Source organism: Flavobacterium psychrotolerans (assembly GCF_003097635.1).
Lineage (GTDB): Bacteria > Bacteroidota > Bacteroidia > Flavobacteriales > Flavobacteriaceae > Flavobacterium > Flavobacterium psychrotolerans.
The window spans coordinates 173,015-230,685 of record NZ_QCZI01000004.1 but is presented as its reverse complement, the minus strand read 5'-3'; the positions used below and the strand labels follow the sequence as shown (position 1 = coordinate 230,685).

Sequence of the window (57,671 nt, the reverse complement as noted above, 5' to 3'; positions counted from 1 at the left end):
ATAGGAATGAATGTTGTTTTAGGTGACAGCGTCAAAATTTATCCCAATTGTTTTATTGGCGACAATGTAATTATTGGCAATAATGTCACTATTTTCGCTGGAGCTAAAATTTATTCAGAAACCGTAATCGGGAATTATTGTGTCATTCATTCCGGTTCAATAATTGGTTCTGACGGGTTTGGTTTTGCACCGCATGCTGACGGAACCTATTCTAAAATACCACAAATAGGTAATGTAATTATTGAAGATTATGTGGATATTGGGTCTTGCACCACAATAGATAGAGCCACAATGGGTTCTACCATAATTAGAAAAGGTGTGAAGCTGGATAATCAAATTCAGATTGCCCACAATGTAGAAATTGGAGAAAATACCGTAATTGCAGCGCAAACGGGAATTGCCGGTTCTACAAAAATTGGTAAAAATTGCATGATTGGGGGGCAAGTTGGAGTTTCGGGACATCTAACGATTGGAAATAATGTTCGTATTCAAGCACAATCGGGTGTGGGAAGAAGCATAAAAGACGGTGAGATTTTGCAAGGAAGTCCTACTTTTGGTTATAATGATTTCAGTAAATCATACGTGCATTTCAAGAATTTACCGAAAATTATTTCAGAATTTGAAGAATTAAAAAAAACAATAAATAATAAAGAGTAGACCATGGTTAAACAAAAGACCATCAAGAGTGAAATTTCTCTTATTGGAGTTGGGTTGCACACAGGTAAAGAAGTTAAGATAACTTTTAAACCCGCACCGGTAAATAACGGATATACTTTTGTTCGTTTAGATTTAGAAGGAAGTCCAGTCATTGAAGCAGATGCGAACTACGTGGTAAATACGCAACGAGGGACGAATTTAGAAAAATTAGGGGTAAAAATTCAAACTCCGGAACATGTTTTAGCCGCATTTGTGGGTTGCGATATTGACAACGTGATTGTTGAATTAAACGCATCAGAATTGCCTATTATGGATGGTTCTTCTAAATTTTTTGTTGAAGCGATAGAAAAAGCCGGGGTAGAAGAGCAAGATGCAAAAAGAAATGTTTATGTTGTAAAAGACATTATTTCTTTTACGGATGAAGCAACCGGAAGTGAAATTATTCTGATGCCAAGTGACGATTACCAAGTTACGGCGATGGTAGATTTTGGGACAAAAGTGCTAGGAACACAAAATGCCACTTTGAAAAACATTTTAGATTTTAAAACAGAGATTGCAAATGCAAGAACTTTTAGTTTTCTCCATGAATTGGAAACTCTTTTAGAGGAAGGATTAATAAAAGGAGGCGATTTGAATAATGCGATTGTTTATGTGGATAAGGAGATTTCCTCAAAAACGATGGATCATTTGAAAGTGGCATTTGGAAAAGAAGATATTTCGGTTAAACCAAATGGCATTTTAGATAATTTGACTTTGCATTACCCCAATGAGGCCGCTAGACATAAATTACTTGACGTAATTGGTGATTTGGCACTCATTGGAACAAGAATACAAGGAAAAGTAATTGCCAATAAGCCTGGACATTTTGTAAATACTCAATTTGCGAAAAAAGTGTCTAAAATCATCAAAATAGAACAACGAAATTATGTTCCTGTTTATGATTTAAATAAAGAGCCTTTGATGGATATTCATAAAATTATGAGTATTTTGCCACATCGTCCTCCATTTTTATTCATTGACAGAATTATAGAAATGTCTGAAAGTCATGTTGTTGGAATGAAAAATGTCACCATGAATGAGGGGTTTTTTATAGGGCATTTTCCAGAGGCGCCAGTAATGCCAGGGGTTATAATTGTTGAAGCGATGGCGCAAACTGGAGGGATATTGGTACTCAGCACGGTGCCAGATCCAGAAAATTATCTTACTTTTTTTATGAAAATTGATAATGTTAAGTTTAAAAATAAGGTGCTGCCCGGCGATACTTTGATATTTAAATGCGATTTGATTACTCCTATTAGACGAGGTATTTGCCACATGCAAGCCAAAGCGTATGCCAATGGTAAATTAGTAGCTGAGGCTGAATTGATGGCCCAAATTGCAAGAAAACAATAAAGAAAGAAATACAACATGAATCAACCCTTAGCATACGTTCATCCTGGAGCAAAAATCGCCAAAAATGTTGTAATCGAACCTTTTACAACCATTCATAATAATGTTGTCATAGGCGATGGAACTTGGATTGGTTCTAATGTAACCATTATGGAAGGCGCAAGAATTGGAAAGAACTGCAATATTTTCCCTGGGGCAGTTATATCAGCCGTTCCGCAAGATTTAAAATTTGGAGGAGAAGATTCTCTTGCCGTCATTGGTGACAATTGTACGATTAGAGAATGCGTCACCATTAACAGAGGTACAATTGCCTCCGGTCAAACTACATTGGGAAACAATTGTTTGGTTATGGCAACGGCTCACATTGCCCACGATTGTCATATTGGAGATAATGCAATTATTGTAAACGGTGTTGCCCTCGCGGGTCACGTTATCGTTGGTAAATTTGCAGTTATTGGAGGTTTGGCGGCTGTACACCAATTCATTCATATTGGTGATCACGCCATGATTTCTGGAGGGTCGTTGGTTAGAAAAGACGTTCCGCCATTTACAAAAGCCGCAAAAGAACCTTTATCTTATGTAGGAATTAATTCGGTAGGATTAAGAAGAAGAGGGTTCACCACCGAAAAAATCAGAGAAATTCAAGATATATATAGAATTCTGTATCAAAAAAATTACAATACTTCCCAAGCGGTTGGTATTATTGAAGCCGAAATGGAGGCAACTCCGGAACGGGACGAAATTTTAGATTTCATCAGAAACTCTTCAAGAGGTGTCATGAAGGGGTATTCTGGAAATTATTAATCCCTAATCAAGCGGAGGGAAAAAGTAAAAAATAAATAACAAAATTATCTATTAACAATATCACTTTTCGTCTCCCTCTCCTTTGGAGAGGGTCGGGGTGAGGAAAACAAAAAAAATACCAATGGCATCTACATCAGATATTAAAAACGGATTGTGCATAAAATACAATAATGATATTTACAAAATCATCGAATTCCTTCATGTTAAACCAGGAAAAGGACCTGCTTTTGTGAGAACAAAATTAAGAAGCCTTTCAAACGGAAAAGTGTTGGACAATACTTTTTCAGCGGGTCACAAAATTGAGGAAGTTCGAGTTGAAAATCACAAATTTCAGTTTTTGTATCCAGAAGGCGATTTGTTTCATTTTATGAATGTAGAATCTTTCGAACAGATTTCATTAAATAAAAATATTCTGGATTCACCAGATTTATTGAAAGAAGGAGAAAACGTAATGGTAAGTATCAACACTGAAACCGATTTGCCATTATCAGTAGATATGCCGGCCTCTGTAATACTAGAAGTGACTTATGCTGAACCAGGTGTAAAAGGGAATACGGCTACAAACGCCACCAAATCGGCAACAGTAGAAACCGGAGCAACGGTAAACGTTCCTTTGTTTATAAATGAAGGTGACAAAATTAAAATTGATACAACAAACGGGAATTATATGGAGCGTGTGAAGTAAATAATTGATTGTATGAAATTTCCAAAAGCGTATTCTTTACAAGAAATTGCCAGTTTGCTGAATTGCAAATTTGTTGGCGATAAAAACTTTTCTGTTCACGGCATGAATGAAATTCATGTTGTAGAACCCGGGGATATCGTGTTTGTAGATCATCCAAAATATTATGATAAAGCGCTACAATCTGCAGCAACTATTATTTTGATTAACAAAGCGGTGGATTGTCCGGAAGGCAAAGCCTTGTTGATTTCTGATGATCCTTTTAGGGATTTCAATACATTAACGAATCATTTTAAACCGTTTCAATTTTCGGCAGTTTCAATTTCAGCTTCCGCTAAAGTTGGAAAAGGGACTGTAATTCAGCCGAATACTTTTGTTGGGAATCATGTTGTTATAGGTAAAAATTGTTTGATTCATTCCAACGTTTCCATTTATGATTATACGGTAATTGGCGACAATGTGATCATTCATGCGGGAACCATTCTTGGTGCTGATGCGTTTTATTATAAAAAACGACCTGACGGGTTTGACCAATTAATTTCAGGAGGAAGAGTCGTTATCCAAGACAATGTCGGAATAGGAGCACTTTGTACCATAGATAAAGGAGTAACGGGAGACACGACTATTGGAGAAGGAACAAAAATTGATAATCAAGTGCATGTTGGTCACGATACCATTATCGGAAAAAAATGTCTCATTGCATCACAAACTGGTATAGCAGGTTGTGTAATCATTGAAGATGAGGTAACACTTTGGGGGCAGGTAGGTACAACAAGCGGTATCACCATTGGGGCGAAGGCCGTAATTATGGGACAAACCGGAGTTACTAAATCGGTTGAGGGCGGAAAATCTTATTTCGGAACACCCATTGAAGAATCGAGGGAAAAACTTAAACAACTGGCGAATATTAAAAAAATTCCGGAAATCTTAAATAAACTAAAGTAATTATGTCTGCTAAACAAATTATTCAGGAGCTCTACAAATCAGATGCCTTAATCAATGGCACCATTTTAGATACATTTTTGCATCCAGAAGTTATTTTGGATTGGAATAGCAGCAAGGGATTTATTCAAATGAATCGTAAAGAGCTATTAGACTTTGCCAATGTATTAGGCAAAGCATACGTAAGATCAAAGGTTAAAATAAGCCATATACTCAAAGAAGGAAATTCGGTTTCTGTTCGTTATTCCCATTATATTAAAACAATAGAAAATCCAAGGGAGGAAATGCTTTTGGCACACATTATCGTGATTTGGGAACTCAAGGACGATAAACTTTTTAGAGGCTATCAAATGAGCCAATCGTCCTAAATTAGGATGAAAATCAGCATTTCAAAAACACATTCCAAGGAAGTATTACTAATTAGAATAACCTGCCTGTCATGGGCTATTGCTAAAGGCATAAGTTACAAACTTTGGCTGTCAGACCGATTGTTTCCTGTAATTCCACCATTTGATTTTTCTCCTAATTTACCAAATCAAATTCATTTACTGTTGTTTCTGGGTTCGTTCTTTGGTCTTTTTTGTGCATTTGTATTTACCGAAAAAAGACATTTTATTGTCCTAGTCTTACTTACCGAAATGGCGTCCTGTTTTCTCGATCAAATGCGCTGGCAACCATGGGAATATCAATACCTGTTGCTATTTGTCTTTTATCTTTTTTATGCTAAAAATACCAATCAGTTTTTAGGTTTGTTATCCTTTTTAATAGGTGTAACGTACATTTATAGTGGCTTGCATAAATTTAATGGCGGTTTTTTATATTCAATTTGGGAGCAAATGATTTTAAAATGCTTTTTTCATTTTCCAGATGTAATCCTTTCTCAAAATTGGATTCATTATTCAGGATTGTTATTAGCGGTCATCGAAACTGCAATTGGATTTGGATTGTTGTTCATGAAAAAGAAGCGATTCACAGCCTATTTCGCAATCATAATGCATCTTATAATATTGTTGCTTTTAGTGGGACGGAATCAAAATGTAGTGGTTTGGCCTTGGAATTTAACCATGATGATTTATGTTTGGTTACTGTTTTTGGATGAAAATACGTTTCAAATTTCTCTTCATTTTTTTAAAAATAAGCTTAATTTAGTAGTTTTTTTTATAATCGGATTTCTGCCTTTTCTATGTTTGTTTGGTTTGTGGGACAATTATTTATCTTTTAATTTGTATTCAGGAAATGTAAAACAACTCCTGATTTGCGTAAAAGGAATTGATGAATATCCAGAATTAAAGCCCTATGTCTCAAAATATAAAACAAACCGATATTGTCATGGTTTGGAGTCAATAGACGCTAATAAATGGGCTTATAAAGAAATGAATGTGCCTGTTTATCCTGAAGAAAGGACCTTCATGAAATTTAAAAAAATCTGGATTGCCACCTTCCCAAATACAGAAAGCACATTCATCAGTTATGGCTATCCTTATAAAAATGAAAATAAAGTAGAAATACATTAAATTATCGTGCTATTTTTGATAAAAAGACGATATTTATTGTGTCTAAAACCTTATTTTTGCGTCACTATTTCAAAAAATAATATTTAAAAGATATATCATGAGTGTTTTAGTCAATAAAGATTCTAAAATAATTGTTCAAGGTTTTACAGGAAGTGAAGGAACTTTTCACGCTTCTCAAATGATTGAATACGGAACTAACGTTGTTGGTGGCGTGACTCCAGGAAAAGGAGGGACAACCCATTTAGACCGTCCAGTTTTTAATACTGTAAAAGATGCTGTTGAACAAGCTGGAGCCGATACAACTATTATTTTTGTTCCGCCCGCTTTCGCAGCGGATGCAATTATGGAGGCTGCCGAAGCTGGAATTAAAGTGATTATCACTATTACCGAAGGGATTCCTGTGTCAGATATGATTAAGGCCTATGCTTATATTCAAGGTAAGAATTGCCGATTAATAGGGCCAAACTGTCCGGGAGTAATCACGCCAGGGGAAGCAAAAGTAGGGATTATGCCCGGTTTTGTTTTCAAAAAAGGTACTGTTGGTATTGTTTCAAAATCAGGAACATTAACGTATGAAGCTGCTGACCAAGTGGTAAAACAAGGAATGGGAATTACAACAGCTATAGGTATAGGTGGAGATCCCATCATTGGTACCACCACTAAAGAAGCCGTTGAATTATTGATGAATGATCCAGAAACCAAATGTATTGTTATGATTGGTGAAATTGGAGGACAACTGGAAGCCGATGCAGCCAATTGGATTAAAGCCGACGGAAACCGTAAACCGGTTGTAGGTTTTATCGCTGGTGAAACAGCACCAAAAGGAAGAACCATGGGGCATGCGGGAGCTATTGTTGGTGGAACGGATGATACCGCCGAAGCTAAAAAGAGAATTATGAGAGAGTGTGGGATTCACGTGGTGGATTCTCCTGCTGAAATAGGGAAAAAAGTAAAAGAGATTATGGGATAGTCTTTGCAAGTATCAAAGAAATCTCAAAACATAAAATAGAAGAAAGTCTCGATATTTGTTGAGACTTTTCTTTTTCTCCACGAATTCTAGAATTCGTAAAATGGATGGCTAATTAATATCAATTAAATAACTACACTTTGTGCCCTAGTGCCTTTGTGGCTAAAATTTAAAAAATGTACAAAGAATTAAAAAAGTTTAAAACAAACAACCAGTTTAACTACACTGCCGACGATAGTCTTGAAGAAGTTTGCAATGCGTCAGAAAATGGAAGTGGTGTATTTTTAGTATATGCCGTTGATGGCGAAGAAAAAGAATTAATTATGGTAGGTTCTACCGGAACGATTCAAAATGACGGAACCCTAAAAAGCAAAAATGGAGGGCTTTTTGATAAAATAGTAAACGGACATCAATTTGCAAAAACTGGACGAAAATACTCTTGGCCAACACAAATGAAAACCGAGGGAATAGAACGTTTAGAAGTATATTGGTACGAAACCTATAATGCCAAAAACAAAGTGATTCCAACCTATATTGAAGGATTGATTTTGCAAAATTTTCTAGATGAAAATGCAAAATTACCAAGATGGAATGTGGCTTTTTAAAATTACCAACCTTACGTTTCAATTTTTTTTAGCATCTACCCCTTTCAATAAAGAGAAGGGGGTAAGATGAAAAAGGGGGTGTACTATTTGAAGCAAATTCATATCATTACGCAACAAGTACCTTTTTCTAATGCAATCCACTGAAAAATAGTTTACAATAAATATTGTTCTGGAATCTTTTTGGAAGGTATTGAAGATGTCTCATTTATTGCAGGTTACTTTCCGATACAAAAGTTAGCAAAGATGTTTCCCAGCAATTCATCATTGGTAACTTGACCAGTGATAGTTCCAAACTGGTACAAAGCTTCACGAATATCCAATGCCATCAAGTCGCTCGACAGGTTAGTTTGCAAGCCATATTTTACCTTTTGTATTTCGTCTAATGCTTTCAGTAAAGAATCGTAATGTCTCGTGTTGGTGACAATGGTTTCATTATTTCGCAAAGCGCCCGTATTGACAAACGAAAGCAACTGGTTTTTCAAATCATCTACACCTTCATTATTTTTTGCGCTTATAAGCAGAATATTTGGAATTTTAGATTTTAGATTTAGGATTTCTTCATCGGATAATAAATCTCTTTTGTTTCCAATAACAACCAACGGTTTCAACGGAAACTGATTTAGTATTCGTTCGATATCTATTTTAACTTGAGCTATATTTTCATCGGTAAGCGTTCCTCCTTTGGGGGTTAAGGGGCTTAGGTATAAAATCACCTGCGCTTGCTCAATCTTTTCAAACGTCTTTCTAATTCCAATGCTTTCCACCACGTCTTTAGTTTCCCGAATACCAGCCGTGTCAATAAATCGAAATCCAATACCGCCAATAACCAATTCATCTTCAATCGTATCCCGCGTAGTTCCTGCAATTTCTGAAACAATGGCGCGTTCCTCATTCAGTAAGGCATTCAATAAAGTCGATTTTCCTACGTTTGGTTCGCCTACAATGGCAACGGGAATTCCGTTTTTGATGACATTACCCACTGCAAAGGAATCAATCAGGCGTTTCAGGACAAACTCTATCCGGTTGAGCAAATCGTTAAATTGAGTACGGTCAGCAAATTCTACATCTTCTTCGGCAAAGTCCAACTCTAATTCAATCAGTGAAGCAAAATTCAATAGTTCTTCCCGCAATTTGGCAATTTCATTAGAGAAACCACCACGCATTTGTTGCATGGCTATTTGGTGCGAGGCCTCATTGTCTGACGAAATCAAATCGGCTACAGCTTCGGCTTGTGATAAGTCCATTTTGCCGTTCAAAAACGAACGTAAGGTAAATTCTCCTGCATTTGCCATTCGGCAGCCTCTACGGAGCAATAACTGAATAATTTGCTGTTGAATGTAAGTAGAGCCATGACAGGAAATTTCAATCGTGTTTTCGCCAGTATAGGATTGCGTTCCTTTAAAAATTGAAACCAGGACTTGGTCTATCGTTTTGCTGCCATCAACAATATGTCCTAAATGTAATGTGTGTGTTTTCTGTTTCGTTAAATCTTTCCCGGAAACCGATTGGAATACCGAAGCAGCAATTGTAATGGCGTCATTTCCGGAAATCCGAATAACAGCAATTGCTCCAGCTCCAGATGGAGAGGCGAGTGCAACAATAGTATCTTGTGAAATCATAAGGTAATAATCAAAGCACAAAGTTACAAAGATTTGCACTGATATGATAAAACAACTTTTCATCTGGATTTTGGAACTTTTTATAGCGATAACGTATTGAAAAAAGCGATGGTTATCCTGTTTAATAAGAATTTATTTATGTAACTTTATACGACAAATCTAATAGTGCTAGACCATGAAACGTATTTTATTTCCCACTGATTTTTCTGAAACGGCAAATAATGCATTTGTATATGCTTTAGAATTGGCAAAGTACCAGAAAGCTGAATTTATTGTCCTTCATGTCTATGATTCGCAAAATCTGGTCTACGAGGGATGCCCGCCATCCATAGCCGAGATTTATGAAACAATAGAGTGGGGTAAATTTGAAAACTTTAAAGATCAAATCCCTCATTTAAGAAAAATTGCCGAAGAGCATGGACTGGAAGACGTAAAAATGAGTCACGTGTTGCGCCACGGGAATTTAGTCAAAATCATAAAGGAAATTGCAGATGCGGAAAAGATAGATTTGATTGTTATGGGAACCCATGGTGTCTCTGGTTTAAAAGAAGCTTTTTTGGGGTCTAACACGGGGTATGTCATTACCAATGTACCTGTCATGCTCCTGAGTGTTCCCCTCGAAGCAAAATTTAAGAAAATGAGGCATTTTTGTTTTACGACCGTTTTTAAAGATGAGGATAAAAAAGCATTGTGGGAGGTGTTAGACATGGCGAAAAGGTTTCATGCTGACGTCAAATGTTTAACCGTTAAAACGTCGCACTTTAAGGAAACCGATGAGGGAATGCGTAAATGGAAATCCGATTTTGATGGGGAACCAGTAACATTTTTTATCATTGAGAATAATGATGTAAAGAAAACGATTCGTGACTTTTTAGTCCATCAAGAAATTGATGTTTTGTCGATGCTTACCCACAAGCGAAATTTAATAGAAGAATTATTTACCCACAGTTTTACACAAGAATTTTCCTATCACTGCAAGACACCCATTTTGGTTTTGCATGAAAAATCAAAATTACAAATGTAAAAATAAGACCTAAAAAGTAAAACCGAAGAAGCGTTTATTTTTGTCTCATTATTTGAAAAACAAGCCCCTTTCTTATTATGTTAAAAAATAGTTTTGTAACTTTAATGTACTAATTTAAAATCAATTATCATGGAAAAAATATTGTTTCCCACTGATTTTTCTGAAACGGCAAACAATGCATTTGTATATGTGTTAGAGATGGCAAAAGTTTTTAAAGCGGAAGTAATTGTGCTTCATGTATATGAATTGCCCCCTGTTTCTTATGAGGGATATCCTATTTATGTTTCCGAAGTTTTTGAAAGCGTTGAATTGGATAAATTTGAGAATTTTAAAGACCAAATTCCTTATTTGAGGAAAATTGCTGAAGAACATCATTTTGATACCCTAAAAATGAGCCATGTTCTGGAACAAGGAGATTTGGTTAGTGTAGTAAAAGCTATTGCCAAGAAAAACAAAGTCGATTTCATTATTATGGGGACTAATGGAGCATCGGGTTTAAAAGAGACTTTTATGGGTTCCAATACGGGGTCTGTTATTGCCGACGTTCCCATAACCTTGCTTAGTGTACCCTTTCAAGCCAAATTCAAACAAATCAAAAAAATTGCTTTTACCACACGCTATAGGGCTAAAGATCACAAAGCTTTGCAACAAGTGGTGGAGTTTGCCAATAAAGTCAATGCGCAAGTGAAATGCCTTCATGTGCGCACTGCGGATTCAGATGTAAAAGAAGTACAGATTGATAAATGGAGACATGATTTCAAAAACGATCCGGTAGAATTTTTTGTTATTCCAGACAATGATATCGAAGGTACTATTTTTGAATTTTTAGACGATTTGGATATCGATATTTTGGCCATGTTGACTTATAAACGTAGTTTCTTACAAGAATTATTCAGACATAGTTTTACGAAAAAATTCTCCTATCATAGCGAAATCCCATTATTGGTTTTTCATGAATAGTAAAAATAAATTTGTTGCCGGAGATACTATTTCCGCAACAGAATTTTTAGGATAGATATCATTTCGCTCAAAAACGGAATCGCTCGAAGTAATGAATGTATAATACCTAATTAATTTGCACAACTGTTTGATTCATTGAACCCTCTAGATGTTAGATTTATGAAAAAGATATTGTTTCCAACCGACTTTTCTGATGTTTCCAAAAATGCCTTTGTTTACGCATTAAAATTAGCTAAACATATTAATGCTGAAATCATCACGTTGCATGTCTATGAATTGCCACAGGTCAATTATATAGATGTTCCAATTAATTTAATTGATATTTACGAAGTTACTGAATTAAGTAATTTTGAAAACTACAAACAGCATGTTCCGGTTTTGAGAGCCATTGCCGAAAAAAATAAATTAGAACACATAAAAATAAGCAATGTACTCGTAGACGGGGATTTAATTGCCAACATAGTTCGGATAGCAGAAGAGGATAAAATTGATTATATTGTTTTGGGAACTAAAGGAGCCACCGGATTGGCATCAACCTTTTTGGGTTCTGTGACTACCAAAGTGATGAATAATACTAAAGCGGTAGTTCTTGCCATTCCGGAACATTGTCAATACCAACCCATTAAAAAAATACTTTTCACAACCCAATTCAAAGGAGAAGATATAGAAACATTAAATAAAGTAATCGCATTGGCCAAAGTTTTTCGCTCTGACATTGATTGTCTGTATGTGAAAATGCCTGATGCAAAAGATAATGAAGTTTTTATTGAGAATTGGAAAAAAATATTTGTTGACCAAGACGTCACGTTTCATACCATAACGAGCAATGACGTTGAGGGCATCGTTTTGTCCTTTATTGATTTACATCACGTTGATATGATTGCCATGCACATTCATCACAAAAGTTTCTTTGAAAGACTTTTTTATATCAGCCTTTCAAAAAAATTAGCGTACCATATTAATATTCCAATACTTGCAATTCATTAAGAAAGGCATTAAAAAAACCGTCTCATTTTTTAGATGAGACGGTTGTATAATATTATATTTTTTGAATATCAATTGTTGAGCATTACTGGCATCACGAGCATGGTTACGGTTTCTCCATCTTCTAAACCATCAACTGGAGTAAGGATTCCGGCGCGGTTTGGCAAGGACATTTCTAACATAATCATGTCCGATTGTAGGTTGGTCAACATTTCTGTCAAGAAACGGGAATTAAACCCAATTTGCATATCATCGCCTTGGTAATCACACGTCAATCTTTCTTCTGCCTTATTAGAATAATCAATGTCTTCGGCAGAAATATTTAATTCGGCTCCAGCTATTTTTAAACGAATTTGGTGTGTCGTTTTATTAGAGAAAATGGCCACACGACGAACAGAGCTTAAGAATTGTGTTCTGTCAATCATCAATTTGTTTGGGTTTTCTTTTGGAATTACGGCTTCATAGTTTGGATATTTTCCATCAATCAAACGACACATCAAGATGTAATTATCGAAAGAGAAAGTTGCATTTGAATCGTTGTATTCAATTTTCACTTCTGCATCTGAAGTTCCCAAAATACTTTTTAAGATATTCAAGGGTTTCTTAGGCATGATAAAATCAGCTACTTGCGATGCTGTTACGTCGGTTCTTGCATATTTTACTAATTTATGGGCATCCGTTGCCACAAAAGTTAATCCTTCTGGAGAGAACTGAAAGAAAACCCCCGACATTACCGGACGCAAATCATCGTTTCCTGCAGCAAATATGGTTTTGCTTACTGCGGTAGCCAAAACATCGGCAGGAACTAAAGTAGTGGATGGATCATCCAAATTTACTGATTTAGGGAATTCTTCTCCCGGAGCATAAGCCAAGGCATATTTTCCAGAATTAGAACTGATTTCAATGGTGCTATTTTCTTCAACAGTAAAAGTTAAAGGCTGTTCCGGAAAGGTTTTTAGGATTTCCAATAGTAATTTTGCCGGAACCGCAACACTTCCTTGACTTGTAGAATCAATCTCTAAAGTGGCAGACATGGTGGTCTCTAAATCAGAAGCCGAAACAGTTAAGGTTTTGCTGTCTAATTCAAACAAAAAATTATCTAAAATAGGTAAGGTATTACTGCTGTTAATGACACTTCCTAATACTTGCAATTGTTTTAATAAGTACGAACTTGATACTATAAATTTCATTATCTCTTTATTTATTTTGATTGTAAACTTTCTAAAATCCCAATTTGCCTACGTTTTACAAATATATCTTAAACTGTTAAATATTAAAAAGAATTTTATTAACATTACTTGGCGTATTTTCTTTTTCTAAAATAGGTAAATACCAATCCGAAAATTCCTAAAATGGCAATTGGAAGCCCGACAGTTATGACTTGTGACCTTGTATAACTGGCATATACTTTTTCTTTATCGAGTAAAGGCAAAGTGACTTCCTTGCTTCGAATGTTAATAAGTCCGTTATCATCCAATAAATAATTGACGCAATTCATCATAAATTCTTTATTTCCGTACAATTTGTTAGTCCATTTATCATAACCTAATTCCAAAGGTTGATGATTTTTGTCCAATTGATTTCGGATAAGATCACCGTCAGAAACCACTATCATTTTGTTGTTTTTGCCTTGGGTTTGAAATGTTTTTTCTGTAAAGGGCAACACCCGATTTTCATATACCGAATGAAATTTCCCTTCCATCAAAACGGCAACGGGAATGTTTCCCGTATTTTTAAAATCGCTTTGTTCCGGTCTGTCATTTACCATGTTAAGGTTGACTTCAACTGGAGTACCAACCCATTTTGAATAGGGTGAAGATTGCAAAAGAATGGTTTTTTTGATGCCGTTTTTTAAAGTATCCATACCGTTTGCAAATTGGAATTGCAAGGCCTCTAGGTTACTCACAATTGGATTTTTTGACGATGGATAGATTAATGGCGAATAAAACCAAGGATATTGGGTGTATTGAGTTGCGCTACCTTTTTCGCCAGTGGCCAATGCAATAGGGGTTGCCATTAAATCTTTGACCAAAGTGGGATTGATACGCACTCCATATTTAAAAAACAGATCATTTAAATTCAAGTCGAATGGGTAAGCCAAGGTAGAACCGGAATCGTTGTACAAGCTGTCCATCTCAATATTAACCTGATCGACTAGCCACATCGTTTTTCCGCCATGCATGACGAATTGATCCAATACCAATTTCTCTTCATCAGAGAATTTTTCGGTGGGTTTTGCAATAATAGCTAAATCATATTTTTTTAAATATGCCAAACTTTCATTTGGTTTCTTGGCAACAGAATCTAAGGTAAAGGTTCCGATATAATAATTTTCCCGCACTTGTTTGATGAAATCGGCCATCAATATATCATGAAGTTCGCCATTTCCTTTGATGATGGCGACTTTCTTTTCTTTGGCTTTAGAAATGGTGTTAAAAGCATTTGCAAAAGCATATTCTAAATGTTGCACGGAACTCACCACTTTTTCTGCGGTAGATGCTCCCATTAAATTTTTAAGCAAAGGCACTTTTACACTTTTACCGTTATAAGTGGCAATTGCCCATGGAAAAACGACTTCTTGTATTTGCTTTCCTTTGTCATCAACCGATACGTTAACTGGAGTTAGTCCTCTTTCAATAAACGATTGCATGATAGTATCTCGTTCGTCTTCGTTTTCAATTGGATTCACAAATTGGAAGGAAATATTCTTATTGTAAGCCTTGAATTCTTCTAGTATTTGTTGGGTTTCCGTTTGCAGTTTTTTGAATTCGCCCGGAAATTGCCCTTTAAGAAAAACATCGATGATTAGGGGTTCTTTCACGTCTTTAATGATATTTAAAGAAGTCTGGGAAAGCGTGTATCTTTTGTCTTTTGTTAAATCAAAACGATGGAAAAATTGATTTCCAATGACATTCACAAGTATCAAAAGCAGTATTGTAAAAAATAAGATTTTTATGTTGGTTTTCTTTTGTGGGGTCATTACGCTTTGAAAGATTTTAGTTTAAAAACAGTAAACGAAAGAAATAAGATAGTCAAACTCACAAAATACAAAATGTCCCGCGTATCAATTACGCCACGACTCATACTTTTAAAATGATTGTCCATGCCTAATGCAGAAATAAAATTCTCAACGCTTGGCAAATAGGTCGCTAAACCATCAAATGCAAAGTAGAAAAAGAAACATAAAAACACAGAGAGAATGAAGGCTACAATTTGATTTTCAGAGAGGGTAGAGGTAAAAATTCCGATGGCAGAATAAGCTCCAATCAGGAATAACAAGCCAAAATAAGAACCCATTGTGCTTCCTAAATCTATATTGCCTTCGGGCATTCCTAAACTGGAAATAACATAAACATAGATGAATGTAGGAATAACGGCAATGACTATCATTAGCATCGCGCCAAAAAATTTTCCGTTCACAATTTCCCAAAGACTTAATGGCTTGGTCAATAGCAATTCTAGTGTTCCTTGCTTTTTTTCATCCGAGAAACTGCGCATGGTAACTGCAGGAACCAAGAAAATCAATATCCATGGAGAAATGGTAAAAAACGGACTTAAATCAGCAAAACCGCTGTTCAATATATTGTAATCTCCTTCAAAAACCCAAAGAAACAATCCGTTGAGCAACAGAAAAATGACAATCACCAAATACCCTATCGGCGATCCAAAAAAAGATTTTAATTCTCGTAAAACTATTGCTTTCATTTAATATTTTTTGTTTAAAAGTTTGAAGTTGGGTAACGCTAAACTAAAGAAACTAATTTATCTACACTCCAAGCTTCTGGTTTTGCATTGAACAGTTTTTTTGTAAAGCTCCAAACGTCGTAAAACAATTCTGAACGTCTATAATTTTCCAAATCATCTTCGGTTTCCCAATAGCTATAGGTAAAGAAAATACATTTGTCGTTTTTGTCCTGATACAGTTCTAGAAAACGGTTTCCTTCGGCATTTCGTATCTTGTTTTTCATTAATTCGAAGTTTTCCAAAAAAGCGGGAATATTTTCTTCGTGAAAGGACATTTTTACTATTCTTACAAACATTTGAGATTTATGATTTTTATAATTATTTACAGAAAATTAATAACAATAGCATCTCGATACCCCAATCCCAAAAGGCTTGAGGCGCTTCCCACATTCATGGGGTTGCTTCTAAAAATGGCGATTTCCAGAAACCCGGCTTCGTTGAAAATGGCCAGTTTATCGCCTTCATAATTTTTGATATCATAATTACTGGCATTAGCAATATCCGAATATTTCGCCCAAATGTTTTTTATGGGACTTGATTTTTTTTGGCTCCGCCTTTGTATCATCGGGATTTCATAAGGTCGGCCTTTTGCAACTTCCAAAAAGAATTTTTTAGAGATATTGGTCACCACATTCCCAAAATGATCAATATAAATCACATATCCTTTTATGGAGTTTCTGTCATCGGCAACAATAGCCTGCAATTCAGTAGCTTGTTTTATGGAAGTAATTTCTTTGCCAATAACATTTAGCAAACCACCTCGGGCAATATGAGCGGCAACAGTTACAAATACGTCCAAATCAGTAGTGTCAACAGGAAATCTATCGTGAATGTTAATAGCCACCATTTTATTGGGTATCGTATTCTGAATGAGCATTCCAAGAATTCCGTTGTCGGCACAAATAAAGAAATGATCGTTCCATTCCATAACAATGTGCTGATTTTCTTTATTCAATTCGGCATCCACTCCAATCAGGTGAACCGTACCTTTTGGAAAGCTTTTGTATGCAGCGCCAATAATATAACTCGCTTCTGCAGTGTTAAACGGATCAATATCATGTGAAATATCAATAATTACTGCCTCCGGATATTCGGATATAATTTTCCCTTTTAGCGCGCCCACAAAGTGGTCTTTTAATCCAGAATCGGTCGTGAGGGTAATTATTGACATAAATTTGTTTATAACTATTGGCTTAACGTAAACTTAAAATTCATTAAATTTGAGATTATGCAAAGCTAATAAAATCAACCATTATTTTTTAATTAAAAACTACTCCATTTGAACGAAAGAACTATTGAGCTCATAGACATCGCTCCAAAAGATTTTTGGGGCGCTCAAGACACTCATCTTGAAACTATTAAAAAATACTACCCAAAGTTAAAAATCGTTGCCCGTGGCACAACCATAAAAGCTTTTGGAGAAAAAGAAGTCTTAGATGAATTTGAAAACCGTTTCAACCGACTCATGCTTCACTTTACCCGCTATAATACCATAGATGATAACGTAATCGAGCGCGTGATACAAAGTGATTTACAGGACGATAGGAAAGCATTTGACCATGACAAGATTTTAGTTCATGGCGTAGGCGGAAAAATTATCAAAGCCATGACGCCTAATCAACAGCTCTTGGTTGATATGATGAATAAAAACGACATGCTCTTTGCCGTAGGTCCGGCTGGAACGGGAAAAACCTATACTGGAGTTGCCATGGCGGTCAAGGCATTGAAAGAAAAGCAAGTAAAACGAATTATCCTTACTCGTCCAGCGGTTGAAGCAGGGGAGAACCTCGGTTTTCTTCCAGGTGATATGAAAGAAAAACTCGACCCTTACATGCAGCCTTTATATGACGCTTTGCGAGATATGTTGCCCAACGAAAAACTGGAAGATTACATTTTGAAAGGAATTATCCAGATTGCGCCATTGGCATTTATGCGAGGGAGAACTTTAGACCATGCTTTTGTCATCTTGGATGAAGCCCAAAATACGACACATTCCCAAATGAAAATGTTCTTGACCCGTATGGGGAAAAGTGCCAAATTCATGATTACGGGCGATCCCGGCCAAGTCGATTTGCCAAGACGAACCATTTCTGGTCTCAAGGAAGCCATACTGGTTTTGAAAGATGTTGAGGGAATTGCCATTGTTTATCTCGATGACAAAGATATCGTTCGCCACCGATTGGTCAAAAAAGTGATTGATGCCTACAAGCAAATCGAGAATAATGATTAGAAAATAAAGTTTTTTTGAAGCGAATGGCTCGGACATATTTACAAATCATGTTCCCGCTTTTCGCTTCAATCTTTTTCTTTTTAAAGAAAAAAAGAAAAGGATTTCCGCTGCAATCGGGGCTAAATGATAAATATATCGAAATAAATTTTATATTGATAAAGTTAACACCCTCTTGCTTTTCTTTGCATATCTCTTTAAAACGTAATAAATTTGTGATCCCAAAAACAGGGAACTTAAAATGATTAAAGAGAATAAAATTAAAGTAATAATAAGCGATTTAGACGGTACTTTGCTCAACCGGGAACATAAAATATCGGAGTATACCAAAACCATTTTTCAAGAACTTCACAGTCAGGATTATTTAATTATTGTAGCCACTGGCAGGCACCATCTGGATGCTATGCCTATTATAGAAGGACTTGGTTTTCCTGTTTATTTGGTTACGTCAAACGGAGCGCGAATACATGCCCCAAATAAAGAACTTCTGTTTTCATTTAATATCAAGAGTGATGACATAAAATCGGTTTTAGCGTTAAATATTGACCCGGAAATTACAATTGTATTGTTTAAAGAGTTGGTTTGGCAAACCAACAAACACAATCAGAAATTAAACAGCTTTCAGGCCGTGCTCAATTACGTGCCAGAAATAGTTGATTTTGATACAATAGAGGATTTTACTGCCCTGAAATTATTTTTCACCCATGAAAATCATCAAAAATTAGTAGCCTTAAAAGACGAAATTCTCATAACGCATTCCAATGATTTTAATTATGCTTTCAGTCTTCCCGTTTGTTTAGAGTTTATGGATAAATCAGTCGATAAAAGCGTTGCGATTGCAAAAATTTTGGAAAAGGAAAATTTCACCTTTCAAGAGACAATATCATTTGGAGACGGATTTAATGATGAAAAGATGCTGACGGCTTCAAAGAAAGGACTCATTATGGGAAATGCTGTCGAGGGATTAAAAGATAAACTCTCTCATTTAGAAGTAATTTCGACTAATGATGAAGATGGTGTTGCAAAATACCTATCTAAAAAAATATTGGTTAAATAAATTGAATTCGAGCTAGAATCCAAGAAATCCCCTATTTGAATGCTCTTCGGTCAGCAATTTATTAGCGGTTGCTTAACCATTCTTTGTGAATCTCCCTAAAATAATACTAAATTTGCATCCAGAAAAAACAACAACACATCTACAACAAAAATGAGCAACACAATCACAACCACTAATTTTAGTTTCCCCAATCAAAAATCAGTTTATAGAGGAAAAGTAAGAGAAGTATATAATATCAACGATGAACTTTTAGTAATGGTGGCCACCGACAGGCTTTCGGCATTTGATGTGGTTTTGCCTAAGGGAATTCCCTACAAAGGACAAATATTGAATCAAATAGCCACCAAATTCATGGAGCTTACAAAAGATATTGTTCCGAATTGGTTGATTGCAACCCCAGATCCCAATGTAGCGGTGGGTCATTTATGTGAACCTTTTAAGGTAGAAATGGTAATACGAGGCTATGTTTCCGGTCATGCGGCACGCGAATATACCCTCGGGAAAAGAACCATTTGTGGTGTAACCATGACGGAAGGATTGAAAGAAAACGATAAATTTCCAACACCTATAATTACCCCAACAACCAAAGCCGATAGTGGAGAACACGATGCAGACATTTCCCGTGAAGCTATTCTTTCAAAAGGAATTGTTGCTGAAGCCGATTATTTGGTTTTAGAACAATATACCAGAGCTTTGTTTCAAAGAGGAACGGAAATTGCCGCCAGCCGTGGTTTGATTTTGGTAGATACCAAATATGAATTTGGAAAAACTAAAGAAGGGCAAATCGTTTTAATCGATGAAATTCATACGCCGGATTCTTCCCGTTATTTTTATTCCGAAGGCTATCAAGAAAGGCAAGACAGGGGCGAAGAGCAAAAACAATTGTCGAAAGAATTCGTTAGACGTTGGTTAATCGAAAACGGTTTTCAGGGACAAACGGGGCAACAAATTCCAAATATGACCGACGAATATATTGAAACGGTTTCCGAACGTTACATCGAATTGTACGAAAATATTCTAGGAGAGAAATTCGTAAAAGCGGATATTTCAAATATTAATGAAAGGATTGAGAAGAATGTTTTAATGTATTTGGAAAACAGATCTAAATTCTAGTTCACTAAAAGAGTAAAACCGTCCAAATTTCACATTGGGACGGTTTTTTTTATCTTTTATAAATATATTATCAATATAATTGAATTTGGATTCTCCCTGCAGTATTGTATTTAAAATGCTTTTTTAATTCGGTCAAGTTCGCGCTTTGTGTCTTGCTCTTTTAGAGATTCTCTTTTGTCATAGGTTTTTTTTCCTTTGCAAAGTCCAATTTCCAGTTTTGCCATTCCCTTTTCATTGGTGAATAATTTTAGGGGAACAATGGTTAATCCCTTAGCCTGAACACTTCTCAACAACCCTTTTAATTCTCTCTTATTAAGCAAGAGTTTGCGTTCGCTTCTCGCTTTGTGGTTAAATTGATTTCCAAAAGCATATTCTTCAATATAAGTATTGATAGCAAATAGTTCAGTACCGCTAAACTCACAAAAGCTTTCCGTAATATTGGCTTTTCCCAATCGGATGGATTTAATTTCAGTTCCGGCCAAAACAATTCCAGCAGTAAAGGTTTCGAGGATTTCATAATCGAAACGTGCTCTTTTATTAAGTATGTTGATCGTTTTTAGCATAGTAGGGCAAATGTAGGAACAAATCAATGAAATGGCAACAGTTATTGCAAAAATGGCATAAATTTGCATTATGGAAAATCACCAAAAAAACAATCCACTTCACGGAATAACGCTTCAAAAAATTATTGAACAACTAGTTGATTATTATGGATTTGATACTTTAGGTGAATTGATAAAAATCAAGTGTTTTACAGAAAACCCCAGTGTGAAATCGAGTCTCACTTTTTTACGAAAAACCGAATGGGCTCGAAAAAAAGTCGAAGAATTGTATCTTAGAACATTACCAAAATTGTAACTATTACATGTGGTTTCTTTTCAGAAGAGAATAAATGACGGTGTCTAAAAACTTTCCATCATAAAATTCATTTTCAAGGATGTGGGCTTCTTTGACAAAACCATTTTTCAGTAAAACTTTTTCGGAAGCTGTATTTTCAGGATCAATAATTGCCTCTATAGAATGCAATTGCATCTTATGAAAACCATAGTTAACGACTTCTCGTATTGCTTCTGTGATAATCCCTTTTCCGTGAAATTCAGGAAGTAACATATAGCCTATTTCCGATCGATAATTTTCGGGGTTTATCCGGTAATGACCAATTATTCCAATAAATTTAGGGTCATCCTTTAATGTAATTGCCCAATTAATACCTTCGTTGCTTTTAATTTTAGCATCAATCATAGCAATATGTTCCAGAGCATCTTTTATTGTTTTTGCTAATGGTCTTGGAACGTATTTCATGGTTTCTGGATTGCTTCTAAGGCTGAATATTTCTTCAACATCGTTAACGTCAATGCGGCGCAAAAGCAATCGTTCAGTTTCTAGATTTTGAAAAGGATGAAAATTTATAGTTAACATTTTTTACGTAAATTTATAAAATTTCTAAACTGAAACTACAAGCAAATGTTTGTTTTGGTTCAACAAATTGAATGCCTTCTTTTTCTGAAATATTTCCGGTGGAATGTACGGTGTCAGAATAACCCAACCAAGGTTCAATGCAAATAAATGGGGCGTTATTTTTAGTCCAAATTCCTAAATACGGGAAATCGTCAAATTGAACACGAAGCAAAGGAATTTCGTTTTCTATAATGGTGATTTTTTTAGAGTTCAATTTTTTAAAAATCAAAGCGTCTTTCTCAAATAAAGGATAGGTAAGCGGTAGTTTGTTTGCGTTCATCTCATGAGAAACAGTCACATCAGAAAGCAAATCATTTTCCAGTTGATAACTTTTTAAAACTTCAGGATGTTCAAATACCAATGAATAATTTTCAAAAGCTTTTGGCAATGCAAATGCGGGATGAGCTCCAATTGAAAAAGGCATGGTGACTTCTTCCTGATTAATGATTTTATAGGCAATTGTTAATTTAGATTTTTTTAAAGTATACCAAATTTGCAATTCAAAATGGAAAGGATATACCTCTATGGTTTCTTCGTTTGCTTTCAATGAAAAAACGGCTTGACTTTCTTTAGAATCAATCAATTGAAAATCGAGATCTCGGGCAAAGCCATGACGTGGTAAATGATAAGTATTGTTCTTATAGATGAACTGATTGTTTTTTAGAGTTCCTACAATTGGAAACAAAACAGGTGAATGTTTACCCCAAAATTCAGAATTGCCTTCCCAAATATATTCTATATTGTCTTTACTTGTAAAAGAAATTAATTCTGCGCCTTTATGGTTTATGACCGCTTTTAAACCTGAATTTTTAATTGTTGTTCTCAACATAATTTAAATTTAAATATTTTTTATTGTTTTGTAAATATATTTTATTATTTTCACAAAGCCAAAAAACAATTTATTTCCCTAAACCGAACCATTATGACTACTTATTTCCAAATCATAGAGAAAGAAAATATTCAATCTCTAAAATTTCCAACTACAGACGTCCTTACCGACAAAGAGGCAATCCAACAAAGAAAAAACGATTTGAATCGGGCACAGGCTTTAGGCAGTTTAGATCATTCGAAAATTAAAATCTTCTTTGAAGACAATCAATGCAAAAAAGTGGTAGAAACCACCGTTTGGGCCGTAACAGATAATAGTGTTATCCTTAAAAAAGGTGTTGGAATACCAATTAACCGAATTTTTAAATCGATTTAAAATTATTGTAAGCCATACTGAAACATCAACTATTTAGTTGGTGTTTTTTTTTGCATGTCGGATATGCTTATAGGTTTGCGAAACTCATGTTTGTGTGATTTGGAGATTTCTTAAAGTGAAAGAGGGAGTTGTTCGCAATTATTTTAACATCGGAATAGATTGCTTAATTTTGTTCCCACTTCATCTTTATTTATGCTTAATTTCGCAGCATGCAATCGATTACCCAAAAAATAGAGTTCCCTTTTTTTTCCAACGTCACCCTTTATATCAAAAGGGAGGATTTGATTCACCCGATAGTCTCCGGAAATAAATACCGTAAATTGAAATACAATTTACTTCAGGCAAAAGAGGAACATCAAACCCAGTTACTCACTTTTGGTGGTGCTTTTTCCAATCATATTGCTGCCGTAGCGTTTGCCGCACAAGAAAACGGGTTTGAGTCCATAGGCGTAATTAGGGGAGAAGAGTTAAGAGAAAAAATAGATGAAAATCCAACATTGCGTTTTGCCCAAAATTGTGGAATGAAATTTGAATTTGTTTCCAGGGAAGTATATAGATTTAAAAGTGAAACAGAATTTTTAGAAAAACTAAAACTAAAACATGGGACATTTTATTATCTTCCAGAAGGAGGCACAAATAGTTTGGCCATCAAAGGTTGTGAGGAAATTTTAATCGAACAGGATAAAATGTTTGATTACATTTGCTGTGCAGTAGGTACAGGGGGTACAATTACTGGGATTATTAACAGCTCCCAATCGCATCAAAAAGTTTTAGGATTTCCGGCATTAAAAGGAGACTTTTTAATAAATGAAATTCGTAATTTTGCAAAAAATAACCGTTGGGAATTGATTCCGGATTATAATTTTGGGGGTTATGGAAAAGTAGATAAAGAGTTAATTGAATTTATTAACTCATTTTATGAAAAATCTAAAATTCCATTGGATCCCATTTATACCGGAAAGATGCTTTTTGGCGTTATGGATTTAATTAAAAACAACTATTTTCCAGAAGGTTCAAAAATTTTAGTCGTACATACTGGCGGAATTCAGGGGGTTCAAGGAATGAATATCAAATTAAAAAATAAAAAATTACCATTAATCAATGACGAGAATTATGATGTTTAAGAAGAGGATACTTTTAGTAATTGCAATTTCACTTGTGGGCTGTTCAACAAGTCAGCCAGTAGTGAGAACTGTAAGAACTACAAATAAAACAATAGCAAGGACTAAACAAACGCTACATAAAAAGCCAAACACCACGATTGTGAAATCGGTAAAAAAGCCAATTAACAGTAAACCTGATATCATTTCCAAGCCAATTGCTCAAAGTCCAGTAAATAATTCTAAAACAGAGACTAATTCTAAAACAGACATTAATTCTGAAACACAAATTTTGGAGGCTACTACTCGAGTTAAGGTTACCACTGCCATGGTTTTAGAATACATCTCTAAATATAAAGATATAGCCAAAAACAACATGGCGAAATATGGGATTCCTTCCAGTATTATTCTTGGGCAGGGAATTCTGGAGTCGGGTGCAGGAACAGGGCCATTGAGCGTGCAGGCAAACAATCATTTTGGTATTAAGTGTCATAAAGATTGGTCTGGGCCAAGTGTGAAATATGATGATGATTCTGCACAAGAATGTTTTAGAAAATACAATCTGCCAAATGAATCGTACACAGATCATGCTATATTTTTAACCGGTAGAGCATGGTATCAGCCATTGTTCAAATTAAAAAAAGACGATTACAAAGAATGGGCAAAAGGGTTGAAAGCCGCGGGTTATGCATCTGATCCAAAATATCCGGATAAATTAATAGGGATTATTGAACGTTATCAATTAAACCAATACGATTCAGAAGTTTTAGGAACTGAATATGTTCCTGTTAATTCCAAAGAGCAAGTTTCTGCAAATTCCAATTTATACCAAGTAAGTCAAGGCGATACGTTATATTCTATTTCAAAAAAATTCAACATTTCTATTGAAGATTTGAAAAGAAAAAATGACATTAGTGAAAACGCTATTTCCATAGGACAAAATCTAATAATAAAATAATTTTATGCTATATCAAAGAAGCAGTCAGCTTTTTGCTGAAGCTGAAAAAGTAATTCCGGGAGGTGTAAATTCGCCTGTTCGTGCTTTCAAAGCAGTAGGAGGAACGCCAATTTTTGTTAAAAGTGCTAAAGGAGCCTATTTATATGATGAAGATGGCAACCGATTGATAGATTATATTAATTCGTGGGGACCGATGATTTTGGGACATGCTTTCGAACCAGTTGTAGAATCGGTAATTCACCGAGCTAAATTAGGAACTTCTTTCGGAATGCCTACAGCTTTGGAGACTGAAATCGCCGCTTTGTCCGTTGCAATGGTTCCCAATATTGATAAAATACGTTTTGTAAATTCAGGGACTGAAGCTTGTATGAGCGCCATTCGTTTGGCTCGTGGGTTTACTAAAAAAGATAAAATTATCAAATTTGCAGGTTGTTATCACGGTCATTCCGATTCTTTTTTGATACAAGCCGGAAGTGGAGCCATTACTTTTGGAACTCCAAATAGTCCAGGAGTAACTGCCGGAACAGCAAAAGACACTTTATTGGCACGTTATAATGATTTGGATAATGTGACTTCCTTAATTGAGGCCAATAAAAACGAAATTGCAGCCATCATTGTAGAGCCGGTTGCTGGAAACATGGGATGTATTCCACCAAGTAAAGGTTTTTTGGAAGGACTGAGACAATTATGCACTGATAATGATATTTTATTGATTTTTGATGAGGTCATGACTGGCTTTCGTCTGGCAAAAGGGGGAGTCCAAGAATTGTATAACATAACAGCCGATATTGTTTGTTTTGGAAAAGTAATTGGAGGGGGATTGCCCGTTGGAGCTTTTGCCGCCAGAAATGAAATAATGAATTATTTGGCTCCTCTTGGTCCAGTTTATCAGGCAGGAACATTATCTGGAAATCCTCTTGCTATGGCTGCGGGTTTGGCAATGTTAAAAGCGTTGAATGAGGATCATACTGTTTTTCAAAGATTAGAAGAAAAAACAGCATATTTAGAAACCGGAATAAGAAAGGTACTCACGGAAAATAAGGTGACTTTCACCATTAATAGGGTAGGTTCTATGATTTCAGTACATTTTGATGCTAATCCGGTTGTCGATTTTCAAAGTGCGGCAAAAGGGGATAATGAAACCTTCAAAAAATTCTTTCACGGATTATTAAAAGAAGGGATTTATATTGCACCATCGGCATATGAAACTTGGTTTATCACTGATGCGCTCACTTTTGACGATTTAGATTTTACGATTCGTGCAATTGATAAAGTTTCCAAAACTTTTTAAAGTAAAATATTCGGACAATTTTTTAGAGTCTAATAAAGCACAAAAGAGGACAAGCGATTAATAAATAGAATTACCTCTATTTATTAATCGCTTGTCTTTTATCAAATATCCTGCTTTGTACTTTTCAAAAAACCGAAAAAAAATAATGCTCAAAAGAGAATTTTAACAAGACCTTATTTCTTTTGTAAAAAAATAATTATTCCTGATTGCTCAATTTTCTATAAGGAAAAACAGTAAATATATGTCTTTTTGCAAACCTACTTGGAGATTCTGCATTTACCATTTTTACATATGTAGCTTTAGGAACGCTAATAAATTCGTAGCTGCTTCCGTTGGAAAAATTAATTGAAAGTCTAATGTTTTCGTATTTGTAATCTACAATTGTAGCAGAAGCAATCGTTTCATTAAACTCGGGTAATCCTTGTTTAATAGTTTCTGCATTGATACTAACAAGAAAATGATAAGCTTCAATAATTTCTTTGCTTTTTTCTTCAGCTTCATGCAATCCAGTGTCATTCCCCTGAAACTTATCAGGATGGCTTTCTTTCATGGCATTGCGATAAATAGTCTTTAAATCCTTAAGGGCTACAGTTTTGTCAACATTTAATAGCTTGCGGTATTCAACAATTTTTTTCATAAAATGAGTGTAACGTATTGTCTTTTAGTGTTTAAATAAAATATTCTGATTGTAAAATCGACAAATTTTTTGCAAAGGTACATCTTTTAAGAAGAGTTTCAGCAATTTATTTTTGCAGTTTAATAAATTTGGCATTCTTAGATTCTTGTAACAATTTTGCCGAAACAATGAATTATTGATTATATTTGCATACTAAAATTTCTAAAAATGATGAAAAATACGTTTTTTGCAATGGTATTCTTATATGCATGCGCTTCCTATGGACAAGTTGTAATTAATGAATTGGATGCTGATACCCCAAGTTCTGATATTTTAGAATTCGTTGAACTAAAATCGACTACGGCAAATTTTCCACTTGATGGATATGTTTTGGTCTTTTTTAATGGAACAACAGCAGGGACCGCAACAACTAGCTATTATTCGATCGATTTAGATGGTTTAAAAACAGATGTAAACGGAATAATCCATTTAGGAAATCAAACCGTTTCCCCAACACCGGCTTTAACTTTTGGTACCGCAACCATACAAAACGGACCAGATGCCGTGGCTTTGTATCTTGGCAATGCAACAGATTTTCCAAATAATACTCTTGCCACTGCAACGGGTTTGATTGATGCTCTTGCTTATTCAAATGGTGCAACCACTAAACCAACAGCTTTGATGGCCATTTTTGGGCTCACAGTTTGTGTTAACGAAAACCAAACTTTGGCAGTGCAAACGCATTCTATACAAAGAAAAAATGACGGAACTTATGAAGTGAAAACACCAACTCCTGGAGTTAACAATGATGGTTCAGGTATTCTTTTTAATTATGTAACAACGTCAACTAATTTAACCACAATTGACGAGGGGCAGAATCTGATTATTACATCAACAGTGAGTAAGGTTATTGTAAATAGTCCACTAGTGTTGAATTTTACGCTTAATAATGGCAGTTTTAAAGCAAGTGATTATTCAGGGAATTTGAGCATCACAATTCCTGTTGGGGCAACAAGCGGAAGTGCAACAATTAAAATCCTTAATGATGGCGTGAATGAAGGTGACGAAGAACTAAAAATTCAGTTAACCTCCCCGTCAGTAGAATATTATTTTAATAACAATAGTTTGATTATAAGAGTCAATGATATCAATTTTACCGTTTTGCCTTTCGGAACGCCTTTAAACCCAACTTATGGTTTGGTTGCAAATACCGCACCGGCGGGTTATTATGCTTCTATTGAAGGGTTATCTGGTGCTGCCTTAAAACAAGGGCTACAGGATATAATTGCGAATCCGGCCGTAGTTCATGCCCATGTTTATGGAGACATATATGCTATATTAAAAAAATCAGATCAAAATCCCGCAAATAGCAATCAAGTTTGGTTAATGTATGTTGAAGAACCTCGTTCTAAAATAGATTATCAAGTTGGGAATAGCATTATTGGGAAATGGAACAGGGAACACATATATTGTCAATCACGTGGTGGATTTGCCGATGCCACTTCGAGTACGCCTCAAGGAATTAATGTCTGGACAACTACAGGCCCGGATGTTATTGCAACAGGACATGGAGACGCTCATCATATTCGTGCTGAGGACGGTCAGGAAAATTCCTCTAGAAACAACAGAAATTATGGTGTAGATTATAACGGACCAATAGGAAGCCAAGGAAGTTGGCATGGTGATGTTGCCCGCTCCGTATTTTATATGGCAGTTCGGTATAATGCCTTGAGCGTAGTAAATGGTGATACTACCGAAAGCAATATTGGTCAAATAGGAGATTTGGCGACTTTGCTGGATTGGAATCAAACAGATAAGGCCGATGATTTCGAAATGAATAGAAATAACTATATCTACACTTGGCAAGTAAACAGAAATCCATTTATAGATTATCCAAATTTAGCGGATTATATTTTTGGAGCCAAAGTGGGGCAACAATGGTTTTCAACTTTATCTACCAATGATTTTTCCGATTCAAAGGTAGTGATCTACCCCAATCCAGCAAAAGACTTTATCACTGTTTTTGGAATAAGCGATCAAAGTACGATTGAGATTTATAGTCTTTCTGGCGCTAAATTATTCAACACGTCCTTCATTGGTGAAACCCGATTAAGAATTGATTTGGCCTCTGGAATTTATTTGGCTAAAATCACCTCTGATAATAAGACACTGTATAAGAAAATTGTTATCAAATAAAGGGTATTCAAATTGACACAAAAAACCATTAAAATAGTAGTATTGTAATGGTTTTTTTGTATAATTACATTTCTTAATTTTTAGTATGGATATAAAAGAACGTCCAAAACCGAACGCTTTCAAAAATACTTTTTGTATATTTAAGGAAGTTACGTTACAAGAAATAAATAACAAAAAGGCTGATTTTATAAGTAAATCGGGAAGTTCTTATTATTATACCCAAATCGGGATGTATCGATTATCCAACCACTGGGGACGATTGGCAAATAGCAAGTGGCGGTTGGAACCATTGCAACCGGAGACTAGCCCTAAAACCAAATTGGGATTTGCACTTTGGACCAGTTTTTACCCAGATAATGTGAACGAAGAATTGTATTATATTGAAACCAACTTTACCTCAAATACTGCAAATTATCAGCATAAAAACAATCCCGAATATGATAGAAAAGCGGTACTTCGCACGAGTTTTGAAACTGCAAAAAAGATAAAACAAATTCGGAATTTGCTGAATTTGACTTCCTGGGCAAAACATTTTGACTATGAGGATATAGATGTGTTGAGACAAAAAATAATAAACGAATTGATATATTCCAATAAAACACTAGAGGAAATTAAAAGAGAATTAGAATGAGTAGAAACAACGAAAGAAATATCAAAAAGCACAATGATAAGTTGCATAAAGCCCAAGATAAGGTTAAAAATGCCGAAGTCCTTCGCAAGGAAAAATTGAAACAAATTGTAAAAAAATTCAATGAAAGTAACACTTCAGGAGATGCTAAATAGAAAAATATGGAAAGTAATAAATTCGTTGTTTTAAAAAACAGCGTTCAGGAAATAATTGATTTTATTGCCAATAAACAAAATAAGGAAGCCAATAATAAACTCCTAGAAGTTAGTGAATTATTGGATGAATTACTTGATTTTTCAGAAGAGGATGATGACTTAATTGAAATCAGTAGGTATCAGGTCTTATTGAATCAATTGCATCAAAAAATAAATGGTACTGAATAATTACATAAAAAAAAGACACTGAGCTATTTTGAAATAGGCTCAATGTCTTTTTATGGAATAAGATAAATTCTATTTTTTGATTAATCCCAAATCAACCAAACGTTCATGCAAGAATTCTCCAGCAGAAATATCGTCATATTTTTTCGGGTTTTCAGCATCAATACAATTCTCCAAACAGTCCAAACGCATATCGCTAACAGGGTGCATAAAAAACGGAATGGAATAACGTGAAGTTCCCCACAATTCCCTTGGTGGGTTCACAACCTGATGAATCGTAGATTTTAGTTTATTGTTGGTATGACGAGAAAGCATATCCCCCACATTAATCACCAACTCATCGGGTTCAGCAATAGCATCAATCCATTGGCCATCGTGGTTTTGAACTTGCAATCCACGACCTTGCGCTCCCATCAAAAGCGTAATCAAGTTAATATCACCATGAGCCGCAGCCCGAATCGCATTGGCAGGTTCCGAGGTAATGGGCGGATAATGAATAGGTCTTAAAATAGAATTTCCTTCTTTTCCAAAATCATCAAAATAGAATTCGTCCAATCCAAGATGCAAAGCCAAAGCTCTTAAAACATAAATACCCGTTTTTTCAAGCATTTGATAGGCTTCTTTTCCCACAACATTAAAACGTGGCAATTCTGTAACGGTTACATTGTCTGGATATTCTGAAGCGTATTTTGAATCTTTGTCCACATATTGTCCAAAATGCCAAAATTCTTTCAAATCACCTTCTTTTCTGCCTTTGGCATGCTCTTTTCCAAAAGAGACGTAACCCCGTTGGCCTCCAATTCCCGGAATTTCATAACTGTCCTTGATTTCCAAGGGAAGGGAGAAAAAATTTCTAATTTCACCATACAATTCATCAACCAATTGATCATTTAAGAAATGACCTTTTAGCGCCACAAAGCCAATGTCTTCAAAGGCTTTTCCGATTTCATTTACAAATTTTTGTTTACGTTTCGGGTCATCCGAAAGGAAATCACGCAAGTCAACACTAGGAATGTTTTGCATACTACAGTTTTATTGTTAATAACTTAAGGATTGTTACGCCTTATTGCCACAAATATAAATAATAATTATAAAACGGAATTTTTAAAGTTATCAACAATTTAAATAAATCAAACATTTTTAGGTCTAATTGTTATTTTTCATACTTTTGAGGAACTAATTGGTACTTAATTATGATGAACTTCGACAGAAAAAATCTGACTGACATAAAATTATTGGATTTATATAAAAAAATAATCAAGCCTAGGCTGATTGAGGAGAAAATGCTTATTCTTATACGTCAAGGAAAAGTGTCCAAATGGTTTTCCGGAATAGGGCAAGAAGCAATTTCGGTTGGTGTTGCTGCCGTTTTAGAGAAAGATGAATATATCCTGCCCATGCACCGAAATTTAGGGGTTTTTACTGGAAGGGATATTCCGTTATGCCGTTTATTTTCGCAATGGCAGGGCAAAGCCAATGGATTTACCAAAGGTCGGGACAGAAGTTTCCATTTTGGAACGCAGGAATATAAAATTATAGGAATGATTTCGCATTTGGGACCGCAATTGGGTGTTGCTGACGGGATTGCCTTGGCCAATAAATTGAAGAAAAATGGCAAAGTAACTGCTGTTTTTACGGGTGAAGGCGCTACCAGTGAAGGCGATTTTCATGAAGCCTTAAACATTGCTTCGGTTTGGGACTTGCCCGTTTTATTTGTTATTGAAAATAATGGCTACGGACTTTCTACTCCTACAAATGAACAATATCGATGTGAAAATTTAGCAGATAAAGGAGTTGGCTACGGGATGGAAAGCCATATTATTGACGGGAATAACATTCTGGAAGTATATGTAGAACTCACTAAAATCGTGAATTCAATGAGAAAAAAATCGCGTCCTGTCTTGGTGGAATTTAAAACTTTTAGGATGCGAGGTCATGAAGAGGCTAGTGGCACCAAATATGTTCCTCAGGAATTGATGGATTTATGGGCAGAAAAAGATCCTGTGGATACCTTTAGGAGTTATTTAATAGAACAGAAAATACTAACGGTTCCTCAAGACGAAATTTGGCGAAGCGAAATCAGAAAAGAAATTGACGACCATTTGTTAATTGCCAATACCGAAGCGGAAATAATAGCGAATTACGATACCGAATTAAATGACGTCTATAAAGCGTACGATTTTGAAGAAATTATCCCATCTGAAAAAGTGGAGAAAATTCGTTTTGTAGACGCCGTTTCGCAAGTGTTAAAACAATCCATGGAGCGTCATGAGAATTCTGTAATTATGGGCCAGGATATTGCTGAATATGGTGGCGCTTTCAAAATCACGGAAGGTTTTGTGGATCAATTCGGAAAGGGAAGAGTAATCAATACCCCCATTTGCGAAAGTGCGGTTGTTTCAGCCGGAATGGGATTGTCGATCAATGGCTACAAGGCGATTGTTGAAATGCAATTTGCCGATTTCGTTTCCACCGGATTCAATCCTATTGTAAATTTATTGGCCAAATCCCATTACAGATGGCAGGAAAAAGCAGATGTTGTCATTCGGATGCCATGTGGCGGGGGAACGCAAGCGGGACCATTTCACTCGCAAACCAATGAAGCCTGGTTTACCAAAACGCCGGGATTAAAGGTAGTATATCCCGCTTTTCCTTATGATGCCAAAGGACTTTTAGCAACTTCCATTAATGATCCCAATCCCGTATTGTTTTTTGAACACAAACAATTGTACAGAAGCATTTACCAAGAGGTTCCAACAGATTATTACACGTTGCCCTTGGGAAAAGCGACTCTATTAAAGGAAGGGACTCAGGTTACCATCATTGCCTTCGGTGCCGCTGTGCATTGGGCATTGGAAACGTTAGGCAATAATCCTGATATTTCTGCCGATGTATTGGATTTGCGCACTTTGAAACCATTAGACACGGAAGCCATCTATGCATCGGTAAAAAAAACAAACAAAGTAATTATTTTACAGGAGGACAGTTTTTTTGGCGGAATCTCCAGCGATATTTCAGCAATGATTATGGAAAATTGTTTCGAATATCTTGACGCTCCGGTAATACGTGTTGCGAGTTTAGACAGTCCAATTCCGTTTATGAAGACCCTCGAAGATCAATATTTATCAAAGGGACGCTTTGAAACGGAACTGAAAAAATTGTTGGCTTACTAATTTATATGCTGTCTTATTATCAAAAAGATACAAAAAAAAAAAACAAGAGTAACAAGGATGTAACTCTCATGTAACTGGCATGCAAAAGAGATCTGAATCGTATGTTGAAAAATATATAAAAGAATTTCCAAATTGTAATTCTAAAATAGACTACTTTTTTCAATTAATTTTTTACCAATAAAAATAACAAAAAATAAAGAATAACATAAAATCAGTCTACTCGCTAAACGATATCGATATAAATTTCAGGATGAAATAGGTAAAAGTCATAAAAATGATTTTTTTGCCCATTCATGGATTCGTTTATCAATAAATGATACAAAGTTTTTAACACTACTACGTTTTCGTAAGCAGGTGTACTAAAATTTGTGATAAAATGATTAAAATTTACATAAATTTAAAGTCTAATTTACAAACAAACTTAACCTAACGCATTTAAAGAGGAATAATTTTCACAATTTCACAAAAAAGGTCGGCCCAAAAGATGCATTTTTGAAGGATATGAAATTATGAAATTTATTATTTTTTATGCAAATTAACATAACCTACCACTATGCCATTTTTTAACATTTTATCCCTTTTCTCCCGAAAGAATAGATTATTTACCCTCATTCTTTTTTGCTTTTTTGCCACAAAAAGTGGGAATGCCCAGAATTTGATTGCAGCAAATAATACTGGATTTGAAGGTACTGGTGGATTTCAAGCTAATGGTTATACCGATATTTCTCCAGGAACAAGCGGTTCAAGTTCTGACGGTAATTATGCCTTGACGGGAGATTCTGCACCAATGAATCCATTTAGTTTTAAAAGTGTAACCCCACATTCGGGGACAAAAATGATGGTTGTTGATGCAAATAATCAAATTTTCTGGCAAGGAAATCCTAATGTACAATTGACAGGTGGTACAACTTATACTTTTTCTTATTGGGTAGTAAATATTAATAAAAATGGTACTAGTAATGGAGCGTTTCCAAATCCAGTTATAAAATTTGAGGCTTTAGACCAGTGTGGTTGCACACCAGTTTTAAAATCTGGAAGTGCCACAGTAAACAACGGAGCTTGGCAACAGGTAGTTTATGAAATTACGCCTACTGGTACAGGTGCAAAATGGGTGCGTATTGAATTATCTGTTCCGGGTGCTTCAGCAAATGGTAATGATTTTGCTATTGATGATATATCACTAACAGGACCACCATTACCTTTAGCAATAAGTGCTTCTCATACCAATATTTCTTGTCCAGGTTTAACTGATGCGTCTATTTCAGCCTATGGTTTTGGTGGGGTAGAAGCCTATTCGTATACGCTTACCGATCCATTAGGTGTAACAACACCACCAAACGCAACAGGAATTTTTACCAATCTGTCTGCTGGATCCTATACTGTATCCGTTAAAGATAGTAATTTTCCAATAGGGAATAAAAGTACGGTAATACTAATAGATCCTGTATTAGATATGACCATAGCTGCAAGTACAGCTGCAAGTCCAGCACTTGTCCCTGCAACGAGTACGCAACCAATAAATACTACAATTTGTTCTGGTATTCCCATAACATTAAAGGCTAATAATATGTCCGGCTATACATGGACGGCAACTCCAGCTGACCCAACCCTAACGACTCCTAATGCTACTTCCGTTACTGTAACCCCAACTGTAAATACCGTTTATAAAGTTACTGCGAATGCCCCATCCGGAGCTTTAACCAATTTGATTTATAACGGAGATTTTGAAAAGGATACAGCAGGATTTTCTTCGAGTTATGCATATTATGCAACAAATGCTGGTTTTGCTAAAAGAGCGTATGGTGTGATTTCTAATCCGAATACTTGGGGGTCGGTTTATGATTCAGCCACAGATCATACGAATCCAGGAACCGGAAAAATGTTTGTTACGGATGGATCAACATTTCTGGGAGATAAAGTTTGGGGACAAAATTTAGCAGTAAAAGTGGGAATTTCATACGAATTTAAATATTATATAAGATCGATAACAACAGGAAAAGGCAATCCTGCAAGAATGCAGTTAAAGATAAATGGAGTTATTGTAAATAATTCGTCGGGATCTACAACCGATACCGCTCCTTTGAATACCGCAGACAGTTGGCTTGAATATAAACATACATGGTTGGCAACTTCTACAATAGCAACTGTAGAATTATATGACTTAGAGATTAATGGTGCCGGCAATGATTTTGGGTTGGATGATATAACCTTTATTCCTCTAGGAGTGAGTACATGTACTCCAATTAAAGAGATAACTGTTAATATTTCTTCTGGTACGTCAGATACAGCTTTTAGCTATCCAACCCCAGTATGTCAATCGGCAATTACCTTTACTCCAACAAAAACAAATCCAGCCACTTTTACACCCGGAGGAACTTGGAGTAAAACAGTGGGAGCGGGTACTTTATCTATAGATAGCAACACTGGAGTTATAAATCCTTCTTTGAGTACTGCTGGCACTTATACCATAAAATATGAAGTTTTTGCAGCTGCTTGCCAATCAGCTGGATCATCTACAACTTCAATTACTATAGATCCTATTCCAACAATTGCAACAACAACTCCCAACAATAGATGTGGTACTGGAACAGTTACATTAGGAGCAACGGCAAGTGCGGGAACGATTAATTGGTATGCTGCAGCCACTGGGGGAGTGTCTTTGGGAACGGGAACATCATTTGTTACACCAAGTATTGCTGTAAATACTACCTATTATGTAGATGCTACTGCTTTAGGGTGTACCACTTCAGCAAGAACAGCGGTTTTGGCAACCGTAAACACGATCCCAACAATTACGGGAACAACCCCCAGCAATAGATGCGGCACAGGAACAGTTACACTGGGAGCAACGGTAAGTGCGGGAACGATTAATTGGTATGCAGCCAGTATAGGCGGAGCGTCTTTGGGTACCGGAACATCGTTTGTCACGCCTAGTATTGCCACAACAACAACTTATTATGTAGATGCTACAGTGGGAACTTGTACCACTGCTGCAAGAACAGCTATCATTGCAACGATAAATCCAATATTAACCCCTTCTTTTACGGCTTGTGGGGCAACAACCACTTCTGTTCAGTTTACGTGGTTAGCCGTTACGGGTGCAACGGGTTATGATGTTTCCTATAAAGTAAATGCACTTCCGGCAGTAAATGTTGGTGCAATTGGCAATGTATTGACCTATGCAGTAACTCCGCTAGCCGCCGGGGACAATGTAGAAATTACAGTAACCCCAACAGGTGGAGCAGGGACTTGTTTCGTTTTCAATAAACAAATATGTACTGCTTCAAGTTGTGTTCCACCAACAATTACGGCAACAACTCCCAACAGTAGATGTGGAACCGGAACAGTTACTCTAGGAGCGGTGGCAAGTGCGGGAACGATTAATTGGTATGTAGCGGCTACAGGTGGAGTATCTTTGGGGACGGGAACATCGTTTGTTACACCAAGTATTTCTTCAAACACTACTTATTATGTAGATGCTACAGCTGGATGTACCACCACCGTGAGAACAGCGATTTTAGCAACTGTAAACACAATTCCAACAATTACGGGAACAACTCCCAACAATAGATGTGGAACCGGAACGGTTACACTGGGAGCAACAGCAAGTGCGGGAACTATTAATTGGTATGCAGCTAGTATAGGCGGAGTATCTTTGGGTACAGGAACATCGTTTGTCACTCCTAGTATTTCTTCAAACACCACTTATTATGTAGATGCTACAGTAGGAACTTGTATAACTGCTGCAAGGACAGCAGTTTTGGCAACTATAAACACAATCCCAACAATTACTGGAACAACTCCTGATAATAGATGTGGTACAGGAACAGTTACACTGGGAGCAACGGCAAGTGCGGGAACCATTAATTGGTATGCAGCGGCTGCAGGTGGAGTATCTTTGGGTACAGGAACATCATTTGTCACTCCTAGTATTTCTTCAAACACCACTTATTATGTAGATGCTACAGTAGGAACTTGTATCACTGCTGCAAGAACAGCGGTTTTGGCAACTATAAACACAATCCCAACAATTACGGGAACAACTCCCGACAATAGATGCGGTACTGGAACAGTTACACTAGGAGCAACGGCAAGTGCGGGAACCATTAATTGGTATGCAGTTGCTACAGGTGGAGTATCTTTGGGTACAGGAACATCGTTTGTCACTCCTAGTATTTCTTCAAACACCACTTATTATGTAGATGCTACAGTAGGAACTTGTATCACTGCTGCAAGAACAGCGATTTTGGCAACTGTAAACACAATCCCAACAATTACGGGAACAACTCCTAACAATAGATGTGGTACTGGAACAGTTACACTAGGAGCAACGGCAAGCGCGGGAACCATTAATTGGTATGCAGCTGCTTCAGGTGGAGTATCTTTAGGTACGGGCTCATCTTTTAATACCCAAAGTATTTCTTCAAATGCTACTTATTATGTAGATGCCACAGTAGGAACTTGTACCACTGCTGCAAGAACGGCGATTTTGGCTACAGTAAATAATACACCTTTATTAACAATTGGTTGTGATGCACTTGCAGTCACAGCCACTAGTGTCACTTTTACCTGGAATGCAATAGCGGGAGCAACAAGTTATGATTATAATTATGTAACAGCTGCGGGAGTTCCGGTTTCCGGATCGGTAGTAGCAGGTCCTACACCAACGCTTACCGTAAATGGTTTAACGCCTGGAGAAAATGTGGCTATATCAGTAATCCCCGTTGGAAGTTCTTGTCCTGTATGGGTGTTTGGAAACTGTGCTTCTCAAAACTGCCCTTCTCCAACTGTAGATGCAATTGCTAATATAACAGTTTGTGCTAATCAAACGGTAACAGTTCCAAGTTTTACAAGTACACCTGCGGGAGCAACATTTAAATGGGTGAGCAACAATGCTGCGATTGGTATTGCCTTAAGCGGGTCTGGAGATATTCTTTCGTTTATCGCCAAAAATGCAACAACTACTGTCCAAAAAGCCACAATTTCTGTAGCAGCAACAGATGCAGCAATTGGTTGTACGGGACCAACCTCAACATTTAATATTACTGTAAATCCATTGCCAACGGCTAGTATTTCTGGGACAAAATCAATTTGCTCCGGTACGGGAACTAATATAGTTTTTAACGGAACTCCAAGTTCCACCGTAACCTATACTATAAATGCAGGAGCGAACCAAACAATAGTTTTGGATGCGTTAGGAAATGCTACATTGGCAACGGGTAATTTAGCCACAGATACAGTTTACAGTTTGGTAAGCGTGCTGAATCCAGCAACCAATTGTGCTCAAAACCAGGCAGGAACGGCTACAATATCCATAAATCAATTGCCAACCGTAGTTATATCAGGAACTATAACAATTTGTTCAGGTAGCGGAGCGAATATAGATTTTGTTGGGACCCCAAATGCTACAGTTACCTATAAAATAAATGCAGGAGCAAACCAAATGATAGTTTTAGATGCATCAGGAAAAGCACAATTGGCTACGGGTAATTTAACTGCCGTTACATCATATAGTTTAGTAAGTGTGTTGGATTCAGCAACTACTTGCTCTCAAGTGCAGGCGGGGACGGTTACCATAGGAATAAATCCGTTACCAACTGTAATCATTTCAGGAACAACGACGATTTGTTCAGGAACTGGGGCGAACATTATTTTTTCAGGAACACCAGATGCAGTGGTAAGATACACAAAAGATGGCAACCCATTACTCTTAACGATTAAATTGGATGGATTAGGAAAAGCCACATTGGCAACTGGAAATTTAATCGCTACTACCGTTTATGATTTGGTGAGTGTGAGCGATGCTAATTTATGTTCTCAAACTCAAACGGGAACTGTAACCATAACTGTGAATTCAATTCCAACGGCAACAATTTCTGGCACAACGTCAATTTGTTCTGGTACAGGAACAAATATTACTTTTAATGGCACACCAAATGCCAAAGTAACTTATACTATAAATGCCGGTGCTAACAAAACGATAGTTTTAGATGCATCAGGAAGTGCGATATTGCCAACGGGTAATTTAGTTGCTGATGCAATTTATAATTTGGTAAGTGTGATTGATTCTTCATTGGCCTGTTCTCAAACTCTAGTGGGAAAGGCTACAATAACCATAAATCCACTACCAACTGCAACTATTTTGGGAACAATGGCTATTTGTTCAGGTACAGGAACAAATATTACTTTTACTGGAACTTCAAATGCCACGGTTACTTATAAGATTAATGCAGGTACAAACCAGACAATAGTATTGGATGCAACAGGAAATGCAACTTTGGCAACAGGAAATTTAATTGCCACTGCGGTTTATAGTTTGGTAAGTGTGCGGGATTTAATAACGACTTGTTCTCAAGCTCAAGCAGGAAATGCCACGATAACTATAAATCCATTACCAACAGTAACTATTTCAGGAACAACATCGATTTGTTCTGGTTCTGGAACGACTATTGTCTTTACAGGGACTCCTAATTCTACAGTCACTTACACTATCAATGCCGGCTTATACCAAACGTTACAATTGGATGGGGTAGGTAAGGCAATATTACCAACTGGAAATCTAATCGCTACCACCGTTTATGATTTGGTGAGTTTAACCAATAATACTACTTTATGTTATCAAACTCAAATAGGATCTGCTACTGTATCGATTAATCCATCACCAGTGGTGACAGCAACTCCAGCATCTCAAGTACTATGTTCTGGGGAACAAACGGGAATCTTGCTTACCAGCACCCTTGCCAATACAACATTTAGTTGGACAGTACTCTCTCAAATAGGCGCAACTGGCGCAACTGCAAATAGCGGTAGTGACATTTCACAAGTGTTAACCGCTACAGGAACCGCCTTAGGAAAGGTTACTTACAGTGTAGCATCAATTGCCAATGGCTGTTTTGGGAGTCCGATAACGGTTTCTATTGATGTTACTCCGTCGCCAAAAGCAACTGCAACACCAAATGCAAAATCGATTTGTTCAGGCGAGACAACCGCTATAGCCTTATCGAGCAGCACTGTTGGGACAACTTTTGATTGGAATGTAGTTCAAGTCAATGTGACTGGAGCGGTTGCAGGAACAGGCAGCACCATTGCACAGACGTTAAAGACTGTAATAAACAAACCAGGAGAAGTGGTCTACATTATTACACCAATCTTAAATGGTTGTCCAGGTTTACCAATATCTGTGGTGATTAAAGTGAATCCAATACCGGATGTCACAGCCAATCCAGCCCAAGAAACAATTTGTTCCGGGAATGCCACTTCAATCGCTTTGACTAGTAATGTTGTTGCTACAACCTTTGTTTGGTCGGTGACTCAAACGGGTGTAATTGGTGCGAATTCAGGAAACGGGAATATTATCGCTCAGACATTAAGTACGTCGGGTATCATTCCTGGGACGGTAGATTATACAATAACACCAGCGGTCAATGGTTGTTCTGGAATACCAATTACAGTAACAATTACGGTGAAGCCAACACCGGAAGTTTTCGGATCGGCGGGAACCACAATTTGTAGCGGAGAATCTCCTAAAGTCAATTTGTCACCTAATATAGTTGGAACGGTATTTAACTGGACAATAAACCCAACTGGCGTAATTGGAGCATCGGACGGAACAGGAGATACTATAGATCAAAATTTGGTGGCAGGAACAACTTTGGGAACAGTAATTTACACGGTAACGCCAACACTTAATGGTTGTACTGGAAAATCCATTAACATTGCCATAAAAGTAAACCCATCACCAGATCTTGCTATAGAAAATGGAGTTGTTTGTATCGAAACCACGGGAGTTGTAAAAAATGCCTATACTTTAACCACGAATTTAAGTGTTGCTACTTATGATTTTGAATGGTATTTGAATGGAGTACTTATTGATGGAGCCGTAAAAAATAGTTATGAAGCTCAATCAGCGGGAGACTATTCGGTAATTATAACACATAAAATAACGGGATGTATATCACAAGCTGCACATGCTACAGTTACAGAAACCAATCCAGTAAATTCATTAGTGGCCACTGTAACCGATGCTTTCACTCAAAATGCTACAATAACTGTGACTATGCCTACAGCCACAAATACATTCCTCTATAAAATGGATGATGGGGCTTTTCAGGATTCCAATATATTTACAGGAGTAAGTAGCGGAGTGCATACTATCACAGTAGTAGATACGGACGGTTGTACGGACTTAACTCAAGATTTGAGGGTTATAGATTATCCAAAATATTTTACTCCTAACGGAGATGGTTTTAATGATACTTGGAATATTGAGGGATTGAATGATCAATTGGATGCTAATATTTATATATACGATCGCTACGGAAAATTGGTTAAGGAAATCACCACCGCAGGGCAAGGATGGGATGGAACTCATAACGGACAAGCTTTGCCAGCAACGGATTATTGGTTTACGGTAAATTATTTGGAAACAAATGTCAATAAATTATTTAAATCGCATTTTTCATTAAAAAGGTAAATACTATTTTGATTCAAAAAAACAGCTTCCATTTTGGGAGCTATTTTTTTTAAATCAATTTGCGTATGTAGAAACCAATTTTCATCAATCAAATTCTACCCAACCGTAAAAATTATGTCATTTAATCATTAAATTAAGTCAACGGCAATTGAAGCAAATATTGTAGTAGATTCAAAAGTTTATTGGTATTAATCCCATATCCCCAAGTGGGTTTAATTGGTTTTTTGTAAATAGTAGTGCTATGGAGAGTCCGAAAAATAATGAAGCATTGTTATTCAATAAGTGAAAAGTTATTTTACCAACCCATAAAAACCATTCCGCTACCACAGAGGAATAGCGTTAAACCTCCCAAAGCATGTATGTATTTTTCCAGTTTCTCCGTTTTGAAAAATGAAATACTGTAATAGCCTAATACCACCATGGTAATCATAGTGAGTAATGTGAAGCTCGTGTAGACAATTATGAGTAGTGCCATTCCATGCCAGGAATGTTGTGCTGCTGGGAAAAATAATAGCGGAATCATGGGTTCGCAAGGCCCTAATAAAAAGATGATGAACATGACCCAAGGGGTCACTTTATGTCTTTCGGTTGATGAAACTGCTTGCCCATGTTGGTGTTCGTATACATACATATCGCCATCTTCGTAAGTGTCAAAATGTTTGTGGGATTTGTTTTTGTAGGCTCGAAGTACCCCCCAAATTCCATACACCAAACCAAAGAGCAACATGACCCAGCCTGCAATACCACCTCTCACGCTTTCAAGCCAGGAAATTTTTGATAAATTCCAACCAATAGCAGCGCCACCAAGTCCCAATAAAACAGAACTCCATACATGACCACAGCCACAAATGATGGTCCATGAAAGTGTTTTTGAAAAACTCCATCCTCTAGATTTTGATAAGGATATGAATGGCATATAGTGATCTGGTCCCGTAACTGTATGCAGACAGGCAATTGTGATGGCTGCAGTAATTAATATTTGGAACTCATGCATGGATATCCGTTTTTAATGTTGCTACTAATGAAGCAATATGTTTCAAACAATCGTACAATTGCTCTGCTTTATATCCCAATATCCTAACGATAATTCCGTTAGACGGAGTTGTAGAAACACCAAAATCAATTGCTATTTGCTGTTGTAGAAATTCATATATGGTATCAGTAAATTCATTTATAGGAATGGTTTCATGGATTATGATTAAACTCGCCTGATGGGTAAAACCTCCCAGATGTCCCATTGAATTAGGATCCATCAGCAAGGGCTGTATCAACACATTTTCTTTGATGATGAGTTTGTTGTTTAGGAATAGTTCCGTGCTGTTGTGATACTTTGAAAACGTAAAAACTTCTCCTTTCAATTTTCTGCCACAGGTTAGTATTTCGCCCCAAATAAGTTTACAATTGGTGCTGAGATAAATTTTATTCTTTGCCTTAAATATTGAATTCTCATGAGGAACTGATGGATGTGGCAAGTACGTAAATGAAGCATTGTCTTGCAAATGAACCTCCATAGTTTGTTTTGCACCTTTTACCATATTGAATAGTCGCTGATAGGATTGGGTATGCAATTGTAATACCCCGTTTTCAATGACATCAATTCTCATTTCGTATTCGTCTTCATCCAAAATACCTGGAGAGGAACTCATCAGCATTAAATGCAATTGCTTTGCAGTTTTATCTTCTGTTATGTTCATCACTTTAAATGGGGGCGAAAAATAGCAGTTTCCCAACTGGGTTAAGCCATTCCTTAATGTGGTTTGGATGTGCAGTTTTGCTTTCATCGCAATAATTTTGGTTCCTCCACTTCTTCCAATAAGGCATATTTTTGTATCCAACCGATAACGTCATCCAATCCTTGTAGACTCATCAAATTGGTAAATATAAAAGGGTTTCCATTCCGCATTTTTCTTGCATCACGTTCCATGACACCGAGATCGGCATTGACATAAGGCGCCAAATCAATTTTATTAATGACTAACAAATCACTTCTGGTAATTCCGGGTCCACCTTTACGAGGAATTTTATCGCCTTCGGCAACATCAATAACAAAAATGGTTACATCGGCTAAATCGGGGCTGAATGTAGCGGATAAATTATCACCACCACTTTCAATAAAGATAATTTGGATGTCAGCGAAACGTTCAGCCATTTCTTCCACAGCTTCTAAATTCATACTTGCATCTTCCCGAATAGCCGTGTGCGGACAGCCTCCAGTTTCCACTCCAATAATGCGTTCTTTGGGCAATAAACTGTTTTGCGTTAAAAACTCCGCATCCTCTTTAGTATAAATATCATTGGTAATAACGCCAAGGCTATAATCCTTTGCCAGCTTTCGGCTTAATCTTTCAATCAAAGCGGTTTTACCAGAACCAACGGGCCCGGCAACTCCAATTTTTATATAATTTCTTTCGATCATTTATAATTTAATAATTACTATTTATAATTAACTAGGACATGTATAATCTCGAATACAGTTTTTCGTGTTGCATGCTTTTGATGTCGAAACCGGAACAACATAAGCCAATCAAATCTTCATCCGGTATTAAAGTTTGTTGTGTTAATTCAGCGATTAAATCCTGAACAGAAAACAAAATCTCTTGTCCGCTTTGCTGACTTAAAGGCACCAACTTCACCGCATTGGTAACAAATCCTACCGCGGCATTGTAATAGAATCCACTCAAAGCGTCAGGTTTTGGAATGTTTAGCGCTTGGGAATACAAACCAAAAGCAATGCAGTAATGGCCAACTGCTTTTTGACTTTTTATTGCTTTCGCATAAGAATCAATCAATTCACTTTTATTCAAGGGTTGAAAAATCTTCATTAACCGGATGCCTAATTTATTGCTGGCTATTCGCATTTCTTTGGGAAGTTTTACCGCTGTACATTCGGCATCCAAAAAAAGTATTTTTTGCAAGTCATTTTTGCTTGCAGCTTCATAGACTAAGGAAACAAAAGCGGCATCGGTGTATTGTAAATTTTGTGATAACATTTGAACAACAAATTCTTTTGCACTTGCCGTATCCTTAACCAAACCTTGTTGGGTATACGTTTCCAAACCAGCCGAATGGGAAAATCCACCAATAGGCAAGTTAGGATCCGTTAAATGCAATAAAGAAAGTAAAGCCTTATTCATTGGTTGTAGTGAGCTTCATGATTTTAGAAAAGAGGGTTTCGTTACCACTGCTATGTGGTGTAACCGATGTTTTAAGTGGCTGTAGCAATTTGCGTTGTTCTTGTTTTACGATATAACCTTGAGCGGTTAATAATTGATATAAAGGCATTTCTGAAGGCACTAACAATTCCTCATTCTCAAAAAAGAGCGGTAAATGTTTGTTGCCAATTTCATAGCAAATGCTGGCCATTTCGAACATATTTTTTGGAGCAACGACTAAACATTCACATGGCAAAACTTCTATAGCGATAATCGTTTTTTCGTCTTCAAACAGGATATCGCCTTGTGTTAAAGACGGATTTTCTTGTAAAAATTTAAGAGCAACCTCCTGACCCGAGTTGGTTTTTTTTCTTTGAATCCGTTTATTGGTTTCAAACCATTGCAATGCAAGCCAATCAATGGTTTTATGATTGATAAGGTGTTTGTTGATATTGCCAATTTTTTGTTGAATAAGCATTACTGAATACTATAATTTTGTAACGGTATAAAAATTTTGGTCTAAAATAAAAAATACCGTTGTGTTAAGGGTAATTCTTTCATGGGTTCGCAAGTGATAACAACACCATCTACTTTTACTTTGTAGTTTTCTGGGTTTACCTCAATTTGTGGTGTGGCATCATTGTGAATCAAATCTTTCTTAGAAATGTTTCTGCAATTTTTCACGGGCAAAATCATTTTCTGCAAACCATAACCTTGTACCACATTTTTATCCAACGATAATTTAGAAACAAAGGTAGCGCAGGTATTGTATAAAGCTTTACCGCTTGCACCAAACATGTGTCGGTACATGACAGGCTGTGGAGTAGGGATAGAGGCATTCGGATCGCCCATTTTGGCAGCAATAATCATTCCTCCCTTAATCATCATTTCTGGTTTTACGCCAAACATAGCTGGTTTCCATAATACAATATCGGCTAATTTCCCAGCTTCAATAGATCCAACATATTCACTAATACCATGCGTAATGGCTGGATTGATAGTGTATTTAGAAACATATCTTTTTACTCGGAAATTATCATTGTCATGGCCTTTGTCTTCTTCCAATGCGCCACGTTGTACTTTCATTTTGTGGGCAGTTTGCCAAGTACGTGTAATGACTTCGGCTACTCGACCCATAGCTTGCGAATCAGAACTCATCATACTAAAAACCCCCATATCATGCAAAATATCTTCTGCCGCTATGGTTTCAGGGCGAATGCGACTGTCGGCAAACGCAACGTCTTCAGGTACATTTTTATCCAAGTGATGGCAAACCATTAGCATGTCCAAATGTTCATCAATCGTATTTACTGTAAATGGTCTTGTTGGATTGGTGGACGACGGCAACACATTAGGGTACATTGCTGCTTTGATAATATCAGGGGCATGACCACCCCCAGCACCTTCAGTATGGAAGGTATGGATTACGCGTCCATTGATGGCATTCATGGTGTCTTCTAAAAATCCACCTTCATTTAAAGTATCGGTATGAATGGCAATTTGGATGTCGTGTTTGTCGGCTATTTTAAGGGAAGCGTCTATAACAGCAGCCGTGCTTCCCCAGTCTTCATGGATTTTTAACCCCAAGGCACCCGCTTCAATTTGTTCTTCTAAAGGCTCAAGACTGGCACAATTCCCCTTGCCGAAAAATCCGAGGTTCATGGGATAGCCTTCGGCAGCTTCCATCATTTTTTGAATGTTCCAAGCTCCAGGTGTCACTGTTGTAGCATTAGTTCCATCTGCAGGTCCCGTTCCTCCTCCAATCATGGTGGTGATGCCGCTAAACAAAGCGTGATCGATTTGCTGCGGACAAATAAAATGGATGTGCGTATCAATACCGCCAGCCGTAGCAATTAATCCGGCACCGCCATGTACTTCGGTAGATGCACCTATAATCATATTTGGGGTAATACCATCCATAGTATCTGGATTGCCGGCTTTACCAATACCTACAATTTTTCCGTCTTTAATACCAATGTCGGCTTTCACAATGCCCCAATGATCCATAATCATGACACTAGTAATCACTAAATCCAACACCCCTTTAGCACGTGTGGCTCTGGCACTTTGCGCCATACCGTCTCGTATGGTTTTGCCTCCTCCAAACTTGGCTTCATCACCATAAACGGTATAGTCTTTTTCTATTTCTATAAACAATTCAGTATCACCCAAACGGACTTTGTCTCCCGTTGTAGGGCCATACATGTTGGCATATTTTATTCTGCTGATGCTTAAACTCATGGTTTGTTATTTTTGAATTGCGACACTTCCATTGACCAAATTATTGAATCCATAGATTTTCTTGGCTCCACCAAATTCTACTAACTCGACTTCTTTTTCTTCTCCGGGTTCAAACCGTACGGCAGTGGCAGCGGCAATATTCAATCGCATGCCTAAAGTCTTGCTTCTGTCAAATTGCATTTGGGAATTCACTTCAAAAAAGTGAAAGTGAGAGCCTATTTGTACAGGTCTGTCTCCTGTATTTGTTACTGCTATTTTTACGGTAGCACGACCAACATTCAGTTCAATGTTGTCTTCTTTTAAAATGTATTCTCCTGGAATCATAATCAATTTGGAATTAAATTAGGGATAGCTCCTTTATCGAATGGGGTCATGAACGGTTACCAACTTTGTACCGTCAGGAAAAGTACCTTCCACTTGGATGTCATGAATCATTTCGGCAATGCCTTCCATCACGTCTTTTTTGGTCAGTATGGTAGCTCCATACTGCATGAGTTCGGCCACCGATTTTCCATCACGAATGGCTTCCTGCAGCCGGGAACTAATTAATGCAATGGCTTCTGGATAATTCAATTTTAATCCTCTTGCTTTGCGCTTTTCAGCAAGTTCACCTGCAAGGTGCAGTAATAATTTTTCGGTTTCTCTAGGTGAAAGGTGCATGTAGTATACTATTTATTGTTTTATTTACTTTAAAAGTCTAAAAATAATAAAAAGTATACAATGATTATTCATTTGTTGGTGTTTTTTGACAGAATTTTTCAATTTTTAACGTTAAGTATTGTTTTTTAGGGGGGGGTAGTTTTTAATTTTAACATAATACTGCTGGTGAGCCGGGTGTTATTTGTGGTTGATTCCATTTAATTTCATTGTGAGTGTCTTTTTGTTCTTATCTTTTAATGCCAACTAAGTCAATATGTATAAGCTGAATTAGAAAATATTTAGAGTACAAAAAGGTAAGCTGCATTTTTATAATTATTAAATTCTTTCTTGGTTTTTAATTTAAGTTGGGATATTTTTTTTTGGATTATTCCACTTTTATATTTAGAATAGACTTAGCAATAAAAGACCTTTCAAGGTGCTGTTTTATTTAAAGTAATTGTGACTGAAAATGCTAAATTAACATTTTTTAAAAAATAAATATTTAATTCTTGGTAGTTTCGATTTTTAATATACCTTTGTCCTACGGAATTAGTCGAATTAAAAAATAATAATACATTATTAATCTACTCTATTTTGAAGAAGATCACAAACATATCCAATTTAATGATGCGACAATATACTGCGTTTGGTAACTCATGCCGAATGTGTTGTTGCTGTTAAGACTCTTCAATTATAATTTGTTATTTATTAGTAAAAATCAGATTCAAAGAAATTTAGGAATAAATTATTTTGATTTTATCTGAAAAAAATTCCACAAATCCATGTCAATATTCAGTATTAAATAAATATGGAGACGAACTTATTATAGTTCGCTTCTCAAAAAAAAGCAAGTTCGCTTTTTCATGATGTGTAATCAAAAAATAGTAATAATTAAAAATAAAAAAATGAAACGAATGTGTTGTAGGTAATAAAAAAAAGCCATTTCTGCTGGAACAGAAATGGCAGGCTTAAAAAAAAATGTTAATCTCTAAAAGGAAGTGAAAATTGAAATTCTCAGTTTTCAGCGTCCTTATTTATTAAACCAAAACAAAGTAATGAAAAAAAAATTAAATAGATACACATGGTTATGCATTTTGCTAATTTCAATAGGAATTAATGCTCAAGAAACCAAACCGCTTATCCAGTCAAAACTCGATGGAAAAGTAGTCGATCAAATAACAAATGAACCTATTATAGGGGCATCTATAACCATTAAAGGAACGACGCATTCAGTAACAACAGATGCAGAAGGGAAATTTTATTTCCAAACAGGGCAAAAATTCCCTTATACCTTGATAGTAAGTTATATTGGGTATAAAAAAACAGAAGTAATTGTAGATGGAAGTCCAACGATTATTAATTTGAAGCAAGATATCCAAGAACTCAACGAGTTAGTAGTTGTAGGTTATGGCTCTCAAAAAAGAAAGGATATTACAGGTGCCGTTTCCTCGGTTCCAAAAACAAACCTAAATCAAGTTACTTCTTCTGCAGACAATTTATTGAGAGGTGCCGTAGCAGGGGTTGTAGTTACTCAAAGTTCAGGACAACCTGGTGCCAGTTCTAGTGTTCGTATACGGGGAGGAAATTCTATTACGGCAGGTAACGAACCACTTTATGTCATAGACGGAGTATTGATTTATAATGACAATAACAATGGTACGGCTGGTGTGGTTAATGCCGGAGCAGGAGTTAACGTATTGTCAACCATTAACCCTAATGATATTGAGTCTGTTGAGGTGCTAAAAGATGCTTCAGCTACAGCGATTTATGGATCACGTGGTGCTAATGGTGTGGTACTTATTACTACTAAAAAAGGAACCAAAGGACAAGATATTATTTCGTTCCAGACGTATTATGGTACACAAAAAGTATCTAAAAAACTAGATCTTCTTAATGCTTCACAATGGGCTAGTTTGCGTAACGATGTTCAGGCAAGTATAGGGCAAACCCCTTCATTTTCTCCTGCTCAAATAGAAGCGCTTAAATCTTCAGGTGGTCATGACTGGCAATCGGCACTTTTTAGAAATGCTCCAGTTCAAAATCACCAATTGACCTTTTCGGGTGGTGATGATCGTTCTCGATATGCAGTTTCTACAGCCCTTTTTGATCAGAAAGGAATCGTGATTGGATCTGACTTCAAACGAATTTCGCTGCGCGCCAATTACGAAAGAAATTATTCTCAAAACTTTAAATTTGGAATAAATACCAATTACACTAATTCAGTAGCAAATGGTGTAGGGTCTAATGGCGGTGCAGCAGCCGGCAGACAACCGAATCCTATTGTTGTTGCCTTGTTAACGGCTCCAGTAGTTCCTATTAAAAATGCTGACGGAAGTTATAATGTAACCCAAAACCCTTATGCAACCTCTGTGAATGGTTATGTATCCAATCCAATTAATGATTTGGAAAACACCATTAATGAGACCAAAATTAATAGAATTTTGACTAGCTTGTTTGGTGAATATAAAATTAACAAAGAAATTACGGCTAAAGTTGCTGTTAGTGGAGATGTGATTAATACCAAACAAAATTATTTTGCACCAGCCAATACCACAAATGGAGCTGCAACTAAAGGATTAGCTTCCGTTGGTAACAGATCGGTAAGTTCGGTATTGAATGAAAATACCTTGAATTACAATACCCGTTTTGGAAACGACCACAAGTTTTCTGCTTTGGCAGGATATACGCTTCAATATACACAAGGAGAGGTGGTTAATGCAGGAGCCAATACTTTTGTAAATGATGTCAATACTTTTAACGCTTTGCAAGACGGTGTGGCTGTGAAACCTTACAGTGATGCTTTCGAAAGCGTGTTGAAATCATGGCTGGCCAGAGCAAATTATTCTTATAAAGGACGATACAATCTTACCGTGTCAGCACGTGCCGATGGTTCTTCAAGATTTGGTTCAAAATCACTTTGGGGATATTTCCCGTCAGCAGGTTTTTCTTGGAACATTACCGAAGAAGATTTTGCTAAAAACATAAAGGGTGTCGATGATATTAAATTGAGATTAAGCGCAGGAACAACAGGAAATCAAGAAATTGGAAATTACCTTTCCTTGGCTTCAATAGGTTCTGTTAATTATAGTTTTGGTGGTGTGATACAAACAGGATTGGTTCCCACTCGTTTGGCAAATCCGGATTTGAGATGGGAAAAAACCACTCAATATAATGTTGGTTTAGACTTGTCATTATTGGATAGAAAAGTAAATTTCGTTTTTGATGCTTACTACAAAAAAACAAACGATTTACTTATAAATGTACCTGTTCCATTGACTTCAGGATTTGCCACCGTTCTTCAAAACATTGGAGGTGTTGAGAATAAAGGGATTGAAATTGGTTTAATAACAGAAAACATAAAAACAGAAAATTTCTCTTGGAATTCGAACCTTGTGTTTTCAGCCAATAAAAATAAAGTGGTTGAAATTGGAAATGGTGTTAATCAATTTTTTCCGGTAGTTCCAAACGGTTCTTTGTTGCAACAACAACCTGTGACCGTAAAAGTGGGAGAGCCTCTTGGTACTTTTTGGGGATACAAAACCAATGGTATTTTTCAAACCCAAGAAGAAATCAATACCCAACCTAAAATAAACAGTCTTGCCAATACAAAAGTAGGAGACAGAAAGTATGTGGACACTAATGGAGACGGAATCATCTCGGCTGCCGACAAAGGTAGTCTAGGAAGTTCACAACCTAAATTTGTTGGAAGTTTCAGTAACACGATTTCGTATGATAACTTCGATTTGAATGTTTCTTTCCAGGGGTCTTATGGAGGTAAAATATTTAACGCCTTGAACCAACAATTAGAAATTTCTACACTTGGAACGAATGCCGCTGCTACTTTGGAAGACCGTTGGACTGCTACCAATCCAAGCAATGAAATACCTAGAGCGTCAAGTTCACCTTTGGGAATTGTTTCAGAACGCTACGTGGAAGACGCATCCTTTTTGAGATTAAAACAGATTACTTTAGGCTACACATTGCCTAAAAGTCTTTCTTCAAAAATAGGAACGAAGAGCATCAAATTATATGTATCTGCCGAAAACTTGATTACCTGGACTAAATATACGGGCTACGATCCAGAGGTAAGTTCTTATGAACAAAATAATTTATATCCCGGAATTGACTTTGGTGCTTATCCAAATTCTAAAACATTCATCTCGGGGTTGAACGTAACTTTCTAAGTAAAATTTAAAAAAAAATGAAAAAAATAATCACATTCCTATTAAGTGCCACTCTATTAGTTTCGTGCACCGAATTAGAGGTAACGCCTACCTCTTTTATTACCAAAGATAAGTTCTTCAAAACGCAGGATGATGCTGTTGCCAGTGTTACGGCAGTCTATGCTTCTTTGAATATTGAACCAGGCGAACAAAGTCTATTTGGGAGAAATTTATATTTCCTTACCGATATGGCTTCTGATTATGCAGCTGCTGGAGTTTCTGCAACGAATCCTCAAGTTAGGGCATTGAGTAGTTTGACTCACGATGCCACTTCAGATCGTGTGCAATTGGCTTGGCGCCAAATTTATAACGGAATCAACAGAGCCAATGTGGCGATTGACAATATCCCAAATGTGCAAGGTACTGATGCTGTCAAAACCAGATTGATCAATGAAGCCAAATTCATTAGAGGTCTGTTGTACTTTCAAGCAGTTCGTCTTTGGGGTGGAGTTCCATTGGTATTGCACGAACCTACTTCCATCAATGTGGAAAGTCTAAAATCAAAAAGAGCGACCGTAGACGAGGTTTACACACAAATTATTTTGGACTTGAAGGATGCTGAAGCTTTGCCATCGACCTATACGGGAGCGAATGTAGGTCGTGCTACTTCGGGAGCCGCAAAAGCTATTTTGGCCAAAGTATATTTGACCAGAAAAGATTGGCCAAATGCTATCCTAAAAGCGAAGGAAGTTATTAATGGTGGTTACGGATATGCACTTTTCGAGAATTTCGCTGACGTGTTCAATAAAACGAAGAAGAACGGAAAAGAACACATTTTTTCGGTTCAATTCGAGCCGAACCAAGCATCCAACGGGTCAAGCGGAAGTACTTTTCAGGCTACCTCTTTTACAGGATTTACTGCCACGGAACCAGCAGATATTATTTCGGACGTAACCTTGTTTTATAACATCTATGCAACAGGAGATGTCAGAAGAGACGTGAGTTATACCAAACAATTATTGAATCCTGCCACCGGAACACTTTATACTTTTCCAAAACCGATTTTTAGTAAATATCTTGACGTTACTAATTTGGCTTCGCCACAAAATGTGGCTATTAATTTTCCAATTATTCGTTATGCCGACGTTCTATTGTCTTTAGCAGAAGCGATTAACGAGAAAGACGGAGCAACTGCAGAGGCTTTGGAATTGGTAAATCAAGTAAGAAGAAGAGCTTTTGCCAAACCAATCAATACGCTGGATGTAACAGTAGATTTGGCAGGACTTACCGATGTTCAATTGAGGGAAGCCATTCGAGAAGAGCGCAAAAAAGAATTTGTTCAAGAAGGACAACGTTGGTATGACTTGGTTCGTTGGGGAACTTTGGTTACCGAAGTAAAAAAAGTAACTGCAAAAAACACGGTTTCAGAACGTAACAATTTGTATCCAATTCCTCAAAGTGAGCGAAATATTGACCCAGTTGGGTTACAACAAAATCCAGGTTATTAATTTATAAAAAGATAAAAAATGAAAAATTTTAAAAAAAATGAAAAATTAAAAAGTCCTAAAAAAGGGCTTTTACTTACCGCTTTGCTGGTTGCTCAATTTGGTTTTTCCCAAAACAAACCTGATGCTAACTACAAAGGCGTTATTGGTAAAACTTTGGCCGAATCTAAAGAATATTGGCCAGAACCCGTAAAAGCTCCCGCTGGAGCACCCAATATTGTTTGGATTTTGCTGGATGATGTGGGATTCGGGGCTAGTAGTGCTTTTGGTGGCTTGATACAAACCCCAACTTTTGACGCTTTGGCCAATAATGGGTTGCGATACACCAATTTTCACACCACAGCCATTTGTGCACCAACTCGAGCCGCATTATTGACGGGAAGGAATTCAGGAAAAGTACACGTTAGTGGTTTTTCGCATACTATTTTATCGGCAGGTTTCCCGGGTTGGGATGGAAGAATTCCATCGGACAAAGGAACTGTTGCCGAAATCTTGAGAGACAACGGATATAATACTTTTGCCGTGGGTAAATATGGAGTAACTCCCGATGAAGACGCCACCGATGCTGGACCATTTGACCGTTGGCCAACCGGAAAAGGATTCGATCATTTCTTTGGTTTCTTGGGATCGCAAACCGATCAATACAATCCAGATTTGATAGAAGACCAAGCCCACGTAAAACCAGACGGACGCCATTTAACCGATCAAATTACCGATAAAGCTATTGGTTATATTACCAAACAACAAAAGGCAGCACCAGGAAAACCATTCTTTTTGTATTATGCACCGGGAGCTGTTCACGCACCACATCAAGTAGCACAAGAGTGGAGTGACCAGTACAAAGGAAAATTTGATGAGGGCTGGGATGTATACCGCGAAAAAGTATTGGCCAACCAAAAGAAATTGGGAGTAATTCCTGCTAATGCGATATTGCCGGAACGCAATCCGCTCATTACGGAATGGAAAAAACTAACACCAGACCAAAAGAAAGTGTATGCTAGATTCATGGAAGTGTATGCGGGATACCTGACTTATACGGATCACGCCATCGGAAGAGTCGTGAATTATTTGAAAGAGACCAATCAATTGGACAACACCTTGATTTTTGTTGCCATTGGTGATAATGGAGCCAGCAAAGAAGGAACTTTGCAAGGTACAATTAGCCAAAATCTTTTTGCCCAAGGCGTGTCTGATGAGCAAAATCTTCAGGATAATTTGAGTAAAATAGGAGAAATTGGTACAGCCAAAGGCCTAAATACTAATTTTCCTTTAGGTTGGGCACAAGCCACCAATGCCCCTTTCAAAAATTGGAAACAAGATGCACATTCAGAGGGAGGAACGCGCAATCCATTGATTATTCATTATCCAAAAGGGATCAAGGAAAAAGGAGGGATTAGAAACCAATACAGTCACGTGACGGACATTCTTCCTACCACATTGGAAATAGCAGGAATCAAAGCCCCAGAATTTATTCGTGAAATCAAACAAGATAAAATTCAAGGCTCTTCTTTGTATGCTTCGCTAAATGATGCCAAAGCCGAATCATTGCACAAAGTACAATACTATTATATTTTCGGAAACAGAGCCATTTACAAAGATGGTTGGAAAGCTGCTGCGGCGCATCTTCCGGATTCTTTTGCTGTAAAAAAATCATTAGGCAAGAACGAAGTGCCAGTGGCTAGTAATTTTGACAAAGATGTTTGGGAATTGTACAACTTGAACGAAGATTTTAACGAGCGCAATAACTTGGCTAAAAAGTATCCTGAAAAATTGGAAGAACTTAAAAAATTGTTTGACGAACAAGCCAAAGAGAACAATCTTTATCCCTTAATCGATTGGCAAGATGTGTATGGCAGAAGAATTCACAACACCGCAACAAATAAAGGTAAAAACCTTCAAGATCTGATTCAACAAGTAACAAAACCTGGAGAAACTCATTAATGAAAATTTAGAATTCAGGTCTTTTTTTTAACATAAAAGACCTGATTCTTTTAAAATATAATATATATGAAACTAATAGATTTTCAAATAATAGGAAAAAAAATTGTCGTTGGGATAATCATTTTTTTGGTTCCGCTAATCATTTTGGCAGGAAGTTTAACATTAGTAAATCAAATTTTAAGATAAGAAATTATGCAAATAGATCCAAGTTTAAAAATTAAAATAATAAAAGATATCAGCGTGAGTCTTTTAATTTATTCCTTGCCAGTATTGGCCATTTACCTCTATTTTAAGTTCAATGATGGGGCATTGTTAGAAAGTCATGTAAGTTTGCCACCTTTCTTAAAAATTGTACAACCGGCTTTTGAGCATCTTAAAACCTGGGGATTAACAGCCGTTTTACTAGGTTTAGGTGTAATTGAATTCATCTTTGGTCTTTATGATAACAAATGGACATCTAGCGAGCGTAAAGTCGACATTGTTTGTTTTTTGGCCCCCAAATTACTTTTACCACCCATAATTGCCTTCTTTAGTTTGAAAATATTGCCTTTAGTTGTTCCCAATTTTGAAAACGCACTTTCATGGGTTCCTTTTTGGGGAGGCTTTTTTCTAATTGCCATTGCCGATGATTTGACCCAATATTGGTACCACCGTTTGCATCACCAACTTCCTTTTTTATGGTTGTTTCATAGAACTCATCATTCAGCTCCATATATGGGGATGGCGATGGCTTCTCGCCAAAATTTTATATATACAGTATTATTTTCCCAGATTTATCTAACGGCTACGTTGGCTTATTTTGGCTTGGGATTGCCGGCTTTATTTGTGACTGTTTTAAAAAGCATTATCACTTTATCGGCACATTCGAGCATAGCTTGGGACAAACCATTTTACAAATACAAAGTTTTGCATCCAGTTGCTTGGGTTTTAGAGAGAGTAATTTCGACACCAGCCACACACCATGCGCATCATGCAGACACAACTGGAGATGGAGTAGGGAATTACAAAGGAAATTTTGGAAACATGTTTTTTATCTGGGACATTATATTTCATACTGGAATAATTACACGTCAATTTCCAAAAACTTACGGATCAAAATCATACAAACAAGAAGAATGGTATGCTCAATTGCTTTGGCCAATATTCAAATCCAGCAAGGAAGGAAGTCCATTGGCTAGAAGATAATGGAGTATTGGGTAGAGTCTCCATAACAACCTAACTTTTTAAATCATAAAAGATGAAAAATTTTCTAAAAAATAGTATCGCAATGCTAGCCTTGTTTATAACAGTTGGCGCTTTTGCCCAAACCCCAAATGCATTCACATTGCACTTGGATGCTTTTTATGCCAAAATAAAAAGCCAAAAAAATCCACAGATTATTGATGCTCGAAGCCCCGAAGAGTTTGCGTTGAACCATATTGATGGAGCACTTAATTTTTACTTACAAACGGAGAATTATGCCAAATATGTAGCGGCATTGGACCAATCAAAACCAGTATTTATTTATTCGATTGGAGCAGGAAGAAGTGGTGAATTAGCCAAAGAATTGTTGAAAAACGGTTTTTCGAATGTACACGATTTAGAAGGAGGGATTGCCGCTTGGATAGGGGGAGGAAAGCCTTTTTACACCAATTTGAAAAGCAAATTATCCTTAGAGGAATACCAAAAAATCATAGCTGACAACAACATTGTTTTGGTCGATATAGGTTCTCGCTATTGTGGGGCTTGTAAAAAAGTGAAACCTGTTTTGGAAACCATCAGGGCTCAATATGGAATCAATTTAAAAATAGTGGAAATTGATTTGGAAGAAAGTCCGCAGGTGATAGCCGATTTGAAAACAGTTAATGTATTCCCTACCTTGATTTTATACCAAAAAGGTAAAATTGCTTTCAAAAAAGACGGTTTGGGAGATTTGAATAAAGACGTTGATTTGGCTTTAGTCCCAAAATAATACTTTAATTGCCAGAGTCTTTTATAGTTTTTTGCCCGAAAAGGGATTTCATATTGTGGTGATATGGAGTCCCTTTTTTATTTTATGTCTGTTTTTAAATGTGACAGTTGTATATTTTTTTTAAAAAAAATAGTGGTGTTAATTCATTGTATTTTAGTTTTTTAAATGGTGTAATGATTTTGATTTCTATATGGAATTAAAAAAACAGAAACCAAAATTTGGTAGTTCGTATTTTTAACATATATTTGTTCTATAAAATTAATAGAGTTAATAAGTTTAAAAATGTCTAAAGCTTTCCTTTTTTGCATTGAATT

The 57,671-nt window shown here is 36.6% G+C and carries 50 protein-coding genes (1 of these 50 cut by a window edge); 31 read left to right on the top strand and 19 right to left on the bottom strand.

Translation table 11 applies throughout. The annotated features are described in order from the left end of the window. From lpxD to DB895_RS04985, 9 genes are all read left to right on the top strand, one after another. Positions 1-657, top strand: the 3' portion of a protein-coding gene (lpxD, locus tag DB895_RS05025) for a UDP-3-O-(3-hydroxymyristoyl)glucosamine N-acyltransferase (RefSeq protein WP_116724266.1). 372 nt of this gene lie to the left of the window's left edge; the window shows 657 of its 1,029 coding nt (coding positions 373-1,029); its start codon lies beyond the left edge, outside the window; its stop codon occupies positions 655-657. A 3-nt stretch (positions 658-660) separates the two neighbouring features. Continuing rightward, positions 661-2,049, top strand: a complete 1,389-nt coding sequence (locus tag DB895_RS05020) for a bifunctional UDP-3-O-[3-hydroxymyristoyl] N-acetylglucosamine deacetylase/3-hydroxyacyl-ACP dehydratase (RefSeq protein ID WP_116724265.1) — start codon at positions 661-663, stop codon at positions 2,047-2,049. 15 nt (positions 2,050-2,064) lie between these two features. After that, positions 2,065-2,850, top strand: coding sequence for an acyl-ACP--UDP-N-acetylglucosamine O-acyltransferase (lpxA, locus tag DB895_RS05015; RefSeq protein ID WP_116724264.1), 786 nt, complete (start codon positions 2,065-2,067; stop codon positions 2,848-2,850). 121 nt (positions 2,851-2,971) lie between these two features. Beyond that, a complete protein-coding gene (gene efp / locus DB895_RS05010; protein ID WP_116724263.1) occupies positions 2,972-3,535 on the top strand; it encodes an elongation factor P in 564 nt (187 codons plus the stop codon). A gap of 12 nt (positions 3,536-3,547) precedes the next feature. Beyond that, entirely contained in the window at positions 3,548-4,477 is a 930-nt protein-coding gene (locus tag DB895_RS05005; protein ID WP_116724262.1) for a UDP-3-O-(3-hydroxymyristoyl)glucosamine N-acyltransferase, read from the top strand. A 2-nt stretch (positions 4,478-4,479) separates the two neighbouring features. Beyond that, complete coding sequence (locus DB895_RS05000; RefSeq protein WP_116724261.1) at positions 4,480-4,842, top strand: nuclear transport factor 2 family protein; 363 nt, start codon at positions 4,480-4,482, stop codon at positions 4,840-4,842. 6 nt (positions 4,843-4,848) lie between these two features. Then, positions 4,849-5,988 (top strand): hypothetical protein, encoded by a 1,140-nt coding sequence (locus tag DB895_RS04995; RefSeq protein ID WP_116724260.1) that lies wholly within the window; start codon positions 4,849-4,851, stop codon positions 5,986-5,988. A gap of 97 nt (positions 5,989-6,085) precedes the next feature. Next, a complete protein-coding gene (sucD, locus tag DB895_RS04990) occupies positions 6,086-6,958 on the top strand; it encodes a succinate--CoA ligase subunit alpha (protein WP_116724259.1) in 873 nt (290 codons plus the stop codon). 173 nt (positions 6,959-7,131) lie between these two features. Continuing rightward, the gene (locus tag DB895_RS04985) at positions 7,132-7,560 is read left to right on the top strand and encodes a hypothetical protein (protein WP_116724258.1); all 429 of its coding nucleotides are present in this window, start codon (positions 7,132-7,134) and stop codon (positions 7,558-7,560) included. Positions 7,561-7,775: 215 nt separating this feature from the next. Here DB895_RS04985 and mnmE read toward each other — a convergent pair whose 3' ends face one another. Continuing rightward, positions 7,776-9,179 (bottom strand): tRNA uridine-5-carboxymethylaminomethyl(34) synthesis GTPase MnmE, encoded by a 1,404-nt coding sequence (gene mnmE / locus DB895_RS04980; RefSeq protein WP_116724257.1) that lies wholly within the window; start codon positions 9,177-9,179, stop codon positions 7,776-7,778. A 175-nt stretch (positions 9,180-9,354) separates the two neighbouring features. Between mnmE and DB895_RS04975 the strand changes: the two genes are divergently transcribed. From DB895_RS04975 to DB895_RS04965, 3 genes are all read left to right on the top strand, one after another. After that, positions 9,355-10,203, top strand: coding sequence for a universal stress protein (locus DB895_RS04975; RefSeq protein WP_116724256.1), 849 nt, complete (start codon positions 9,355-9,357; stop codon positions 10,201-10,203). A 129-nt stretch (positions 10,204-10,332) separates the two neighbouring features. Further along, the gene (locus DB895_RS04970) at positions 10,333-11,163 is read left to right on the top strand and encodes a universal stress protein (protein ID WP_116724255.1); all 831 of its coding nucleotides are present in this window, start codon (positions 10,333-10,335) and stop codon (positions 11,161-11,163) included. Between the two features lie 159 nt (positions 11,164-11,322). Further along, positions 11,323-12,150 (top strand): universal stress protein, encoded by an 828-nt coding sequence (locus tag DB895_RS04965; protein WP_116724254.1) that lies wholly within the window; start codon positions 11,323-11,325, stop codon positions 12,148-12,150. A 68-nt stretch (positions 12,151-12,218) separates the two neighbouring features. Here DB895_RS04965 and dnaN read toward each other — a convergent pair whose 3' ends face one another. The 5 genes from dnaN to DB895_RS04940 all read right to left on the bottom strand — a co-directional run bounded on the left by dnaN (position 12,219) and on the right by DB895_RS04940 (position 17,062). Continuing rightward, positions 12,219-13,337: a DNA polymerase III subunit beta gene (gene dnaN, locus DB895_RS04960; protein ID WP_116724253.1), complete on the bottom strand. Its 1,119-nt coding sequence runs from the start codon at positions 13,335-13,337 to the stop codon at positions 12,219-12,221. A 104-nt stretch (positions 13,338-13,441) separates the two neighbouring features. Then, positions 13,442-15,127: a gliding motility-associated ABC transporter substrate-binding protein GldG gene (gene gldG / locus DB895_RS04955; RefSeq protein ID WP_116724252.1), complete on the bottom strand. Its 1,686-nt coding sequence runs from the start codon at positions 15,125-15,127 to the stop codon at positions 13,442-13,444. Beyond that, positions 15,127-15,852 (bottom strand): gliding motility-associated ABC transporter permease subunit GldF, encoded by a 726-nt coding sequence (gldF, locus tag DB895_RS04950; RefSeq protein ID WP_116724251.1) that lies wholly within the window; start codon positions 15,850-15,852, stop codon positions 15,127-15,129. The genes gldG and gldF overlap by 1 nt, the downstream gene beginning before the upstream one ends. 38 nt (positions 15,853-15,890) lie before the next feature. Next, positions 15,891-16,187: a putative quinol monooxygenase gene (locus DB895_RS04945; RefSeq protein WP_116724250.1), complete on the bottom strand. Its 297-nt coding sequence runs from the start codon at positions 16,185-16,187 to the stop codon at positions 15,891-15,893. 26 nt (positions 16,188-16,213) lie between these two features. Further along, positions 16,214-17,062, bottom strand: coding sequence for an SAM hydrolase/SAM-dependent halogenase family protein (locus DB895_RS04940; RefSeq protein ID WP_116724249.1), 849 nt, complete (start codon positions 17,060-17,062; stop codon positions 16,214-16,216). 108 nt (positions 17,063-17,170) lie between these two features. On the opposite strand from DB895_RS04940, the gene DB895_RS04935 reads away from it, so the two are divergent. The 3 genes from DB895_RS04935 to DB895_RS04920 all read left to right on the top strand — a co-directional run bounded on the left by DB895_RS04935 (position 17,171) and on the right by DB895_RS04920 (position 20,288). After that, positions 17,171-18,121 carry a PhoH family protein gene (locus tag DB895_RS04935; protein ID WP_116724248.1) on the top strand — a complete coding sequence of 317 codons (951 nt, stop codon included), beginning with the start codon at positions 17,171-17,173 and terminating at the stop codon, positions 18,119-18,121. Between the two features lie 238 nt (positions 18,122-18,359). Then, positions 18,360-19,175, top strand: coding sequence for a Cof-type HAD-IIB family hydrolase (locus tag DB895_RS04925; RefSeq protein ID WP_116724246.1), 816 nt, complete (start codon positions 18,360-18,362; stop codon positions 19,173-19,175). 150 nt (positions 19,176-19,325) lie between these two features. Then, positions 19,326-20,288 (top strand): phosphoribosylaminoimidazolesuccinocarboxamide synthase, encoded by a 963-nt coding sequence (locus DB895_RS04920; protein ID WP_116724245.1) that lies wholly within the window; start codon positions 19,326-19,328, stop codon positions 20,286-20,288. Positions 20,289-20,398: 110 nt separating this feature from the next. On the opposite strand, the gene smpB is transcribed toward DB895_RS04920, so the two are convergent. Beyond that, positions 20,399-20,851: an SsrA-binding protein SmpB gene (gene smpB, locus DB895_RS04915; RefSeq protein WP_116724275.1), complete on the bottom strand. Its 453-nt coding sequence runs from the start codon at positions 20,849-20,851 to the stop codon at positions 20,399-20,401. A gap of 70 nt (positions 20,852-20,921) precedes the next feature. Here smpB and DB895_RS04910 point away from each other — a divergent pair, with 70 nt between their 5' ends. After that, on the top strand, positions 20,922-21,146 hold the full coding sequence (locus DB895_RS04910) for a VF530 family protein (protein ID WP_116724244.1): 225 nt from the start codon (positions 20,922-20,924) through the stop codon (positions 21,144-21,146). A 3-nt stretch (positions 21,147-21,149) separates the two neighbouring features. Here the strand turns inward: DB895_RS04910 and DB895_RS04905 are convergent, their stop codons facing one another. Further along, positions 21,150-21,707 carry a GNAT family N-acetyltransferase gene (locus DB895_RS04905; protein ID WP_116724243.1) on the bottom strand — a complete coding sequence of 186 codons (558 nt, stop codon included), beginning with the start codon at positions 21,705-21,707 and terminating at the stop codon, positions 21,150-21,152. 13 nt (positions 21,708-21,720) lie between these two features. Then, a complete protein-coding gene (locus tag DB895_RS04900; RefSeq protein ID WP_317046114.1) occupies positions 21,721-22,575 on the bottom strand; it encodes an aldose 1-epimerase family protein in 855 nt (284 codons plus the stop codon). 93 nt (positions 22,576-22,668) lie between these two features. On the opposite strand from DB895_RS04900, the gene DB895_RS04895 reads away from it, so the two are divergent. The 4 genes from DB895_RS04895 (at position 22,669) to hemL (ending at position 26,299) form a co-directional block, all read left to right on the top strand. Continuing rightward, complete coding sequence (locus DB895_RS04895) at positions 22,669-22,950, top strand: hypothetical protein (protein WP_116724242.1); 282 nt, start codon at positions 22,669-22,671, stop codon at positions 22,948-22,950. Between the two features lie 209 nt (positions 22,951-23,159). Continuing rightward, positions 23,160-24,074 carry a 1-aminocyclopropane-1-carboxylate deaminase/D-cysteine desulfhydrase gene (locus tag DB895_RS04890; RefSeq protein ID WP_116724241.1) on the top strand — a complete coding sequence of 305 codons (915 nt, stop codon included), beginning with the start codon at positions 23,160-23,162 and terminating at the stop codon, positions 24,072-24,074. Next, the gene (locus DB895_RS04885) at positions 24,052-25,008 is read left to right on the top strand and encodes a glucosaminidase domain-containing protein (protein WP_243694627.1); all 957 of its coding nucleotides are present in this window, start codon (positions 24,052-24,054) and stop codon (positions 25,006-25,008) included. Before DB895_RS04890 ends, DB895_RS04885 begins: the two co-directional genes overlap by 23 nt. A gap of 4 nt (positions 25,009-25,012) precedes the next feature. Beyond that, the gene (hemL, locus tag DB895_RS04880) at positions 25,013-26,299 is read left to right on the top strand and encodes a glutamate-1-semialdehyde 2,1-aminomutase (RefSeq protein WP_116724239.1); all 1,287 of its coding nucleotides are present in this window, start codon (positions 25,013-25,015) and stop codon (positions 26,297-26,299) included. A gap of 196 nt (positions 26,300-26,495) precedes the next feature. On the opposite strand, the gene DB895_RS04875 is transcribed toward hemL, so the two are convergent. After that, positions 26,496-26,936, bottom strand: coding sequence for a KTSC domain-containing protein (locus DB895_RS04875; RefSeq protein ID WP_116724238.1), 441 nt, complete (start codon positions 26,934-26,936; stop codon positions 26,496-26,498). A gap of 207 nt (positions 26,937-27,143) precedes the next feature. Between DB895_RS04875 and DB895_RS04870 the strand changes: the two genes are divergently transcribed. The 4 genes from DB895_RS04870 to DB895_RS04855 all read left to right on the top strand — a co-directional run bounded on the left by DB895_RS04870 (position 27,144) and on the right by DB895_RS04855 (position 30,122). Beyond that, the gene (locus tag DB895_RS04870; RefSeq protein ID WP_116724237.1) at positions 27,144-29,111 is read left to right on the top strand and encodes an endonuclease; all 1,968 of its coding nucleotides are present in this window, start codon (positions 27,144-27,146) and stop codon (positions 29,109-29,111) included. 85 nt (positions 29,112-29,196) lie between these two features. Then, positions 29,197-29,742: a hypothetical protein gene (locus tag DB895_RS04865; RefSeq protein WP_116724236.1), complete on the top strand. Its 546-nt coding sequence runs from the start codon at positions 29,197-29,199 to the stop codon at positions 29,740-29,742. After that, the gene (locus tag DB895_RS04860; RefSeq protein WP_116724235.1) at positions 29,739-29,894 is read left to right on the top strand and encodes a hypothetical protein; all 156 of its coding nucleotides are present in this window, start codon (positions 29,739-29,741) and stop codon (positions 29,892-29,894) included. The genes DB895_RS04865 and DB895_RS04860 overlap by 4 nt, the downstream gene beginning before the upstream one ends. Positions 29,895-29,900: 6 nt before the next feature. After that, a complete protein-coding gene (locus DB895_RS04855; RefSeq protein WP_116724234.1) occupies positions 29,901-30,122 on the top strand; it encodes a hypothetical protein in 222 nt (73 codons plus the stop codon). A gap of 69 nt (positions 30,123-30,191) precedes the next feature. Here the strand turns inward: DB895_RS04855 and DB895_RS04850 are convergent, their stop codons facing one another. After that, positions 30,192-31,142, bottom strand: coding sequence for an isopenicillin N synthase family dioxygenase (locus tag DB895_RS04850; RefSeq protein WP_116724233.1), 951 nt, complete (start codon positions 31,140-31,142; stop codon positions 30,192-30,194). 173 nt (positions 31,143-31,315) lie between these two features. On the opposite strand from DB895_RS04850, the gene DB895_RS04845 reads away from it, so the two are divergent. Continuing rightward, the gene (locus DB895_RS04845; protein ID WP_116724232.1) at positions 31,316-33,292 is read left to right on the top strand and encodes an alpha-ketoacid dehydrogenase subunit alpha/beta; all 1,977 of its coding nucleotides are present in this window, start codon (positions 31,316-31,318) and stop codon (positions 33,290-33,292) included. 553 nt (positions 33,293-33,845) lie between these two features. After that, positions 33,846-41,765, top strand: coding sequence for an Ig-like domain-containing protein (locus DB895_RS04840; RefSeq protein WP_116724231.1), 7,920 nt, complete (start codon positions 33,846-33,848; stop codon positions 41,763-41,765). Positions 41,766-42,060: 295 nt separating this feature from the next. Here the strand turns inward: DB895_RS04840 and DB895_RS04835 are convergent, their stop codons facing one another. From DB895_RS04835 to ureA, 8 genes are read right to left on the bottom strand one after another with little or no spacing between them, the layout of a single operon-like run. After that, entirely contained in the window at positions 42,061-42,759 is a 699-nt protein-coding gene (locus tag DB895_RS04835) for a sulfite exporter TauE/SafE family protein (protein ID WP_116724230.1), read from the bottom strand. After that, positions 42,752-43,546 (bottom strand): urease accessory protein UreD, encoded by a 795-nt coding sequence (locus tag DB895_RS04830; RefSeq protein WP_116724229.1) that lies wholly within the window; start codon positions 43,544-43,546, stop codon positions 42,752-42,754. Before DB895_RS04830 ends, DB895_RS04835 begins: the two co-directional genes overlap by 8 nt. Continuing rightward, the gene (gene ureG, locus DB895_RS04825; RefSeq protein ID WP_116724228.1) at positions 43,543-44,181 is read right to left on the bottom strand and encodes an urease accessory protein UreG; all 639 of its coding nucleotides are present in this window, start codon (positions 44,179-44,181) and stop codon (positions 43,543-43,545) included. Before ureG ends, DB895_RS04830 begins: the two co-directional genes overlap by 4 nt. A gap of 31 nt (positions 44,182-44,212) precedes the next feature. Continuing rightward, the gene (locus DB895_RS04820; protein WP_116724227.1) at positions 44,213-44,899 is read right to left on the bottom strand and encodes an urease accessory protein UreF; all 687 of its coding nucleotides are present in this window, start codon (positions 44,897-44,899) and stop codon (positions 44,213-44,215) included. After that, positions 44,892-45,395: an urease accessory protein UreE gene (ureE, locus tag DB895_RS04815; protein WP_116724226.1), complete on the bottom strand. Its 504-nt coding sequence runs from the start codon at positions 45,393-45,395 to the stop codon at positions 44,892-44,894. The genes DB895_RS04820 and ureE overlap by 8 nt, the downstream gene beginning before the upstream one ends. Positions 45,396-45,436: 41 nt before the next feature. Then, positions 45,437-47,158 (bottom strand): urease subunit alpha, encoded by a 1,722-nt coding sequence (gene ureC / locus DB895_RS04810; RefSeq protein ID WP_116724225.1) that lies wholly within the window; start codon positions 47,156-47,158, stop codon positions 45,437-45,439. Between the two features lie 6 nt (positions 47,159-47,164). Continuing rightward, positions 47,165-47,482 carry an urease subunit beta gene (gene ureB / locus DB895_RS04805; RefSeq protein WP_116724224.1) on the bottom strand — a complete coding sequence of 106 codons (318 nt, stop codon included), beginning with the start codon at positions 47,480-47,482 and terminating at the stop codon, positions 47,165-47,167. 33 nt (positions 47,483-47,515) lie between these two features. Then, a complete protein-coding gene (ureA, locus tag DB895_RS04800; RefSeq protein WP_116724223.1) occupies positions 47,516-47,818 on the bottom strand; it encodes an urease subunit gamma in 303 nt (100 codons plus the stop codon). 1,034 nt (positions 47,819-48,852) lie between these two features. Here ureA and DB895_RS04795 point away from each other — a divergent pair. The 5 genes from DB895_RS04795 (at position 48,853) to DB895_RS04775 (ending at position 57,357) form a co-directional block, all read left to right on the top strand. Then, positions 48,853-51,981 (top strand): SusC/RagA family TonB-linked outer membrane protein, encoded by a 3,129-nt coding sequence (locus tag DB895_RS04795; RefSeq protein ID WP_116724222.1) that lies wholly within the window; start codon positions 48,853-48,855, stop codon positions 51,979-51,981. A gap of 17 nt (positions 51,982-51,998) precedes the next feature. After that, positions 51,999-53,468, top strand: coding sequence for a RagB/SusD family nutrient uptake outer membrane protein (locus DB895_RS04790; RefSeq protein WP_116724221.1), 1,470 nt, complete (start codon positions 51,999-52,001; stop codon positions 53,466-53,468). 18 nt (positions 53,469-53,486) lie between these two features. Continuing rightward, the gene (locus DB895_RS04785) at positions 53,487-55,406 is read left to right on the top strand and encodes an arylsulfatase (RefSeq protein ID WP_116724220.1); all 1,920 of its coding nucleotides are present in this window, start codon (positions 53,487-53,489) and stop codon (positions 55,404-55,406) included. A 192-nt stretch (positions 55,407-55,598) separates the two neighbouring features. Continuing rightward, positions 55,599-56,591 (top strand): sterol desaturase family protein, encoded by a 993-nt coding sequence (locus DB895_RS04780; RefSeq protein WP_116724219.1) that lies wholly within the window; start codon positions 55,599-55,601, stop codon positions 56,589-56,591. Between the two features lie 52 nt (positions 56,592-56,643). Next, a complete protein-coding gene (locus tag DB895_RS04775) occupies positions 56,644-57,357 on the top strand; it encodes a rhodanese-like domain-containing protein (protein ID WP_116724218.1) in 714 nt (237 codons plus the stop codon). Positions 57,358-57,671 lie beyond the last annotated feature (314 nt).

Bases quoted from the DNA above. Each gene is read 5' to 3' on its own strand.
- sucD (WP_116724259.1), top strand. From the start codon at position 6,086: ATGAGTGTTTTAGTCAATAAAGATTCTAAAATAATTGTTCAAGGTTTT.
- DB895_RS04920 (WP_116724245.1), top strand. From the start codon at position 19,326: ATGAGCAACACAATCACAACCACTAATTTTAGTTTCCCCAATCAAAAA.
- mnmE (WP_116724257.1), bottom strand. From the start codon at position 9,179: ATGATTTCACAAGATACTATTGTTGCACTCGCCTCTCCATCTGGAGCT.
- DB895_RS04985 (WP_116724258.1), top strand. From the start codon at position 7,132: ATGTACAAAGAATTAAAAAAGTTTAAAACAAACAACCAGTTTAACTAC.
- DB895_RS04785 (WP_116724220.1), top strand. From the start codon at position 53,487: ATGAAAAATTTTAAAAAAAATGAAAAATTAAAAAGTCCTAAAAAAGGG.
- DB895_RS04890 (WP_116724241.1), top strand. From the start codon at position 23,160: ATGCAATCGATTACCCAAAAAATAGAGTTCCCTTTTTTTTCCAACGTC.
- gldG (WP_116724252.1), bottom strand. From the start codon at position 15,127: ATGACCCCACAAAAGAAAACCAACATAAAAATCTTATTTTTTACAATA.
- dnaN (WP_116724253.1), bottom strand. From the start codon at position 13,337: ATGAAATTTATAGTATCAAGTTCGTACTTATTAAAACAATTGCAAGTA.
- DB895_RS04910 (WP_116724244.1), top strand. From the start codon at position 20,922: ATGGAAAATCACCAAAAAAACAATCCACTTCACGGAATAACGCTTCAA.
- DB895_RS04820 (WP_116724227.1), bottom strand. From the start codon at position 44,899: ATGAATAAGGCTTTACTTTCTTTATTGCATTTAACGGATCCTAACTTG.
- DB895_RS04875 (WP_116724238.1), bottom strand. From the start codon at position 26,936: ATGAAAAAAATTGTTGAATACCGCAAGCTATTAAATGTTGACAAAACT.
- ureB (WP_116724224.1), bottom strand. From the start codon at position 47,482: ATGATTCCAGGAGAATACATTTTAAAAGAAGACAACATTGAACTGAAT.
- DB895_RS04795 (WP_116724222.1), top strand. From the start codon at position 48,853: ATGAAAAAAAAATTAAATAGATACACATGGTTATGCATTTTGCTAATT.
- DB895_RS05005 (WP_116724262.1), top strand. From the start codon at position 3,548: ATGAAATTTCCAAAAGCGTATTCTTTACAAGAAATTGCCAGTTTGCTG.
- ureG (WP_116724228.1), bottom strand. From the start codon at position 44,181: ATGATCGAAAGAAATTATATAAAAATTGGAGTTGCCGGGCCCGTTGGT.
- DB895_RS04975 (WP_116724256.1), top strand. From the start codon at position 9,355: ATGAAACGTATTTTATTTCCCACTGATTTTTCTGAAACGGCAAATAAT.
- gldF (WP_116724251.1), bottom strand. From the start codon at position 15,852: ATGAAAGCAATAGTTTTACGAGAATTAAAATCTTTTTTTGGATCGCCG.
- DB895_RS04905 (WP_116724243.1), bottom strand. From the start codon at position 21,707: ATGTTAACTATAAATTTTCATCCTTTTCAAAATCTAGAAACTGAACGA.
- DB895_RS04780 (WP_116724219.1), top strand. From the start codon at position 55,599: ATGCAAATAGATCCAAGTTTAAAAATTAAAATAATAAAAGATATCAGC.
- DB895_RS04835 (WP_116724230.1), bottom strand. From the start codon at position 42,759: ATGCATGAGTTCCAAATATTAATTACTGCAGCCATCACAATTGCCTGT.
- smpB (WP_116724275.1), bottom strand. From the start codon at position 20,851: ATGCTAAAAACGATCAACATACTTAATAAAAGAGCACGTTTCGATTAT.
- DB895_RS04860 (WP_116724235.1), top strand. From the start codon at position 29,739: ATGAGTAGAAACAACGAAAGAAATATCAAAAAGCACAATGATAAGTTG.
- DB895_RS04900 (WP_317046114.1), bottom strand. From the start codon at position 22,575: ATGTTGAGAACAACAATTAAAAATTCAGGTTTAAAAGCGGTCATAAAC.
- ureA (WP_116724223.1), bottom strand. From the start codon at position 47,818: ATGCACCTTTCACCTAGAGAAACCGAAAAATTATTACTGCACCTTGCA.
- lpxA (WP_116724264.1), top strand. From the start codon at position 2,065: ATGAATCAACCCTTAGCATACGTTCATCCTGGAGCAAAAATCGCCAAA.
- efp (WP_116724263.1), top strand. From the start codon at position 2,972: ATGGCATCTACATCAGATATTAAAAACGGATTGTGCATAAAATACAAT.
- DB895_RS05000 (WP_116724261.1), top strand. From the start codon at position 4,480: ATGTCTGCTAAACAAATTATTCAGGAGCTCTACAAATCAGATGCCTTA.
- DB895_RS04945 (WP_116724250.1), bottom strand. From the start codon at position 16,187: ATGTTTGTAAGAATAGTAAAAATGTCCTTTCACGAAGAAAATATTCCC.
- DB895_RS04845 (WP_116724232.1), top strand. From the start codon at position 31,316: ATGAACTTCGACAGAAAAAATCTGACTGACATAAAATTATTGGATTTA.
- DB895_RS05020 (WP_116724265.1), top strand. From the start codon at position 661: ATGGTTAAACAAAAGACCATCAAGAGTGAAATTTCTCTTATTGGAGTT.
- DB895_RS04870 (WP_116724237.1), top strand. From the start codon at position 27,144: ATGATGAAAAATACGTTTTTTGCAATGGTATTCTTATATGCATGCGCT.
- DB895_RS04775 (WP_116724218.1), top strand. From the start codon at position 56,644: ATGAAAAATTTTCTAAAAAATAGTATCGCAATGCTAGCCTTGTTTATA.
- DB895_RS04840 (WP_116724231.1), top strand. From the start codon at position 33,846: ATGCCATTTTTTAACATTTTATCCCTTTTCTCCCGAAAGAATAGATTA.
- DB895_RS04850 (WP_116724233.1), bottom strand. From the start codon at position 31,142: ATGCAAAACATTCCTAGTGTTGACTTGCGTGATTTCCTTTCGGATGAC.
- hemL (WP_116724239.1), top strand. From the start codon at position 25,013: ATGCTATATCAAAGAAGCAGTCAGCTTTTTGCTGAAGCTGAAAAAGTA.
- DB895_RS04865 (WP_116724236.1), top strand. From the start codon at position 29,197: ATGGATATAAAAGAACGTCCAAAACCGAACGCTTTCAAAAATACTTTT.
- DB895_RS04855 (WP_116724234.1), top strand. From the start codon at position 29,901: ATGGAAAGTAATAAATTCGTTGTTTTAAAAAACAGCGTTCAGGAAATA.
- DB895_RS04995 (WP_116724260.1), top strand. From the start codon at position 4,849: ATGAAAATCAGCATTTCAAAAACACATTCCAAGGAAGTATTACTAATT.
- DB895_RS04970 (WP_116724255.1), top strand. From the start codon at position 10,333: ATGGAAAAAATATTGTTTCCCACTGATTTTTCTGAAACGGCAAACAAT.
- DB895_RS04895 (WP_116724242.1), top strand. From the start codon at position 22,669: ATGACTACTTATTTCCAAATCATAGAGAAAGAAAATATTCAATCTCTA.
- DB895_RS04830 (WP_116724229.1), bottom strand. From the start codon at position 43,546: ATGAAAGCAAAACTGCACATCCAAACCACATTAAGGAATGGCTTAACC.
- ureE (WP_116724226.1), bottom strand. From the start codon at position 45,395: ATGCTTATTCAACAAAAAATTGGCAATATCAACAAACACCTTATCAAT.
- ureC (WP_116724225.1), bottom strand. From the start codon at position 47,158: ATGAGTTTAAGCATCAGCAGAATAAAATATGCCAACATGTATGGCCCT.
- DB895_RS04965 (WP_116724254.1), top strand. From the start codon at position 11,323: ATGAAAAAGATATTGTTTCCAACCGACTTTTCTGATGTTTCCAAAAAT.
- DB895_RS04940 (WP_116724249.1), bottom strand. From the start codon at position 17,062: ATGTCAATAATTACCCTCACGACCGATTCTGGATTAAAAGACCACTTT.
- DB895_RS04925 (WP_116724246.1), top strand. From the start codon at position 18,360: ATGATTAAAGAGAATAAAATTAAAGTAATAATAAGCGATTTAGACGGT.
- DB895_RS04885 (WP_243694627.1), top strand. From the start codon at position 24,052: ATGACGAGAATTATGATGTTTAAGAAGAGGATACTTTTAGTAATTGCA.
- DB895_RS04790 (WP_116724221.1), top strand. From the start codon at position 51,999: ATGAAAAAAATAATCACATTCCTATTAAGTGCCACTCTATTAGTTTCG.